At 69.2% G+C, this 42,680-nt stretch carries 35 protein-coding genes; 18 read left to right on the forward strand and 17 right to left on the reverse strand.

Annotation, left to right across the window (positions count from 1 at the left end; all coding sequences use genetic code 11):
- Positions 1 to 137: 137 nt before the first annotated feature.
- Complete coding sequence (locus ACH65_RS14530; protein ID WP_049623334.1) at positions 138 to 1,169, reverse strand: AI-2E family transporter; 1,032 nt, start codon at positions 1,167 to 1,169, stop codon at positions 138 to 140.
- A 129-nt stretch (positions 1,170 to 1,298) separates the two neighbouring features.
- Here ACH65_RS14530 and ACH65_RS14535 point away from each other — a divergent pair, with 129 nt between their 5' ends.
- The 7 genes from ACH65_RS14535 (at position 1,299) to ACH65_RS14565 (ending at position 9,642) form a co-directional block, all read left to right on the forward strand.
- Complete coding sequence (locus ACH65_RS14535; RefSeq protein ID WP_049623335.1) at positions 1,299 to 2,204, forward strand: 5'-nucleotidase, lipoprotein e(P4) family; 906 nt, start codon at positions 1,299 to 1,301, stop codon at positions 2,202 to 2,204.
- A gap of 273 nt (positions 2,205 to 2,477) precedes the next feature.
- Positions 2,478 to 3,443, forward strand: a complete 966-nt coding sequence (locus ACH65_RS14540; RefSeq protein WP_049623336.1) for a hypothetical protein — start codon at positions 2,478 to 2,480, stop codon at positions 3,441 to 3,443.
- Positions 3,444 to 3,489: 46 nt separating this feature from the next.
- Positions 3,490 to 6,306, forward strand: a complete 2,817-nt coding sequence (plsB, locus tag ACH65_RS14545; RefSeq protein WP_237561534.1) for a glycerol-3-phosphate 1-O-acyltransferase PlsB — start codon at positions 3,490 to 3,492, stop codon at positions 6,304 to 6,306.
- A gap of 40 nt (positions 6,307 to 6,346) precedes the next feature.
- Entirely contained in the window at positions 6,347 to 7,102 is a 756-nt protein-coding gene (ubiE, locus tag ACH65_RS14550) for a bifunctional demethylmenaquinone methyltransferase/2-methoxy-6-polyprenyl-1,4-benzoquinol methylase UbiE (protein ID WP_049623337.1), read from the forward strand.
- 5 nt (positions 7,103 to 7,107) lie between these two features.
- Positions 7,108 to 8,403: a DoxX-like family protein gene (locus tag ACH65_RS14555; RefSeq protein WP_049623338.1), complete on the forward strand. Its 1,296-nt coding sequence runs from the start codon at positions 7,108 to 7,110 to the stop codon at positions 8,401 to 8,403.
- The gene (locus ACH65_RS14560; protein WP_049623339.1) at positions 8,400 to 8,876 is read left to right on the forward strand and encodes a DUF2269 family protein; all 477 of its coding nucleotides are present in this window, start codon (positions 8,400 to 8,402) and stop codon (positions 8,874 to 8,876) included. The genes ACH65_RS14555 and ACH65_RS14560 overlap by 4 nt, the downstream gene beginning before the upstream one ends.
- Positions 8,877 to 8,970: 94 nt before the next feature.
- Positions 8,971 to 9,642, forward strand: a complete 672-nt coding sequence (locus ACH65_RS14565) for a Pr6Pr family membrane protein (RefSeq protein WP_049623340.1) — start codon at positions 8,971 to 8,973, stop codon at positions 9,640 to 9,642.
- An 11-nt stretch (positions 9,643 to 9,653) separates the two neighbouring features.
- Here ACH65_RS14565 and ACH65_RS14570 read toward each other — a convergent pair whose 3' ends face one another.
- A complete protein-coding gene (locus tag ACH65_RS14570) occupies positions 9,654 to 10,331 on the reverse strand; it encodes a glutathione S-transferase (protein WP_049623341.1) in 678 nt (225 codons plus the stop codon).
- Between the two features lie 13 nt (positions 10,332 to 10,344).
- The gene (locus ACH65_RS14575; RefSeq protein WP_049623342.1) at positions 10,345 to 11,271 is read right to left on the reverse strand and encodes a DMT family transporter; all 927 of its coding nucleotides are present in this window, start codon (positions 11,269 to 11,271) and stop codon (positions 10,345 to 10,347) included.
- Between the two features lie 188 nt (positions 11,272 to 11,459).
- On the opposite strand from ACH65_RS14575, the gene ACH65_RS14580 reads away from it, so the two are divergent.
- Positions 11,460 to 11,960 (forward strand): Lrp/AsnC family transcriptional regulator, encoded by a 501-nt coding sequence (locus ACH65_RS14580; protein ID WP_049623343.1) that lies wholly within the window; start codon positions 11,460 to 11,462, stop codon positions 11,958 to 11,960.
- Positions 11,961 to 12,344: 384 nt separating this feature from the next.
- On the forward strand, positions 12,345 to 14,042 hold the full coding sequence (acpA, locus tag ACH65_RS14585; RefSeq protein WP_049623344.1) for an acid phosphatase: 1,698 nt from the start codon (positions 12,345 to 12,347) through the stop codon (positions 14,040 to 14,042).
- Between the two features lie 103 nt (positions 14,043 to 14,145).
- Here acpA and ACH65_RS14590 read toward each other — a convergent pair whose 3' ends face one another.
- The gene (locus tag ACH65_RS14590; protein ID WP_202594224.1) at positions 14,146 to 14,676 is read right to left on the reverse strand and encodes a lipocalin-like domain-containing protein; all 531 of its coding nucleotides are present in this window, start codon (positions 14,674 to 14,676) and stop codon (positions 14,146 to 14,148) included.
- Positions 14,677 to 14,782: 106 nt separating this feature from the next.
- Between ACH65_RS14590 and ACH65_RS14595 the strand changes: the two genes are divergently transcribed.
- Both ACH65_RS14595 and pip read left to right on the forward strand, forming a co-directional pair.
- Positions 14,783 to 15,637, forward strand: a complete 855-nt coding sequence (locus tag ACH65_RS14595; protein WP_049623345.1) for a LysR family transcriptional regulator — start codon at positions 14,783 to 14,785, stop codon at positions 15,635 to 15,637.
- Between the two features lie 159 nt (positions 15,638 to 15,796).
- Positions 15,797 to 16,747 (forward strand): prolyl aminopeptidase, encoded by a 951-nt coding sequence (pip, locus tag ACH65_RS14600; RefSeq protein ID WP_049623346.1) that lies wholly within the window; start codon positions 15,797 to 15,799, stop codon positions 16,745 to 16,747.
- A gap of 132 nt (positions 16,748 to 16,879) precedes the next feature.
- Here the strand turns inward: pip and ACH65_RS14605 are convergent, their stop codons facing one another.
- The gene (locus tag ACH65_RS14605) at positions 16,880 to 17,320 is read right to left on the reverse strand and encodes a c-type cytochrome (protein ID WP_049623347.1); all 441 of its coding nucleotides are present in this window, start codon (positions 17,318 to 17,320) and stop codon (positions 16,880 to 16,882) included.
- Positions 17,317 to 18,927 carry a flavin monoamine oxidase family protein gene (locus ACH65_RS14610; protein ID WP_049623348.1) on the reverse strand — a complete coding sequence of 537 codons (1,611 nt, stop codon included), beginning with the start codon at positions 18,925 to 18,927 and terminating at the stop codon, positions 17,317 to 17,319. The genes ACH65_RS14605 and ACH65_RS14610 overlap by 4 nt, the downstream gene beginning before the upstream one ends.
- A 129-nt stretch (positions 18,928 to 19,056) precedes the next feature.
- Here ACH65_RS14610 and ACH65_RS14615 point away from each other — a divergent pair, with 129 nt between their 5' ends.
- A complete protein-coding gene (locus tag ACH65_RS14615; protein ID WP_049623349.1) occupies positions 19,057 to 20,922 on the forward strand; it encodes a M1 family metallopeptidase in 1,866 nt (621 codons plus the stop codon).
- 123 nt (positions 20,923 to 21,045) lie between these two features.
- A complete protein-coding gene (locus ACH65_RS14620) occupies positions 21,046 to 22,038 on the forward strand; it encodes an alpha/beta fold hydrolase (RefSeq protein WP_153242619.1) in 993 nt (330 codons plus the stop codon).
- 154 nt (positions 22,039 to 22,192) lie between these two features.
- Here the strand turns inward: ACH65_RS14620 and ACH65_RS14625 are convergent, their stop codons facing one another.
- Together ACH65_RS14625 and ACH65_RS14630 are read right to left on the reverse strand one after the other, a co-directional pair.
- Positions 22,193 to 22,960 (reverse strand): M48 family metallopeptidase, encoded by a 768-nt coding sequence (locus ACH65_RS14625; RefSeq protein WP_049623350.1) that lies wholly within the window; start codon positions 22,958 to 22,960, stop codon positions 22,193 to 22,195.
- Between the two features lie 146 nt (positions 22,961 to 23,106).
- A complete protein-coding gene (locus ACH65_RS14630) occupies positions 23,107 to 24,024 on the reverse strand; it encodes a recombination-associated protein RdgC (protein ID WP_049623351.1) in 918 nt (305 codons plus the stop codon).
- 481 nt (positions 24,025 to 24,505) lie between these two features.
- Between ACH65_RS14630 and ACH65_RS14635 the strand changes: the two genes are divergently transcribed.
- The gene (locus ACH65_RS14635; RefSeq protein ID WP_049623352.1) at positions 24,506 to 27,505 is read left to right on the forward strand and encodes an outer membrane beta-barrel protein; all 3,000 of its coding nucleotides are present in this window, start codon (positions 24,506 to 24,508) and stop codon (positions 27,503 to 27,505) included.
- Between the two features lie 460 nt (positions 27,506 to 27,965).
- Complete coding sequence (locus tag ACH65_RS14640) at positions 27,966 to 31,046, forward strand: TonB-dependent receptor (RefSeq protein ID WP_049623353.1); 3,081 nt, start codon at positions 27,966 to 27,968, stop codon at positions 31,044 to 31,046.
- 76 nt (positions 31,047 to 31,122) lie between these two features.
- Here the strand turns inward: ACH65_RS14640 and ACH65_RS14645 are convergent, their stop codons facing one another.
- Both ACH65_RS14645 and ttcA read right to left on the reverse strand, forming a co-directional pair.
- Positions 31,123 to 32,328, reverse strand: coding sequence for an amino acid aminotransferase (locus ACH65_RS14645; RefSeq protein WP_082190345.1), 1,206 nt, complete (start codon positions 32,326 to 32,328; stop codon positions 31,123 to 31,125).
- A gap of 40 nt (positions 32,329 to 32,368) precedes the next feature.
- Positions 32,369 to 33,235, reverse strand: a complete 867-nt coding sequence (gene ttcA, locus ACH65_RS14650) for a tRNA 2-thiocytidine(32) synthetase TtcA (RefSeq protein ID WP_049623355.1) — start codon at positions 33,233 to 33,235, stop codon at positions 32,369 to 32,371.
- A 101-nt stretch (positions 33,236 to 33,336) separates the two neighbouring features.
- Here ttcA and ACH65_RS14655 point away from each other — a divergent pair, with 101 nt between their 5' ends.
- On the forward strand, positions 33,337 to 33,543 hold the full coding sequence (locus ACH65_RS14655) for a YdcH family protein (protein ID WP_049623365.1): 207 nt from the start codon (positions 33,337 to 33,339) through the stop codon (positions 33,541 to 33,543).
- Positions 33,544 to 33,553: 10 nt separating this feature from the next.
- Positions 33,554 to 34,153, forward strand: coding sequence for a GNAT family N-acetyltransferase (locus ACH65_RS14660; RefSeq protein WP_049623356.1), 600 nt, complete (start codon positions 33,554 to 33,556; stop codon positions 34,151 to 34,153).
- 139 nt (positions 34,154 to 34,292) lie between these two features.
- On the opposite strand, the gene pssA is transcribed toward ACH65_RS14660, so the two are convergent.
- From pssA to ACH65_RS14685, 5 genes are all read right to left on the reverse strand, one after another.
- Entirely contained in the window at positions 34,293 to 35,681 is a 1,389-nt protein-coding gene (gene pssA, locus ACH65_RS14665; RefSeq protein ID WP_049623357.1) for a CDP-diacylglycerol--serine O-phosphatidyltransferase, read from the reverse strand.
- Positions 35,682 to 36,062: 381 nt separating this feature from the next.
- Positions 36,063 to 37,067 (reverse strand): HlyD family secretion protein, encoded by a 1,005-nt coding sequence (locus tag ACH65_RS14670; protein WP_049623358.1) that lies wholly within the window; start codon positions 37,065 to 37,067, stop codon positions 36,063 to 36,065.
- 15 nt (positions 37,068 to 37,082) lie between these two features.
- The gene (locus tag ACH65_RS14675; RefSeq protein ID WP_049623359.1) at positions 37,083 to 37,283 is read right to left on the reverse strand and encodes a DUF1656 domain-containing protein; all 201 of its coding nucleotides are present in this window, start codon (positions 37,281 to 37,283) and stop codon (positions 37,083 to 37,085) included.
- Positions 37,283 to 39,379 carry an FUSC family protein gene (locus ACH65_RS14680; protein WP_049623360.1) on the reverse strand — a complete coding sequence of 699 codons (2,097 nt, stop codon included), beginning with the start codon at positions 39,377 to 39,379 and terminating at the stop codon, positions 37,283 to 37,285. The genes ACH65_RS14675 and ACH65_RS14680 overlap by 1 nt, the downstream gene beginning before the upstream one ends.
- A gap of 3 nt (positions 39,380 to 39,382) precedes the next feature.
- A complete protein-coding gene (locus ACH65_RS14685; protein WP_049623361.1) occupies positions 39,383 to 39,880 on the reverse strand; it encodes a MarR family transcriptional regulator in 498 nt (165 codons plus the stop codon).
- A gap of 115 nt (positions 39,881 to 39,995) precedes the next feature.
- Between ACH65_RS14685 and ACH65_RS21210 the strand changes: the two genes are divergently transcribed.
- Positions 39,996 to 40,310, forward strand: coding sequence for an integrase core domain-containing protein (locus tag ACH65_RS21210; RefSeq protein ID WP_082190346.1), 315 nt, complete (start codon positions 39,996 to 39,998; stop codon positions 40,308 to 40,310).
- Between the two features lie 239 nt (positions 40,311 to 40,549).
- Here the strand turns inward: ACH65_RS21210 and ACH65_RS19185 are convergent, their stop codons facing one another.
- Together ACH65_RS19185 and ACH65_RS19975 are read right to left on the reverse strand one after the other, a co-directional pair.
- Positions 40,550 to 41,053 carry an Imm42 family immunity protein gene (locus ACH65_RS19185; RefSeq protein ID WP_237561535.1) on the reverse strand — a complete coding sequence of 168 codons (504 nt, stop codon included), beginning with the start codon at positions 41,051 to 41,053 and terminating at the stop codon, positions 40,550 to 40,552.
- Between the two features lie 2 nt (positions 41,054 to 41,055).
- Positions 41,056 to 42,525 carry a hypothetical protein gene (locus tag ACH65_RS19975; RefSeq protein WP_153242620.1) on the reverse strand — a complete coding sequence of 490 codons (1,470 nt, stop codon included), beginning with the start codon at positions 42,523 to 42,525 and terminating at the stop codon, positions 41,056 to 41,058.
- Positions 42,526 to 42,680: the final 155 nt, after the last annotated feature.

A 42,680-nucleotide genomic window follows, 5' to 3' on the forward strand; every position in this document is an offset into this window, starting at 1 on the left:
ATAGATCAGAGCATCCTTAACACAAGAGTAATATTTTGCGGCGCAATGATTGCGCCGAGGCAACTCGTAAACCCCGGCATATAACGCAATACGAAAAATATCAACGCCGAAGCCGGGCTGCATTCGCAATTACTTGCCTAAATGAGCCGCGCGCTTTCCAGCTCGCTCTTGAGATAGGCGTAGTAGATCGGCGCCGCGATCAGCCCCGCCAGGCCGAAGGCGGCCTCCATCGCCAGCATGGCGATCAGCAACTCCCAGGCGCGGGCGCGGATCTGGGTGCCGACGATGCGGGCGTTGAGGAAGTATTCGAGCTTGTGGATCAGCACCAGGAAGCCCAGCGCCGCCACGCCCACCCACAGCGACACCGACAGGCCGGCGATGGTGATGGCGGTGTTGGAGATCAGGTTGCCGATCACCGGCAGCAGGCCGACCACGAAGGTGAACGCCACCAGGGTCTTGGCCAGCGGCACGTGGATGCCGAGCAGCGGCAGCACGCCGAGCAGGAACACGGCGGTGACCGTGGTGTTGATCAGCGAGATCTTGATCTGCGCGAACACGATGTTGTGGAACGCCTCGGCCAGCCGCTGGCAGCGCGTGCTCATGGCGGCGGCCAGCGGCCCCACCTGGTGCACCGGGCGGGTGCGGCTGAGCGCCACCAGCGCGCCCAGCACCAGGCCGATCAGGATGTGCACGAAGGCGCGCGCGGTTTCCCGCCCGGCCAGCTGCAGGCTGCCCGCGTGCTTGCGGGCCAGCTCGCCGGCCATCACGCGCAGGTCCTCCACGCTGTCGGGCAGCCAGCCAACCAGCGCCGCCGGCAGCTGCTGGCGCGCGCGCTCGACCAGCGGCATCAGCTGGTTCTGCCACAGGTCGGCCGGGTTGCCGATCTCGCTGCGGAAAAAGCTGATCGCGCCCAGGATGAGCAAGGTCAGGAGGCCCACCACCAGCGCCCCGAGCAGGGCCACCGCCAGCACGCGCGAGCGGTCGCCCGGCATGCGCCGGCCCAGGCGCGGGCTGATCGTCTGCACCAACTCGTACACCAGCAGCCCCGCCAGCAGCACCAGCAGCAGGCGCAGGCGCAGCACCGCGAACAGGGCGATGCCCGCCAGCACGTAGCTGGCGACGCCGATGACGCTGGGAGGTACGCGCGACGAAATCGGGGACGATGCCATGACGGTCACATGCGATCGGGGGCGGTCAGTCTGTCAGCACCGCTACCGGCCTGCCAGCCCCGACGGGCTGACATATTCGCTGACGTACACTCACCGGCGGACCCGCTACCGCTTCCGACAAGGACTTTCATGCCTCTGCGTCTCCCGGCCGCCGCCGCCCTCCTCCTCCTGCTTGCCGGCTGCTCGGCCGCGCCGTCGAAATCCCCCGTCCCCGCCCCGGCCGCCGCGCCTCCGGCGCCCGCCGAGGCGGCGCCCGCCGGCACGCCGGCCGACGACAACCTCAACGCCGTCGCCTGGACGCAGGCCGCAGTGGAGCACGACCTGATCTACCTGCAGACCTTCCGTGACGCCCAGGCCCGCCTGCTGGCCGCGCTCAAAAATCCGGGCTGGGACGCGCTGCCGAAGGACGACCGCCTCGCCCCCGCCAAGGGCCTCAAACCCGCGGTGGTGCTCGACATCGACGAGACGGTGCTGGACAACTCGCCCTACCAGGCGCGCCTGGTGAAGAGCGGCGGCGAGTACGACGAGGCGGCATGGGCCGCCTGGTGCAAGGAGGAGCGCGCCCGCGCGCTGCCGGGCGCCGTCGCCTTCACCCGCTTCGCCGCCGCGCACGGCGTCGCGGTGATCTACATCTCCAACCGCACCAAGGACCTGGACCAGGCCACGCTGGCCAACCTGCGCAAGGCCGGCCTGCCGGTGGCCGGGCCAGCCTCCTTCCTGGGCCTGGGCACCTTCGTGCCGGACTGCGAGCAGAACGGCACCGAGAAGGGCTGCCGCCGCCAGCTGATCGGCCGCCAGTACCGCGTGCTGATGCAGTTCGGCGACCAGCTCGGCGACTTCCTCAGCGTGACGGCGAACACGCCCGAGGCCCGCGCCAGGCAGGTGGCGCCCTACCTCGACTGGATCGGCACCCGCTGGTTCGTGCTGCCCAACCCCACCTACGGTTCGTGGGAGCCGGCGCTGTTCAACAACGACTGGTCCGCGCCGCGCCAGGAGCGACGCCGGCTCAAGATCGACGCTCTTCGCAATGAATAAAATCAGTAAGTTATCGAATAATTCATAAGGTATTGCCTTAACTTTGACGGGCCGTTAAGATGCCTCCCGCCGAAACCTGCTGACCTCCAACTGCGGGCAAGGCCATTTCCCTTCCGGCCCGGCCGGATTACCCCGCGAGGCCCGGCGCCCGCGGGGTTTTCTTTGTTGGCCGCGACCGCGCGTCCGTCCCGCGACCCTTGCCCGCCCACCGCCGCCGCCCGTACCCTGCCGGGTCCGAACCGCGACGCTCTGCGTCTTCGCCGCGAGATTCCCATGCGCCTCCAAGCCTTCCGTACCGCCCTGCTGTCGCTGCTCGTGCTGGCCACGGCCGCCTGCCACGACAAGGAGCAGCCCGCCGTCACCGCCACGCCCGGCGGCGACACGCCCGAAGCCGCGGTGATGCAATCGGTGGCGCTGATCAAGGCCGGCGACTTCAACGGCTTCTGGAAACACGCCCTGCCGCCCGCCGACTACGCCACCCTGCGCGCGGACTGGACGCTGCCCCGCCCCGGCCAGCCGCCGATCAGCAACGAAGACCGCGCCCGCTTCGCCACCACCATGCAGCAGCTCACCGCGCCCGACGCCGAGACCCGGCTCTACGGCCAGCTGCAGCCGCAGCTGGCCCAGGCCGAGCAGAAGTACAAGGACCAGCTGCCGATGCTGATCGGCCTCGGCCAGAGCGTGCTCAAGAGCGGCGTGGCCCAGAACCAGACCCTGTCCGCCGAGCAGAAGCAGCAGGCCAACGCGGTGATCGACGTGCTGGCGCCGTGGGCGCAGCAGGTGCCGTGGTTCGACCCGGCCAAGGCGAAGCAGGCGGTGGGCGTGGTCGCGGCCACCGCGCGCAAGCTCGACCTCAAGAGCCCCGACCAGCTGCGCACGATGGATTTCGACAACGCCATGCAGCGCTACGCCACCGCCTTCGCCGGCGCCAAGGATCTGCTCGCGATCTACGGCCTGTCGGTGGACCAGGCACTGGATTCGGTGAAGGCGACGCCGATCGACAATGCCAAGGGCCGCGCCCGCGTGCGCCTGGACTACACCCTGCTGGGCAAGCCGCTGTCGACCGAGACCGTGCTGGTGCAGCAGGACGGCCGCTGGTACGGCGAGGACCTGCTGAACAACGCCCGCGAGTCGCATGCACGGCTGACCGCGCCGGCCGCCGGCGCCAGCACCGCGGCCCCGGCGAGCAGCGCGGCCGCACCGGCGACGGCGGCCAGCGCCACGGCCGCGGCGCACTGAGCGCGCCGCCACGCGAGCGCCACGGCGCAACCGGTACAATCCTGCGATGCAGAACATGACCGCGGAACTTTCCGCCCGCACCCGCGCGCCCTGGTGGTTCGGCCTGGCCGGCCAGCTGCTCGAGCCCTGGATCCGCCTGCGCCGCGATCCGGCCGAGCCGGCCAGCCTGCTCAAGCCGGGCGTGCCGGTGTGCTACGTGATCGAGCGCGAGGGCGTCTCCGACGCGCTGATCCTCGAGCGCGCCTGCCGCGAGGCCGGCCTGCCCAGCCCGATGCTGCTGCTGCCTGGCACGCGACGGCGGCGCTCGCTGTTCGCCCTGGTGCGGCGCGACGGCTGGGTCTTCGGCCGCAACCGCCACCGCGCGCCGGAGGAATCGCTCGGCCAGCTCACCCGCGCGCTGGAGAGCGACGGCTCGCAGGACATCCAGATCGTGCCGGTATCCATCTACGTGGGCCGCGCGCCCAGCCGCGACGCCGGCTGGTTCCGCGTGCTGTTCGCCGAGAACTGGGTGATGGTGGGCCGCTTCCGCCGCCTGCTGGCGCTGCTGCTCAACGGCCGCGACACGGTGGTGCACTTCTCCGCGCCCGTGTCGCTGCGCGAGGTCACCGCCGAATCCGGCGCGATGCCGCCGGACCGCCTGGCGCGCAAGATCGCCCGCGTGCTGCGCACCCACTTCCGGCGCATCCGCGCCGCGGTGATCGGGCCCGACCTCTCGCACCGGCGCACCGTGGTGGACGCCGTGCTCAACGCCGAGCCGGTGCGCACCGCCATCGCCGCGCAGGCGGCCAAGGAAAAGGCGCCCTACGCCAAGGCCTGGCGCAACGCGCAGAAGATGATGATGGAGATCGCCGCCGACTACTCGCACCCGGTGGTGCGCTCGGCCTCGTTCCTGCTCTCCAACTTCTGGAACAAGCTCTACGACGGCATCGCCATGCACCACTTCGACAAGGCCCGCGCCGCCGCGCCCGGCCACGAAGTGGTGTACGTGCCCAGCCACCGCAGCCACGCCGACTACCTGCTGCTCTCCTACCAGCTGCACATGTCCGGCGTGGTGGTGCCGCACATCGCCGCCGGCGTGAACCTCAACCTGCCGGTGATCGGCCCGATCCTGCGCCGCGGCGGCGCCTTCTTCCTGCGCCGCAGCTTCAAGGGCAACGCGCTGTACTCGGTGGTGTTCAACGAATACCTCGCGCAGCTGATCGACCGCGGCGTGCCGATCGAGTACTTCATCGAGGGCGGGCGCTCGCGCACCGGCCGCCTGCTGGCGCCGCGCGCGGGCATGCTGGCGATGACGGTGCGCGCCTTCCTGCGCGCGCCGCGTCGGCCGGTGCTGTTCCAGCCGGTGTACATCGGCTACGAGAAGCTGATGGAGGGCAAGAGCTACATCGGCGAGCTGTCGGGCAAGCCGAAGGAGAAGGAATCCCTGCTCGCCCTGCTGCGCGGCCTGCGCCACCTGCTCAAGCAGCGCTTCGGCCACGTCACCATCAACTTCGGCGAGCCGATCGAGCTTACGCCCATGCTCGACGCCGTCAGCCCCGACTGGCGCGCCGCCACCGAGAACCCGGACACCAAGCCCGAATGGGCCGGCGCGCTGGTCGACCGCCTGGCCAGCCAGATCCAGGTGAACATCAACCGCGCCGCGGACGTCAACCCGATCAACCTGCTGGCGCTGGCCCTGCTCGCCACGCCCAAGCACGCCATGGCCGAGGGCGACCTCTTGGCCCAGCTGGAGCTGATGAAGGCGCTGCTGGAAGAGCTGCCCTACTCCGACCGCGTCACCCTGACCCCGCTGGCGCCGCCGGCCATCGTGGCCTACGGCGAGCAGATGGGCTGGATCCGCCGCGTGCGCCACCCGCTCGGCGACGTGCTGATGGCCGACGACGAGCCGGCGGTGCTGCTCTCCTATTTCCGCAACAACGTGCTGCACCTCACCGCCACCGCGGCGTGGGTAGCCTGCTGTTTCCTCAACAACCGGCGCATGTCGCGCGCCTCGGTGATCCGCCTCGGCCGCATCGTCTACCCCTTCATCCAGGGCGAGCTGTTCCTGCCGTGGGACGAGGAAGGCTTCGCCGCGCAGTTGCAGGCCACCATCGACCTGTTCGTGCGCCGCGGCCTGCTGGAAGCCACCGGCGAAGGCCGCCTGCTCGAGCGCGGCCCGGGCCAGGACGACGGCGCCTACCAGCTGCGCGTGATCGCGCGCTCGCTGATCCAGGCCTTCGAGCGCTACTACATCACCATCGCCGCGCTGGCCAAGAACGGCCCGCACACGCTCACCGCCGCCGAGCTGGAAACCGCCTGCGCGCTCACCGCGCAGCGCCTGTCCCTGCTCAACGAGGCCACCGCGCCGGAGTTCTTCGACAAGGCGCTGTTCCGCGGCTTCATCCAGAAACTGCGCGAGCACCGCATCGTGTGGACCGACGAGGCCGGCAAGCTCGACTACGCCGAGGCGCTGGAGGACATGGTGCGCGACGCGCGCGTGATCCTCTCGCGCGAGGTGCGCCACTCGATCCTCAAGATCACCAGCGGCGAGAAGGACGCCTCCACGCGCGCGGGCCGCGAGGAAAGCGCCGCGCCGCCGGCACCGCCCCCCTCGCCGGCGCCCGCGCCGGTCGACACCGGCGAGGAACTGCACGCCCGCCACGTAGCGGCCGAGCACCACACGCACGCGCCGGAAGCCGGCAGGCCGGCCGCGCCGCCGCCGTCCACGCAAACGCCGGCGTCCCGCCGCGAGACGCCCGCCGCGCCCGTCGACGCCGGCGAGGAACTGCACGCCCGCCACGTGACGACCGAGCGGCACACGCATACGCCGGACGTCGAGAAGCCGGCGCCGGCCCCGGCCGACGAAGACGCCGGCGGCCGCTGAACGCGGCCGCCCGACTCCCCCGATCCTGTAGCATGAGCGCATGAACGAGCAGCAGCCCCGGACCACCCACTTCGGCTTCCGCGACGTGCCGACGGCCGAGAAGCAGAAGCTGGTCGGCGAGGTCTTCACCTCCGTCGCACGCAGCTACGACCTGATGAACGACCTGATGTCGTTCGGCGTCCACCGGCTGTGGAAGCGCCACTTCGTGGCCGTGAGCGGCATCCGCCGCGGCGACCGCGTGCTCGACCTCGCCGGCGGCACCGGCGACATCGCCGCGCTGATCAGGCCGGTGGTGGGCGAGTCCGGCGAGGTGATCGTGGGCGACATCAACGCCGCCATGCTGCAGGTGGGCCGCGACCGCCTCACCGACCGCGGCGTCGTCAACGGCCTGCGCTGGGCCCAGCTCAACGCCGAATGCCTGCCGTTCCCGGACAACGCCTTCGACGCCGTGACCATGGCCTTCGGCCTGCGCAACGTCACCGACAAGGACGCGGCGCTGGCCGACATCTGCCGCGTGCTCAAGCCCGGCGGCCGTGCGCTGGTGCTGGAATTCTCCAGGGTGCAGAGCGAGCTGTTCGGCAAGCTCTACGACTTCCACTCCTTCAAGGTGCTGCCCAAGCTCGGCCGCCTGTTCGCCGGCGACGCCGACAGCTACCAGTACCTGGCCGAGTCGATCCGCAAGCACCCCGACCAGTCGACGCTCAAGGGCATGATGGAGCGCGCCGGCTTCGGCCGCGTGGACGTGCGCAACCTCACCAACGGCATCGTCGCCATCCACCGCGGCTACAAGTTCTAGCGCCCATGCGGGTGCTGGTGACCGGAGCCTACGGCTTCATCGGCTCCCACATCGTCGCGGCGCTGACCGCTGCCGGGCATGAGGTCGTCTGCGCGGTACGCGGCGGTCGACTCGACGAACGTTTCCCCGGGCTGCGTGCCATCACCTGCGACATGGCACGCGACGTCGATGTCAGAACCTGGCTTCCTCGTCTCGATGGCATCGAGGCAGTGGTGAACTGCGCCGGTATTCTGCGCGAACGCGATGCCAACCGTTTCGAAGCCGTGCACGTACAGGCACCACTGGCCTTGTATCGGGCGTGCGTGGAGCGCGGGGTACAGCGGGTCGTCCAGATTTCCGCGCTCGGCAGGCCGGACGATGGCGATTTCATCGCCTCCAAGCATCGCGGCGACGAGGCCTTGTCGAACCTGCCGCTCGATGCTCTGATCCTGCGCCCTTCTTTGACCTACAGCGCACAGGGCTCCTACGGCGGCACCTCTCTGCTGCGCGCCATGGCCGCCTTGCCCTGGCTCATACCGGTACCGCGGGCCGCACTGCGCCCCTGCGTGCAGCCCGTGGCAGCCGAGGACGTCGGACTGGCCGTGGCCGCTGTGCTGGCGCGACCGCAGCAGGGCGCCGAAGTGCTCGAACTGGTCGGCCCGCGAGCGATGGGCCTGGGCGAGTACCTGCAAAGCTGGCGGCGCTGGCTCGGGTTACCGGCAGCGCGGCTGTGGCCGGTGCCCATGCCAGGCGTGAGCCTGGCCTGCCGCCTGGGCGAGCGGCTGGGTCGCGGGCCGCTGGGCGAGACCATGCAACGCATGCTGGCGCACGGCAATCTCGGACGCTCCGATGCGCTCGCAAGGCTCCACGAACGGCTCGGCTTGGTGCCACGCACGCTCGAACGCGCGCTGGCCGAATCGCCCAGCCATGTGCAGGATCGCTGGCACGCCCGCCTGTACCTCTGGCTGCCGTTGCTGCGCACGAGCCTGGGCCTGCTGTGGCTGGCCTCGGGCGTAGTCGGCTGGCTGCTGCCGCCCCACGCCATAGCAGCCACGACGGCAGGCGATACGCTCTCGCCCGTACCGGCCCTGTGGCTGGCGCGGATCACCGCCTCCCTGGACCTTCTGCTCGGCGCCTTGTGCCTGCTGCGCTGGCGTCCACGCTGGGTATTGGCCGGCATGCTTGCGATGCTATTCGGTTACACCTTCGGCATCGGCACCCTGTGGCCTGCGCATTGGCTCGATCCGTTCGGCGGCCTGCTGAAGAACCTGCCGCTGCTGGCCTGTCTGGGCCTGCTGCTGGCGACGGAGGAACGCCGATGAGCCTCTACACACTGTTGAAGGTCGTGCACATCCTGTCGTCCACGCTGCTGTTCGGTACGGGGCTCGGCACGGCGTTCTTCATGTGGTTCACCTGGCGCAGCGGCAACCTCGCCACGATCGCTGCAGTATCGCGGTTGACGGTGAGAGCCGACTGGCTGTTCACGACGCCCGCCGTACTGGTACAGCCGATCACCGGCATCGCGTTGATCAAGCTGATGGGCTTTCCGTGGACCACGGCATGGCTACAGGCGGCCATTGCCCTTTACCTCCTGGCCGGCGCTTGCTGGCTGCCGGTGGTGTATCTGCAATGGCGCGTGCGCGATCTCGCCACCACCGCGCTCGCCACAGACTCGCTGCTTTCCCCGGCTTCCCGCCGCTACATGCGCTGGTGGTTTGTGCTGGGTTGGCCGGCTTTCATCGCCGTACTGGCGATATTCTGGTTGATGGTGGCGAAGCCTGCGCTGTGGAGTTGAGCGCACCATCCTGCGTTCCCGATGCGATCACTCGCGGCATGAGTCAGGAACGCCGTAATCGGCAGGTCGATACGACAACGTAGAGGGAACCACGATGCCCACACCCCATCACCGCGCGCTCGCCGGCGCCCTCGCGCTGCTCGGCTGGGCGGCACTGACCTTGCAATTGGGGCTTTCGATCCGGCTGACGGAGGCGGGCGGGCGGAGTGCGTGGCATGCCGTGTGGGTCTACGCCGGCTACTTCACCATCCTCACCAATGCACTGGTGGCATGGGCGCTGTCGGCGGCCGCGCTGGAGCCTCGCGACACGCTCGGCCGCTTCCTGCGGCGGCCGGACGTGCAGACCGGCCTGGCGATGAGCATCGTCATCGTGGGGGCGGTCTACAACCTGCTGCTGCGGCAGCTGTGGCATCCGCAGGGCTGGCAGCGGGCGGCCGATGCGACGCTGCACGATGCGATGCCGCCGCTGTACCTGCTGTATTGGTGGCTGGCGGTGCCAAAGGCGTCGCTGCGCTGGCGGCAGGTGTTCGCCTGGCAGCTCTATCCGGTCGCCTATTTCGCCTACGCGCTGGCGCGCGGCGCCGTGGACGGCTGGTATCCCTATCCGTTCCTCGACGTGGGTGCGCTGGGCTATGCGCGGGTGCTGCTCAACGCCTGCGCGGTGCTGCTGGCCTTCGTGGCCGTGGCGCTGCTGCTGGTGGCGTCGGGGCGCTGGCAGGCGCGGCGCCGGGTGGAGGCCCTTGTCGCGGAGCCGGGCCGGCCGTAGCGGTGAGCGGCTCAGGCCGCCGGCGCGCGGCGGTCTTCGAGCAGTACGCCGGCCTGCCGGGTTTCGTCCTCGTGCGCCGGATCGCGCCAGGTCTCGGCCAGCGCGGCGGCCTGCCAGCGCTGCATCGACGGCAGCGCCAGCAGCCGCGAGGCATACGCCGCCGCGGCCTCGCCCAGCGGCAGGCCGTAGGTCTGGATGCGGAAGGCCACCGGTGCGAAGAACGCATCGGCCGCGGTGAACGCCGGCCCAGCCAGGAAGGGGCCGCCGAAGCGCGCCAGCCCTTCGCGCCACAGCGCATCGAGGCGCGTGAGGTCGGCCTCGAGCGCCGGCGCGAAGGCATGCGGCCGCACGCGCAGCCCGCAGCTCATGGGGCAGGCGTTGCGCAGGGCGAAGAAGCCGGCGTGCATTTCCGCCGCCGCCGAGCGTGCCCAGGCCCGCGCCGCCGCGTCGGCCGGCCACACGCCCGCGTGGCGCTCGGCCAGGTATTCGGCGATCGCCAGCGACTCCCACACCACCACCTCGCCGTCGACCAGGCACGGCACCTTGCCGGTGGGTGAGAAGCTTTGGAACGGGGCGCCGCCGAACGGCGTCAGCCGCTCCTCGAACGGGATCGCCAGTTCGCTCAGCAGCACCCACGGGCGCAGCGACCAGGAGGAGTAGTTCTTGTTGGCGATGTGCAGGATGAGCATGCGCGTCTTGCCGTCAGCTGCGTTCGCAGGCCTGCTCGTCCAGCGCCGGCTCGACGCGCGGGGCCGGACGACGGCGCGCATTCGCCAGCACCACGCCGCCCACGGTGATCAAGCCGCCGACCAGGGTCAGCGCGCCCGGCTGCTCGCCCAGCCACGCCCAGCCGATCAGCACCGCGATCGGCGGCGAGAAGTAGATGAAGCTGGACACCTGCGAGGCCGAACTGCGATGGATCGCCACGTTCCACGCGATGTAGCCGATGAAGGTGGGCGCGATGCCCAGCCACAGCAGCGCGGCGATCTGCGGCCAGTGCGCCGCCGCCAGCGCCTGCGGCAGGTGCAGGCCGAACGGCAGCGTGCCCAGCGTGCCGGCGAAGAAGGTGGCGGCGGTAACGCCGAAGGCGCCGTAGCGCGCGAACAGCGGCTTCTGGCCCACGAAGTAGATCGCCGAGGCCGCCACGCTGCCCAGCACCAGCGCCGCCATCGGCTCGAAGCGCACCTGCTTGCCGCTGGCCAGCACCACCAGCACCACGCCGAGCAGGGCCACCAGCAGGCCCGCCAGGGTCCGCGCGGCCAGGCGCTCGCGCAGCCAGATCGCCGACACCGCCGCGGTGGCGGCCGGCACCAGCGAGATCAGGATCGAGGCGGTGCCGCTGGCGATGCGCGTCTCCGCGTAGTTGAGGCACAGGTGGTAGACGGTGAGGCCGATCACGCCCAGCAGCGCCAGCTGCGGCCAGTCGCGCCGCGCCGGCAGCGGCACCCGCTTGACCGCCAGCAGCACCGCGAAGCACAGCGAGGCGATGCCCAGGCGCGCCAACGCCACCTCGCCCGGGGTGAACGCCGGCAGCGCGTAGGCGATGGCGGCGTAGGCGGAGGACCAGGTGAACAGCGCGACGCCGATGAGGGCGAGGGTGCGGCCGTCGAGACGTTGGGGAGCGGACATGGGTGGGCTCGGGAGTCGGGAGTCGGGAGTCGGGAGTCGGGAGTCGGGAGTCGGGAATGGAGAATCGAACAGCGGCACTCCGCAAATCCACCCCATTCACTATTCTCCATTCCCGATTCCCGCCCCTGAATGACGGATCGTCGTAGAGTGACGGCATTTCCCCCACCAATGAAAGGCAACCGACACCCATGGCCTTGGCATCGAAAGCGGACTGGGACGCCAAGGACTGGCAGATTCTCGAGGCGCTGCAGCGGGACGCGCGCCTGGGCTACGCCGAACTCGGCCGCAAGGTGCGCCTGTCCGCGCCCGCGGTGGCCGAGCGCGTGAAGCGGCTGGAGGAAGCGGGCGTGATCGCCGGCTACCGCGCGGTGATCGAGCCCAAGCGCCTGGGCTACGCCATCGAGGCGATGGTGCGGCTGCGCTGCGACGGCGGCATCTGCGCGCGCATCGGCCAGGTGGTGGCGGACATCCCCGAGGTGCTCGACTGCCGCCGCCTCGCCGGCGAGGACTCGGCCCTGCTGCGCGTGGTGGCGATGTCGGTGGGCCACCTGGAGACCGTGCTCGACCGCCTGCTGAAGATCCACGCCAGCATCAGCACCACCACGCTGGTGGTGCTGCAGACGCCGCATGCGAACCGCGCCGTCAATCGCACCATGTGGCTCGCCGGGCAAGCGCTCTCGCGCGAGTGAGCGCCGTCGCGCGGCGAGGTCCGGCCAGCGCCGAAGTTCAGCCGATCTCTCGCCCGCCCGTCATCCCGGCGCAGGCCGGGATCCGGTGTACTGGGATGACCAGGCAGGCGCTGGCTTCGGGCCCTGCGCGGCATGGCGGTGAGGCAAGCCGCGGGATTCCACGCCGAGGCGTCGCCATCACCGCACGCCACCCGCCGCGACGGCCGAGGCATGGCTCGCGGGTTGCGCGGCAGTGATGGCGACGCCTCCGCCGTCCCGGCGGATGGCGGCGTGACGCCCCATGCGTATCACCCGTCCGCCGCGCCATGTTTTACTCCTGGGTTCCGGCGGCCCGGCCGGCTCGCCCCGAAGCCTTCACTCCTTATCACGACGTCTCCGCCGCACATGACCAGCAAGCACCCCGATACGCCCCACGACGACGCCCCCGACAACCCCGAACGCCGCCGCCTGCTCGGCGAGATGGCCGTGGCCGGCGCCGCGCTCACGCTCGGCGCGCCGGCCATCGCGGCGGGCCATCCGAAACCGGCCGCCGCCGCATCGGCACTGCCCCCGGCCGAACTCGACCGCCTGCTGCGCGAGCGCATTCGGCACGTGGTGGTGATCTACGCGGAGAACCGCAGCTTCAACAACCTGTTCGCCGACTTCCCCGGCGTGGAGAAGCCGCTCGCCGCACTCAAGCCCGAGGACTACCGGCAGCGCGACCGCGACGGCTCCCTGCTCGAGACCCTACCGCCGGTGTGGCACGGCCTCGCCCCGCAAAAGCAGGTGGTCAACCATCGCAGCTACCAGGTGCTGGAGGAACACCTCACCGGCCTGCCCAACGCGCCCTGGGCGCTGCGCACCGGCGAGGGCGAGCCGCTGCCGCACGGCGTGGTCACGCGCGACCTGGTGCACCGCTTCTACGAGAACCAGCAGCAGATCAACGGCGGCAGGAACGACGGCTTCGTGGCCTGGGGCGACACCGGCGCGATGGTGATGGGCCACTACGGCGACAGCGCCTCGCACCTGCGCCTGTGGCAGCTCGCGCGCCAGTACACGCTGTGCGACAACTTCTTCATGGGCGCCTTCGGCGGCTCCTTCCTCAATCACCAGTACCTGGTGGCCGCGCAGCCACCCTACTACCCCGATGCCGACAAGGGCCCGGCGCGCTTCAACATCGCCGAGACGGCGAGCGGCTCGCCCACCGACCACCGCCTCAAGCTCGCCGACGACTCGCCGGCCAGCGCGATGCACGGCAAGCCCAAGTTCGCCTCGCGCAGCGCGCTCACACCGGACTTCTGGGCGGTGAACACGATGGCGCCGGCCTACGCGCCGAGCTACACCGAAGCGCCCGGCCACCCCGATCTGGCCGATCCGGACAGCCCCAACACCTTGCCGCCGCAGACCCACAAGACCATCGGCGACGTGCTCTCCGCCGCCGGCGTGGACTGGGCCTGGTACGCGGGCGGCTGGCAGCTCGCGCTGGAAGGCAAGGGCGAAGGCGACCAGCGCGAGTTCCCGCAGCACCCGAACTTCCAGGTGCACCACCAGCCGCTCAACTACTTCAAGAGCCTCGCGCCGGGCAGCGCCGCGCGCGCGCGGCACCTGCGCGACGCCGGCATCGGCGAGACGGTGCAGGGCAACCGCTTCCTCGCCGACATCGCGGCCGGCACGCTGCCGGCGGTGAGCTTCTACAAGCCGCAGGGCGACCTCAACATGCACGCCGGCTATTCCGACGTGGACGCGGGCGACCGCCACCTCATGCGCGTGGTCGATGCGCTGCAGAAATCGCCGCTGTGGCCGCACACGCTGGTAATCGTCACGGTGGACGAGAACGGCGGCTGGTGGGACCACGTGGCCCCGCCCAAGGGCGACCGCTGGGGGCCGGGCTCGCGCATCCCGGCGATCATCGTCTCGCCGCACGCGAAGAAGGGCCACGTGGACCACACCGTCTACGACACCGGCTCCATCGCCCGCTTCCTCACCCGCCGCTTCGGGCTGGAGAAACTGCCCGGCCTGGCCATGCGCGAAGAAGCGATGGTCGCCGCCGGCGGCCCGCCGCCGGGCGACCTCACCGCAGCGCTGCAGTTCGACCCGGCCTGAGGGCCGGTTCACATCCCGCCGCCGAAGCCATGTAGGAGCGCGCCTTGCGCGCGACAAACCTGCGTAGCGGTGACGCGGTGCCCCCCGGTCGCGGGCAAGGCGCTCAACGCTGGCGCCGCCAGGCCACCTCGCCGGTGGCCTGGCCGCCGCTGGTCGGCGTGGGCACGGTGTAGACCAGCTCGTCGCCCTTGAGCGTGTAGGGGCGCACCTGCTCGCTGCCGTCCCAGTTGGGGAACGAGGCGTGCTCGATGCGGAAGCGCAGCGCCGAGGCGGAGACATCCAGACGTCCGTAATGCGCGTTGCCGTCCAGCGCGGCGGCGCGGTATTCCCCGGGTGTGCCCTTGGCCTTGTCGCCGAGGGCGAAACGCGCCCGCTGCGCGCGCACCATCTGCAAGGCATAGCGCCCTTGCGCATCGATCAGCAGCTGGCCCTGCGGCTGCGGGCCGTACAGCTGGACGTGCCGTCCATCGGGCAGCACGTTGTCGACCCGCTCGAGGGTCCAGGCGCCGGCCAGTGCCGCCAGCGGCGAAGCGGGCACGGCCGCTGGCCCGTCGCCCCTCGCCAGCGCCGCGCCCGCGATCGCCGCGCAGACGGCGGCACCCAGCGCCACGATCCCCATCCACTTGCTTCGCATGGCCGTTCCTCGTCGCATCGCATGCCGGCCAGGGTAGTGCGCTACCCTGCACGGCGAACACGCATCGCCGGATATTTCAGTCATTGCGCATCGACATGGCTCGCTCATGAAGGCACTCGATCTCGATGCGGTACGGGCCTTCGTGCTCACCGCCGAACTGCAAAGCTTCACGCGCGCCGCGGAGGCGCTGGACAGCACGCAATCGGCGGTCAGCCTGAAGCTGCGCCGGCTGGAAAACCAGCTCGGCCGGCGCCTGCTGGAACGCACGCCGCGCCAGGTGCGGTTGTCCGCCGAAGGCACGGCCTTCCTGGACGCCGCGCGCCAGCTGCTCGGCGCCCACGAGCGGGCCCTCGCCGCCTTCGACAGCGAACCGCGCCGGCTGGCCATCGGCATCAGCCAGCTGATCGCCGGCAGCCGTTTGCCGGAGCTGCTGCGGCGGCTCAACGAGCACGATCCGCAGTTGCTGATCGAGCTGCACGTGGCCGGCTCCCGCGACCTGTTGCAGGCGCAGGAGGAAGGCCGGCTGGACGCCGTGCTGGTGGTGCAACCCGCGGAGCGGCGCCACCGCGGCGAGGTGCTGTTCGCCGAAAGCTTCGGCTGGATCGCCGCGGCCGACTGGCAGCCGCGCGCGGGCCAGCCCCTGCCGCTGTCGACCCAGGGCGCCGCGTGCTCCATCCGCGCCGCGGCCGTGCGCGCGCTCGATGAAGCCGGCGTGCCGTGGACCGAGGTCTTCATCGGCAAGGGCGCCGCCGCCGTGGGCGCGGCCGCGGCGGCCGGCTTCGCCGTGGCGGTGCTGGCCCGGCGTGCGGCGCCGCCCGGCACCCGCGACGTCGGCGCCGCATTGTCCCTGCCCGCCCTGCCGACGCAGGACGTCGTGCTCCACAGCGCGCTCACCGATCGCCGTTCGCGGGCGGCGCTGAACAAGCTGGCCGCCGCGTTCAAGAACATGCCGGTGGCCTAGCGCGGCCAAGCTATCGCGTGCCGCCCGAGCAGGGCAACGGCACCACGCCGGTCTCGGCGTGGTGCCGGGTCGCGACGCCGGGCTGAAGCGCAGGATGCGCGGGCCGCCGCGACCTCGCCCGGTAAGTAAAATAGCCGGGCCCCCACCGCGGAACCCGCCATGCGCGAGCTGTACCCCGAGATCGAGCCCTACCGCACGCAGCGCCTCGCGATGGATGCGCTGCACACGCTGTACGTGGAGGAATGCGGCAACCCGGGCGGCCTGCCGGTGGTGTTCCTGCACGGCGGGCCGGGCGCGGGGCTGTCGGCCTATCACCGGCGCTTCTTCGATCCGGCGCGCTACCGCATCGTGCTGTTCGACCAGCGCGGCGCCGGACGCTCCACGCCGCATGCGGAACTGACCGACAACACCACCTGGCACCTGGTGGCCGACATCGAGGCGATCCGCGAGGCGCTCGGCATCGAGCGCTGGGTGGTGTTCGGCGGCTCCTGGGGCTCGACGCTGGCGCTGGCTTACGCCCAGACGCATCCGGCGCGCGTGCTGGGGCTGGTGCTGCGCGGCATCTTCCTCGGCCGGCCGGAGGAGCTGACCTGGTTCAACGAGATGGACGGCGGCGCGCGCCGGATCTTCCCCGAGCGCTGGAGCCGCTTCGTGGCGCACATCCCCGAGGCCGAGCGCGACGCGATGCTGGAAGCCTATTGGCGCCGCCTCGACAGCGACGAGGAGGCCACCCGCCTCGCCGCCGCCGAAGCCTGGAGCGCATGGGAGGGCGGCAGCACCACGCTGCTGCACGATCCGGACGCACGCGGCTACGAGGACCTCGCCGGCGCACTGAGCCTGGCCCGCGCCGAGGCGCACTACTTCCGCCACCGGCTGTTCCTCGAGCCCGACCAGCTGCTGCGCGACATCGGCCGCATCCGCCACCTGCCGGGCACCATCGTGCACGGCCGCTACGACATCATCTGCCCCGCCGCGAGCGCCTACGACCTCGCGCAGGCCTGGCCGGAAGCCGAGCTGCGCATGGTGCTGGCCGGCCACGCCGCGGCCGACCCGGCCATCGCCGACGCGCTGGTCGAGGCCACCGACCGGCTGGCCGACCGCTACGTGTGAGGCCGCCTTGCCATCGCATGTCGGGAGCGCGCCTGCGCGCGACGGTCACGCCGTGAGGTCGCGGTCGCGCGCAGGCGCGCTCCTTACAAGTGGTCGGGCGGGCATGCGGAGGCGGCGGCGCAAAGGCCCTGGCTAATGCCGCAGCGCCGCCACCTCCGCCGGGGTGATCCGGTCCGGGAAAGCGTTGCCGAAATGGCTGCGGACGTAGTTGACCACGCCGGCCACCTGCTCGTCGCTGAGCGAGATGCTGCGCATGGTGTTCGCGTCCGCCGCGCTCAACCCGAACGCGGGCATGTTGCGGCGGCCGTAGAGCACGGTGAGCGCCACGTACTGCGCCGACACCAGCGCGCGGTCGCCGGCGAAGGAGGGGTAGTAGCCCACCTGCTTCGCTCCGCGGCCGTCGTCCATGTGGCAGGCCTGGCAGATGTGGGTGTAGACCGCCTGGCCGTCCGCCTTGGCGAAGTCGGCGCCGGTATAGACGGCGTCGTCCGCGCGGGCCGCGCCGGCGCCCAGCAGGCCGGCCAGCAGAACGAGCGCCAGCCGCGCGGCGTGCAAGCGATGAGGCGTCTTCATGCCTTGGCTCCCTGCGCGACCGCGCGTTGATGGAGGCGGCCGATGGCGTCCAGCGCCGAGGTCACGGCGCCCTCCTGCCAGGCCGGGATATAGGAGGCGTGCTCGCCGGCCAGCGCGATGCGGCCGTCGATCGCGCAGAGGTTGTCGTAGTGCTCGGCGCGGCTCTCCTCGGTCCAGCGTCCGGCGCAGCCCTGGGTGAAGGGCACGCGGTGCCAGGCCACGGAGATGCCGCAGTCGAACTCCTTGCGGTACTGCGGGTGGATCTGGCTGCCGTAGGCCAGCGCCTGCTCGATGCGCTGCTCGGGCGTGAGCGAGGTCAGCTCCAGCGCGCTCAGGCCGCCGGCGTAGGTGCCCAGCAGCACGCCCTTGCCCTGGCTGAAGTAGTCGCTGTTGGGGTAGCCGATGTTGTTGATCGGCAGGTCCGTATAGCTGATGCCGCCGTAGATCTGCTCGTCCTGCTCCCAGAAGCGGCGCTTGAACTGCAAGCCCGTCTTCACCGAGGCGTTGTAGGGCACGGCGGCGATCGCCGCCGCCATCGCCGGGCCGACGTTGATCGGCAGCTGGCCGAGGATCGACAGCGGGATGGTGCACAGGCACCAGTCGGCGCGCGTGGTGAGCGCGGCGCCGGGCCTGGCGGTGTCTTCGTAGCGCACGCTGACGCCGTGCTCGTCCTGCTCGATGGCGGTGACGCGGGCGTTGTAGCGGATCAGCCCCTTCAGCTCGCGCCCGAAGGCCGCGCCGATCTGGCCCATGCCGCCCACCGGCTGGAACAGCGCCGTCTGCATCTCGTAGTTGTCGCCGGCGGCGAGGCCGAGCCAGGCCTTGGCGGTGAGCAGGTCGGCGAGGCCCATCGGCTCGGAGGGAACCGGCCGCGCGGTGAGGCCGCCGCCCGGGTCCTTGTGGAAGCCGCGCCGGTTGCTGCTGGCCTCGCCCTTGGCGTAGGCGTAGTGCTTGTCGAGCGCGCCCCAGGTGCGCAGGGAGGCGAGCAGCTTCTCCTGGTCCTCGCGCGTCACCGCGCCGTCGAGCTTGCTCTGCTGGATGCTCTTGCTGAGCAGCTCGGCCACGTGGCCCTGGTAGTCGGCCTTGACCGCGCGCAGGCGCTGCGGCTTGCCGCCGAAGGCCTGGCTGTCGTGCAGGTAGGCGTTGTAGTTGACCTGCACGAAGGGCTCGAGCTTCACGCCCAGGCGCTGGCAATAGCTCAGGATGCCCTGGTGGTGGTACGGGATGCGCCACGGGCCGGGGTTGAGGTACAGCCCCTGGTCGAAGCGGCAGTGCTGCGTATGGCCGCCCAATTCGGTGTAGGTGTCGCCGCCATAGAGGCTCCAGTTGCGCCCGCCCGGACGGTGGTTGTACTCGAGCACCTGCACCTTGTAGCCGGCGTTGCGCAGCTCGTAGGCCGCCACCATGCCGGCGATGCCCGCGCCCAGGATCAGCACCGAGGCGCCCTTGGGCGCGCCCTCCAGCCGCACCGGCCCCCGGTACGGCGACTCGGCCGCATACCCCAGGCTGCTCATGGCCTGATACATCGCCGCGCTGCCGGCGGTGACGCCGATCATGCGCAACAAATCACGGCGGCTCAGCGTGGCCGCACTCCCCTTCTCACCCATGATTTCCCCGCGAATCGTCGCGGCCGATCGCGGCCGCCAACTGTGTGTGGATACCGCAGGGTTTTGGTATCACATGCATCGCGCGGGCAACAAGCGGCATACTTGCGCTTTTCGTGCACGAGCCCGCCCATGCGACGAATCACCGCTCTCTCGCTCGCCGCGCTGTTGCCGGCGTCCGCCCTCGCCGCCGACCCGCACTCTTACGCGCAGCCCGACCAGGTCGTGGTCACCCACCTGGACTTGGACCTCGGCATCGACTTCCCGCACAAGCAGCTGGACGGCCGCGCCACGCTGAAGCTCGACTGGAAGAACCCCAAGTCGCCGGCGCTGGTGCTCGACACGCGCGACCTGCACATCGTGCGCATCGACGGCCTCGACGCCGTCGGCCACGCCACGCCGCTGGTATTCGCGCTGGCGCCGCGCGACAAGGAGCTGGGCAGCAAGCTCACCATCCAGGCGCCCATGCATCCGGCGCAGGTGCGCATCATCTACACCACCTCGCCCGCGGCCTCCGGCCTGCAATGGCTGACGCCTGCGCAGACGGCGGACAAGAAACTGCCCTTCATGTTCTCGCAGTCCGAATCCATCCACGCGCGCTCGTGGGTGCCGCTGCAGGATTCGCCGGCGATCCGCTTCACCTACACCGCCCACGTCACGGCGCCCAAGGACGTGCGCGTGGTGATGAGCGCGCTCAACGACGCCAGGCATCCGCTCGACGGCGACTTCCGCTTCGACCAGCCGCACCCGATTCCCTCCTACCTGCTCGCCATCGCCGCCGGCGACCTGGCGGTAAAGGAGACCGGCCCGCGTTCGGCCGTCTATGCGGAGCCCAGCGTGGTCGGCAAGGCCGCGCACGAGTTCGAGGACACCGAGAAGCTGATCGCCACTACCGAGTCGCTCTACGGCCCCTACGCCTGGGGCCGCTACGACCTGCTGGTGCTGCCGCCCTCGTTCCCGTTCGGCGGCATGGAAAACCCCAACATGACCTTCGCCACGCCGACCGTGCTGGTGGGCGACAAGAGCCTGGTCTCGCTGGTCTCCCACGAGCTGGCGCATTCGTGGTCGGGCAACCTGGTGACGTCCGCCGCGTGGCGCGACATCTGGCTCAACGAGGGCTTCACCACCTACGTGCAGGGCCGCATCACCGAGGCCGTGTACGGCGCCAAGCAGGCCGACGAGGAGGCGCTGCTCTCCGCCCGCGCGCTGGAGAAGGGCCTCGGCAAGATGCCCGCCAACGCGCAGAAGCTCGCGCCCGACCCGCGCGGCATCGGCGCCGACGACGCGCTGTCCGACGTGGCCTACGACAAGGGCTCCTGGTTCCTGCGCACGCTGGAGCAGCGCTACGGCCGCGCCGACTTCGACGCCTGGCTCAAGGGCTACTTCCAGCGCCACGCCTTCACCAGCATCACCACCGAACAGATGCTGGCGGACTTGAAACCCAACCTGATCGAGAAATACCCCGGCAAGATGAGCTGGGACGAAGTGCAGGCCTGGGTCTACCAGCCCGGCGTCCCGAAGGACGCGCCGCTGCCTAGCTCACCGCGCTTCGAGGCCATCGACAAGGAGCGCGGCGCCTTCCTCGCCGGCACGCTGCCCGCGGCCAGGCTCGATGCGAAGGGCTGGAACACGCAGGAGTGGATGTACTTCCTCGACCGCCTGCCCGACGCGCCGCCGCTCGCCAGGATGCAGCAGCTCGACGCCGCCTGGCACCTCACCGGCACGCCCAACGCCGAGATCGGCATGCGCTGGTACAGCCATGCTATCGCCGCCGGCGACAAGGCGGTGTGGGAGGCCGCGCGCGAGCACATGACGCGCATCGGCCGCATCTACCTCACCACCCCGGTGTACAAGGCCTTCGCCGCCACGCCCGCGGGCCTCGCCTACGCGGAGGCGGCCTACGCCAAGGCGAAGGACGGCTACCATCCGCTGACCCAGGGCGCCATCGAGGGCATCTTCGCCAAGGCCAAGGCGAGGGCCCAGGGCAGCGCGAAGTAGGCGCTGGCCCTGCCCGCGTCCGGCCGCCTGCCGGCGCGGGCCCTCGCCCCCTGCCGCGCTAGGCGCGCAGCGAAGGCGCCCGGTTGCCGGACGCCCTCCCCCTCAACGCAGAACCTATTGCCCATGACCGATTCCAAACCCGCCGCCCCCCAACGCCCCCTCTGGCAGCGCCTGCTGCTGCGCCGGCTGAAGTTCCTGGCCGTGGTCGCGGCGCTGCTGCTCGTGGTGCTGGGCGGCAGCTACCTGTTCGCGCCGCAGTGGCTGATGCGCGCCGACGCCCTGCGCCGCGCCGCCGCCGCGCAGCTGGAAACGCACTCGGTGCAGGCCGGCGACACGCACTGGGTCTACTACGAAGGCGGCCAGGGCCCCACGCTGGTGCTGCTGCACGGCTACGGCGCCGACCGCGGCGTGTGGCTGGAGCAGGCCAAGCTGCTCACGCCGCATTTCCACCTGATCATCCCCGACCTGCCCGGCTGGGGCGATTCCTCGCGGGTGGACGGCGCCAGCTACAACATCGACGTGCAGGCCGAGCGCCTGCAGACCTTCGCCACCACGCTGAACCTCGGCCGCTTCGTGCTGGTGGGCCACTCGATGGGCGGCGCCATCGCCGGCGTGTTCGCGGCCGAGCACCCCGAGCACGTGGGCGAGCTGGTGCTGATCGACGCCTTCGGCCTCAAGATGAAGGAGAACGGCTTCGCCCACGACGGCCTCGCCGGCAAGAACCCCTTCATCTACGACGACCGCGCCGGCTTCGCGCGCGTGCTGGCGCTCACCTTCGCCAAGCCGCCGCAGATCCCCGGCCGCTTCGTCGACGTGCTGGTCAAGCGCAACCAGCGCGACCGCGCCTTCCTCGACCGTACCTTCGAGGAGCTGCGCCAGCCCTCGCAGTACCTCGCCGTGCAGAACCGCCTGGGCAAGCTCGGCATGCCGGTGCTCGGCCTGTGGTGCCACGACGACAAGGTGATCGACGTCTCCGCCCTGGACAGCCTGCGCGACGGCCTCACCGCCTCCCCGGCGATCAGCTCCAGCGTGCTCAACGGCTGCAACCACATGCCGATCCTGGAGAAGCCGGAGGACACCGCGCGCATCCTCACCGGCTTCGCGCTGTCGCACTGAGCGCCGGCCATTTTGTAGGAGCGCGCCTGCGCGCGACCGCGGCGCCGTCGCGCCATGACCGTCGTGCGTTGGCCGCTGCGCGTTCCGTTGCGCAGGCTTGTCGCGCGCAAGCGCGCTCCTACACAGCGCACGGGCAAGGCATGCCCGCTCTGCCTCAATCGGCGACGTCGGCCACCAGGCGGTCCAGTTCCGCCTTCAGCATGGCGCCGTTCTGGCGCAGCCAGTCGCGCTGCGCGCGCCACTCCGGCAGCAGGCTGCCGACCAGGGCCCAGAAGCGCGGCGCGTGGTTGCGCACCTTGAGGTGACACAGCTCGTGCACCAGCACGTAGCGCAGCGCGGCGGGCGGCGCCAGGGCCAGGGCGAGGTCGAGGTTGATGCGGTCGCGCGTATCCAGGCTGCCCCACAGGCTCTTCATCGGGCGGATCCGGAGCGCGGTGGGCGCGAGGCCGAGCTGCGGGACGTAGAGGGCCAGCCAGCGCGAGACGTCTCGTCGCATCTGCGCCTCGAAGTGCGAGGCGAGCAGCCCGCGCGCCACCGGCAGCGCCCGCGTGTGGGGGCGGGGGATGACCAGGGTCAGGCCGCCGTCCTGCGCCTCCACGCGCGGGTACGGCCCCTCGGCCCAGTCCAGCTCCACCGTCTCCCCGCGCAGCGGCAGCGTGGTGGGGTGGCCCACGCGCAGGGCCGGCAGCGGCCGGGTGATGAGGTTGAGTTCGTCGAGCTTGCGCTCGAGCCAGTCCACGTGGCTGCGCAGGAAGGCGCTGACCTGGGCCGGGTGGGTGCCGCGCGGATAGCTCACCCGCGCGCCCTTGGGCGTGACGGTGAGGCGCAGCCGGCGCGCCCGCGGGTGCGCCGATTTCGCCACGCGGATGATGTGGCCATCCGCCGTCGACAGTTCCAGCCAATCCTCTTCCAGATACGCCATGTGTCTAGCCCGATCGATCCGCGCCCCGCGTCCCGATTCTGGCAGGGAATCGAGGTCAGGAATATGTGCCTCGCCGCCCCGGGCGCAGGCCCGCGCCATGCGCGGGCGTAGGGATGGCGGCCGGCCGCCGCCATCCCCGTCCGGGCTCAGCCGTCGGCCGGCCGCGGCAGGCCGAACCACTCCTCCAGCTTGCCCAGCAGGCGCTCCAGCTCCAAGGTGAGCAGGGCGAAGCGGGCGTCGGCCTCGGCGGCGGCGTCCTGGTAGCTGTCGCCCAGCTCGTCGGTGACCACGTCGAGGAACTTGAACTTGCGCACCACCAGGTCCTCGCCCAGCACGAAGCTGATGCGGTCGTCGAACACCAGGCCGAGCTGGAACACCTGCTTGCCGTTGCGCAGGTGCTCCTTCACCTCTTCGGCGTCCAGATCCTGGCGGCGGCACTTGGCGATGGCGCCGGCGTTGCTGGCCGGGTCGCGCAGCTCGCACTCGTCGCCCAGGGCGAGGCCGGCGGGCAGGTTGTTGTTGGCGAGCCAGTCGGTCATCAGCACGCGCGGGCCTTCCTCCGGCGCCAGCGGCACCGCCGGGAAGCTGCCCAGCGCCTCGCGCAGCTGGGTCAGCGCGTTCTCGGCCGACTTGCGGCTGGCGGTGTCCAGCACCAGCCAGCCGTGCTTCTTGTCCACGTAGGCGGACAGGCGCGAGTTGCGCACGAAGGCGCGCGGCAGCAGTTCGGTGAGCAGGTCCTCCTTGAGCCGCTTGCGTTCGCGGCCGCCGACCTTGCGGCCTTCCTCCTCGGCGATCTTCTGCACCTTGCGCTGCAGTTCGTCGTTGACCACCGCCGCCGGCAGCAGCTTGTCCTCGCCGCCCACAGTGACCCAGGTGCAGGCGTTCACCGAATGCGTCAGCGCCGCCTCCTCGCCCCGCCCTACCGGCGGCACGAAGCCGCGCGTGGACAGCTCCAGCGGGCCCACGGGACGCAGGCGGTGCTCGGCCAGCGCCTCGTCCAGGCGCTTGAGGTCCTCGGCCACGGCGGGGGAAAAGCGGAACAGCGTCACATTGCGAAAAAACATGATGGATTCGATCCCGGCGAAGAGAGGCCACGCCCGCCCGCGGGCCCGGCCAAAACGCCCATCATACCGGATGCCCATTCGCCGCCCGGCCAGTGCCGGGGCGCCATGGCGCGGCCCGTCCGCCATCAAGCGCGCATGCTGCCCCGCCAAATACGCAAGAAATAACTTTGTATCGCAAGAAATTATTTACTGAAAAAGCCGTCCGGACGGCTATACAGCCATTTCCGATTTTTATATAACCGAATGGCATGCCGCGCCGCAGCAGATGGCGCATGGGACGAGGGCATGCCGCGGGGCGCGCATTTTCATTCCGGCCCCACGCGGCCAACCGGGCGGATCCGGCCGACCACCACCACGCACGGACACCAGGGCTTTTACCGGCCTTAACGGCTCTTTTTGCGCCGCATCCATGGCCGGCATGGCTCGTTGGCGTCACTCGACGAGGGGAGCACACAACGCAATGGCAACCAATCGGCAGTTGATGAAACGCGGCCTGGCCTGGGCGATCGGCATGGGGCTCAGTTGCACGGCCCTGGCGCAATCCACCACCGGCAGCATTTTCGGCCAGGTGCCCGCCGGCGAAGGCGACAGCATCCTGATCAAGAGCAGCACCGGCGTCACCCGCACGACGACGCCCGACCCGCGCGGCCGCTATGCGGTGGGCCAGCTTCCGGTAGGCACCTATTCCGTGGTGCTGCAGCGCGACGGCAAGACGGTCGATACGCGCGACAGCATCGCCATCCGGGTGGGCACCGGCACCGAGGTATCGTTCGCGACGGCGACGGCGGCGGCCACCGCCACGGCCGCCAGGACGCTCGGCGGCGTCAGCGTCAGCGCCAACCAGTTGCCCTCGATCGACGTCACCAGCGTGGACTCGCGCACGGTGATCACCGCCGACCAGCTCGCCAAGCTGCCGATGGCCCGCTCGGCCGAGGCCATCGCCCAGCTCGCGCCCGGCGTGGTCAACAACAGCGGCGGCTACCGCAGCGCCACCGGCCAGTCGCTGGTGAGCTTCGGCGGCTCCTCCGCCAGCGAGAACGCCTATTACATCAACGGCTTCAACACCACCGACCCGCTCAAGGGCTTCGGCGGCATCACCCTGCCCTACGGCTCGATCGACCAGGAAGAGGTCTACACCGGCGGCTACAGCGCACAGTACGGCCGCTCCGACGGCGGCGTGATCAACATGGTGGGCAAGCGTGGCACCAACGAGTGGCACTTCGGCGGCCAGCTGCTGTGGCAGCCGGCCTTCGCCCGCGCCAACGAGGGCAACGTCTATCTCAACGACGGCAGCGGCGTGTACGACCCCAACCGCGCCAACCACAGCTGGGTCACCATCTACGACGCCTACGTCGGCGGCCCGCTGATCAAGGACAAGCTGTTCTTCTTCGCCTCGGCCGAGGCGCAGCGGCAGCAGGGCGCCAACGCCAACGCCAGCGACGCCACCACCAGCCCGCCCAGCTACCCGTACTACACCAAGTACAAGTACACCATGCCCAAGTGGTACGCGAAGCTGGACTGGAACATCACCGACAGCAACATCCTGGAAGTCACCGGCGCCTCCAACAAGTACCAGACCTCCGGCACGCTCTATAACTACGACTACGACGCGCTCAAGCGCGGCAGCCTCCGCGGCTACGCCGACGACACCAAGGCCGGCGGCGACCTCTACACGGCCAAGTTCACCAGCTACCTCACCGACGACCTGACCCTGACCGCCCTCTACGGCAAGATGAAGACGGTCAACTACGACCAGCCCGCCAACTACGACGACGGCCTCACCTACGTCTCGAACCTGCAGTACCAGAACCCGGCGGTCACGGGCGGCCAGCAGATCGGCAACAGCCAGACCGTGTCGACGATCTTCAACCCCAACCGCAGCAACAAGACCAGCAACCTGCGGCTGGACCTCACCTGGCAGGTCGGCGACCACACCCTCTCCGCCGGCCTCGACAACCAGAACGCCCAGGCCATCGACCAGGGCTCGGCGACCTCCGGCCCGGGCTACCGCTGGATCTACGGCCACCTGGACGACCCCACCACGCCCATCTCCGACGGCCTGGGCGTGGGCGCGCCGGCCGGCTACCCGAACGGCGCCACCGGCTACTACGTGGACCAGTACACGCTCAGCTCCGTCGCCAGCGTGCGCTCCAAGCAGCGCTCCCAGTACGTGGAGGACAAGTGGCAGGTCAACGACCGCCTGCTGCTCTCGCTCGGCCTGCGCAACGACCAGTACACCGACTACAACGCCGCCGGCCAGGCCTACATCAAGCAGACCTCGCCGCAGTGGGCGCCGCGCCTGGGCTTCAGCTGGGACGTCTACGGCGACTCCAGCTTCAAGGTGTACGGCAACGCCGGCCGCTACTACCTGGGCCTGCCGCTGCAGCCCTCGCTGGACGCCGCCGGCGGCAACGTGCGCACCGACCAGTACTTCACCTACGGCGGCATCAACGCCGACGGCACGCCGTCCGGCCTCACCGCCATCTCCGGCCCCGTCTCGGCCAACAACAACTTCGGCGTGCTGCCCGATCCCAAGACCGTCACCGCCAAGGGCATCAAGGCGGAGAACCAGGACGAGTTCATCCTCGGCTTCACCAAGACCGCCGGCCCGAGCTGGGTGTACGGCGCCAAGCTGAGCCACCGCATCCTGCGCAACGCGGTGGACGACTACTGCGACGTGGACAAGATCAACCAGGAAGCGTCCGCGCTCGGCTACAACGTGAACGCCACCAACAGCTGCTACCTGTTCAACCCCGGCCGGGCCAACACCTTCGTGGTGATCGACGCGGCCGGCAACTACCAGTACGTGCCGGTCAGCAACGCCCAGCTGGGTCTGCCCCGGCTCAAGCGCAAGTACTACGGCCTGGAAACCTTCCTCGAGCACCCGTTCGACGGCACCTGGTACGGCAAGCTGACCTACGTGTTCTCGCGCAGCTACGGCAACACCGAGGGCCAGCTGCGCTCGGACCTGCAGCAGACCGCCTCCTCCGAGAGCGAGGACTGGGACAACTCCTACATCATGGAGAACACCAACGGCCCGCAGAGCAACGATCACACGCACCAGATCAAGTTCTTCGGCTACTACCAGATCACCCCCGAGTGGCTGGTCTCCACCACCATCCAGCTGACCTCCGGTAGCCCCAAGAGCTGCCTGGGCTACTACGGCCCCGACGGCACCGGCGACCCGGCCGGCTACGAGAACGCCTACCACTGGTGCAACGGCAAGCCCTCGCCGCTGGGCTCCACCGGGCGGTACCCGTGGATGAAGCAGGTGGACGTGGGCGCCAGCTACCGCCCGGCCTTCGCCGGCCAGAAGCTGGCCTTCAGCCTCAACGTCTACAACGTGTTCAACAAGCAGGCCATCCTCAACGCCTACCCCTACTCCCAGTCGGCGCCGGGTACGGCGGACCCGAAGTTCGGCACCGCGCAGGTGCGCCAGCTGCCGCGCTACGTGCAGTTGGGGGTGACCTACGACTACTGAGGGGGCCGACGGCTCGTAGCACGAGGGGCGGCCCAGGCCGCCCTTCTCTTTTTGAGCGCCGGCGAGACAGCCTGCCTGCAGGACGACGCTTCTCGCTCGACAGGCGCCGGGGACGCGGGCCCGATGCGGCACGCCTTCGCAACTTGTAGCGATGGGCGCACCGTGCAAGACGCAAGGAAGGCCGCGAAATCTCACGAAATTGTGGCCAGCCATCTATACAGCCATTTCCGTTTTCATATATAACGCGAAACGCATGCCGCGACGCAGCAATGCGTTTGGCGGATGGGGCATGCGACCTCGCCGGGACTTCCCGGACGCAAGAACGCTCGATGGGCGCGGGTTTTCACCGCCCGTCGGGGATCCACGCAAAGGCAGAATGGACTCGCCGACCGCACAAATTTCCGCGCTGCAAGACAGCCGGCGGCCGCTTTTGCGCCACTCGTAGGGGAGATACATCACGATGGCAACCACCAAGCAGTTAATCCGGCGCGGCCTGGCGCTGGCGATCAGTATCGGCCTGAGCGGCACCGCTCTGGCGCAGTCCACCACCGGTACTGTGTTCGGCCAGGTGGCCGCAGGCCAGGGCGACAGCGTCCAGATCAAGAGCAACACCGGCCTTACCCGCACCGTCAGCCTCGACGAGCGCGGCCGCTACTCGGCGGCCCAGCTGCCCGTGGGCACCTATACCGTGGTCCTGCAGCGGAACGGCCAGGCGGTCGAGACGCGCGACGACGTGGTGGTCAAGCTCGGCGCCGGTACCGACGTCTCGTTCGCGCCGGCCGAGACCAAGACGCTCGGCGGCGTCAGCGTGAACGCCAGCGCGCTGCCTTCGGTCGACGTCTCCAGCGTGGACTCGCGCACCGTGGTCACCGCCGACCAGCTGGCCAGGCTGCCGCTGGGGCGCTCGGCCGAAGCCATTGCCCTGCTGGCCCCCGGCGTGATCAACAACGGCGGCAGCTACACCGGCGCCACCGGCAATTCGCTGGTCAGCTTCAGCGGCTCGGCCGCCAGCGAGAACGCCTACTACATCAACGGCTTCGCCACCACCGACCCGCTGCAGGGCCTGGGCGGCCTGTCGCTGCCGTACGGCGCGATCGACCAGCAGGAGGTCTACACCGGCGGCTACAGCGCCATGTACGGCCGCTCCGACGGCGGCGTGATCAACGTGGTGGGCAAGCGCGGCACCAACGAGTGGCACTTCGGCGCCCAGCTGCTGTGGGAGCCGGCCTTCGCCCGCGCCGCGCAGCGTGACCGCTATTTCCGCAATGGCCTCGCCGGCATCGCCTCGCCGGTGCCGGGCAACGAATACCTCTATTCGCCCGACAGCCAGGACCATGTGTGGACCACCACCGCCAGCGCCTACGCCGGCGGCCCGCTGATCAAGGACAAGCTGTTCTTCTTCGTGGCCGGCGAGTTCGAGCGGCAGGAAGGCAACACGGTCAACCCGACCATCAACTTCAATTCCAACAAGCCCTACGTGGGCTACCGCTACGGCGACCCGCGCTGGTACGCCAAGCTCGACTGGAACATCACCGACAACCACATCCTCGAGCTCACCGGCGCCTCGGACAAGCACGAGACCAACGGCTCGATCTACAACTACAACTATGCCACGCAGACGAGGCTCGGCTTCTCGCGCTACGACAACCGCACCAAGGCCGGCGGCGACCTGTACGCGCTGAAGTACACCGGCTACCTCACCGACAGCCTCACGGTGACGGCGCTGTACGGCAAGATGAAGACCAACAACTACAACCAACCGGTCGGTTACGACTCCAGCCTCACCTATGTCACCAATACCGGCTTCCAAAATCCTGCCCTGAATGGCGGATCGGAACGCCGTAACAGCCAGATCGCCAGCCTTACCTCGGCCAACCGCAGCAACAAGACCAACAATTACCGGCTTGACATCAGCTACGTGCTCGGTGATCACACGATTACGCTCGGCATCGACAACCAGAATGCCAAGGCCATCGACCAAGGCGCGTTCACGTCCGGCCCCGGCTACTCGTGGGAATACGGCTACACCAAGGATCCGTTCGTGGACATTTCCACCGGCCTGGGTGTAGGTGCGCCTGGCAACTACCCCAACGGCGCCAGCGGCTACTACGTGATCCAGAACGTGGCCTACAGCCTGGCGACGGTGCGCTCCAGCCAGCGCGCGCAGTACATCGAGGACAAGTGGCAGGTCAGCGACCGCCTGCTGCTCTCGCTCGGCCTGCGCAACGACCAGTTCACCAACTACAACAGCGACGGCGACGCCTTCATCCGCCAGCGCACGCCGCAGTGGGCGCCGCGCCTGGGCTTCTCGTGGGACGTGAACGGCGACGCCAGCTTCAAGGTGTACGGCAACGCCGGGCGCTACTATCTCGGCCTGCCGCTCAACCCCGCGCTGAATGCGGCCGGCGGCGCCTTGAATACCCAGCAATACTTCACCTACAGCGGCATCGCCGCCGACGGCTCGCCGACGGGCCTGACCGCCTTCTCCAACCCCGTGGCGGCCAACAACACCTTCGGCCAGCTGCCCGACCCCAAGACGGTCACCACCCAGGGGCTCAAGTCCGAATACCAGGACGAGTTCATCCTCGGCTTCACCAAGACCGCGGGTGCGAACTGGGTGTATGGCGCCAAGCTGACCCAGCGCATCCTGCGCAACGCCATCGACGACTACTGCTACCTATCCGAAGGCGACCGCGTGCAGGCCAAGGCGGCTTCGCTCGGCTACGACGTGACGTTCGAAAGCCCGGCCGAAGGCGTCCCCGCCAGCAACCCGGTCAGCTGCTGGCTGATCAACCCGGGCAAGGCCAACACCTTCACCCTGGTCGACACCTCAGGCAACTACCGCTCTGTCTCGCTCAACCGCGAGGAGTTCGGCTTCCCACGGCTCAAGCGCCGCTACTACGGCCTGGAAACCTTCCTCGAGCACCCGTTCGACGGCACCTGGTACGGCAAGCTCACCTACGTGTTCTCGCGCAGCTACGGCAACACGGAAGGTCAGCTTCGCTCGGACCTGTACGCCACCGGCCGCGCCAGTGGCCAGACGGCCACCTCGACCACGCAGGACTGGGACAACTCCTTCATCATGGAGCACACCAACGGCGTGCAGAACAACGATCGCAAGCACCAGATCAAGTTCTTCGGCTACTACCAGTTCACGCCCGAATGGTTGGCCTCCGCCAACCTCAGCGTGGCATCCGGCGCGCCCCGGCAGTGCCTCGGCGCCTACGGCCCCAATGCCACCGATCCGGCGGGCTACACCAACAGCTACCACTTCTGCGACGGCCAGCCCTCGCCGCCCGGCAGCCACGGCCGCCTGCCGTGGATCCGCCAGCTCGACCTGGGCGTGACCTATCGCCCGACCTTCGCCGCCGGCAAGCTCGGCCTCAGCGCCAATGTGTTCAACGTGCTCAACGAGCAGCGCATGACCGCGGCCTATCCCTACTCGGTAACCCGCGGCACCACGCCTAACCCGCTATACGGCACCGCCGCAGCCTACCAGGCCCCGCGCTACGTGCGCCTCAGCGTGAGCTACGACTACTGAGCCCACGCGCGATGCGGCACGAAAAAAAGGGGCGGCCAAACGGCCGCCCCTTTTCGTTCGATCGGACGCGGAAGGCTCAGCCCTTGCTCACCGCCGTCACCGCCTCGCTCACGTAGTCGATGTTGGCGCTGTTGAGCGCGGCCACGCAGATGCGGCCGGAGTCGAGCGCGTAGATGGCGTATTCCTCGCGCAGGCGCAGCACCTGCGCCTTGCTCAGGCCCGAGTAGGAGAACATGCCGGCCTGCCGGTTGATGAAGCCGAAGTCCGGCGCGCCGAGCGCGGCCAGGCGCGACACGAAACCCTCGCGCATGGCGTGGATACGCTCGCGCATCTCGCCCAGCTCCGCCTCCCACTGCGTGCGCAGCTCGGCGCTCTCCAGCACGGCAGCCACCAAATGGCCGCCGTGCGCGGCGGGGCTGGAGTAGATGGTGCGGATGATCTGCTTGATCTTCGAGCGCAGCCGCGCCGCCTCCTCGCGGTCGGCGCCCACGAAGGACAGCGCGCCCACGCGCTCGCCGTACAGCGAGAACGACTTGGAGTAGGAGCTGGCGACCACGAAGTTCTCCACCCCCGCCTCGGCGAACAGGCGGATGGCGGTGGCGTCCGCCTCGGTGCCGCGGTCGAAGCCCTGGTAGGCGAGGTCGATGAAGGCGAGCAGGTTGCGCTCCTTCACCAGCTCCACGATCTGCTGCCACTGCGCGGCGCTGGGGTCCACGCCGGTGGGGTTGTGGCAGCAGGCGTGCAGCAGCACCACGGTGCCCGGCTCCAGCTTGCCGAGGTCTTCCAGCATGCCGGCGAAGTCGAGGCCGTGGGTGGCCGCATCGTAGTAGCGGTACTCGACCAGTTCGAAACCCGCGGCACGGAACACGGCGTGGTGGTTGCCCCAGCTCGGGTTGCTGATGGCGAGCCTGGCGCCGGCGCCGGCCACCTGCTTGAGCAGCTCCGCGCCCACGCGCAGCGCGCCGCTGCCGCCGATGGTCTGCGCGGTGGCCACACGGCCGGCGGCCAGCAGCGGGGACTCGGCGCCGAACAGCAGCTTCTGGGTGGCCTGGTTGTAGGCGGGCAGGCCGTCGATCGGCAGGTAGCCGCGCGGGCGCGGCGACTGCGCCAGCTGCAGCTCGACCTGCTGCACGCTCCGCAGCACCGGAATGCGTCCCGCGTCGTCGACGTAGATGCCCACGCCAAGGTTCACCTTGTTGGGCCGGCTATCGGCCAGGAAGGCTTCGGTGAGACCCAGGATCGGGTCGCCGGGGGCCATTTCGACTTTCGCAAAGAGGGACACGGCGTTGCTCGTTGTGGTGGTGGATTGGAGGTATAGACGGCTAATTATGCCCGGTATCGTCGCCGGCGAGCCAGCCGTGGGCGTCGGCCCGGGCCGCGCCCTCGCGGGCGCCGAGGGCGGCGAAATCGAACAGCTTGCGGTCGGCCAGCTGCGAAGGCGCCACGTTGCCGAGCGCGCGGAAGATGTTCTCGCTGCGCCCCGGCCACTGCTTCTCCCATTCCTCCAGCATGCGCTTGACCGCCTTGCGCTGCAGGTTCTCCTGCGAGCCGCACAGGTTGCACGGGATGATGGGGAAGGCCTTCTGCGCCGCGTACTCGGCGATGTCGTCCTCGCGGCAGTAGGCCAGCGGGCGGATCACCACGTGGCGGCCGTCGTCCGAACGCAGCTTGGGCGGCATGGCCTTCAGGCTCGCCTGGTGGAACAGGTTGAGGAAGAAGGTGCCGAGGATGTCGTCGCGGTGGTGGCCGAGCGCGATCTTGGTGACGCCGTTGGCCGCCGCCCAGGTGTACAGCGCGCCGCGGCGCAGCCGCGAGCACAGGCTGCACATCGTCTTGCCCTCGGGGATCACGCGGGTGACGGTGCTGTAGGTGTCCTGCTCGATGATGTGGAACGGCACGCCGAGCGCGGTGAGGTACTCGGGCAGCACGTGCTCGGGAAAGCCCGGCTGCTTCTGGTCCAGGTTCACCGCGATCAGTTCGAAGCGCACCGGCGCCCTGGCCTGCAGCGAGAGCAGGATGTCCAGCAGGGTGTAGGAATCCTTGCCGCCGGAGAGGCACACCATCACCTTGTCGCCTTCCTCGATCATCTGGAAATCGGCGATGGCCTGGCCCACCTGGTGGCGCAGGCGCTTGGCCAGCTTGCCGGCCTCGTAGGCCTGCTTGCGGGAGGGTTCGGGCTGGACGGACATGGAGGCGGAACGGGCGGAAACCGGCGCCCATTGTAGCCTGCCCGCCACGCGGAAGCCGCCGGGCGCTAAACTTGCGCCTCTTCCACCCGCCGCCGGCCGTCATGCAGGTCCAGGATTCCAACGCGATCGCCCACCGCCTGATCGAGCTGCGCCAGGAGCACCGCGATCTCGACGCGGTGATCCAGCAGATGGCCGGCGTACGCGGCCGCGACGAGTTGCAGCTCACGCGCCTGAAGAAGCGCAAGCTGCTGCTGAAGGACACCATCGCGCGGCTGGAAAGCAAGCTGATCCCCGACCTCGACGCCTGATCCGGACGCCATGCCACCCCTCGCCCCGACCGTACTCGCGAACGCCCACGTCGCACTCGAACCCCTGACCCTCGACCACGTTCCGGCCCTGGAGGCGGCGGCCGCCGACGGCGAACTGTGGAAGCTGTGGTTCACCAGCGCGCCCGCGCCGGGCCAGGCCGGCGCCTACGTGGAGGCGGCGCTGGCCGGCCAGCGCGCCGGCGCCATGCTGCCGTTCGCGGTGCGCGAGAAGGCCAGCGGCGAGATCGTCGGCACCACCCGCTACTACGATTTCGTGCCGGAACTGCCGCGCGTGGCGATCGGCTACACCTGGTACGCGAAGCGCTGGCAGAAGAGCCACCTCAACACCGCCTGCAAGCGCCTGCTGCTCGGCCACGCCTTCGAGGCGCTGGACTGCGTGGCGGTGGAGTTCCACACCGACCACCGCAACCTCGACTCGCAGCGCGCCATCGAGCGCCTGGGCGCCCACCGCGACGGCGTGCTGCGCGCCCACAAGCGCCGCCCCGACGGCAGCCTGCGCGACACCGTGTGCTACTCCATCCTCGCCGGCGAATGGCCGGACGTGGAACGCTGGCTGGGGCTCAGGCTGCAGCGGCTGGCGGGGCGCTAGTGGGCTCCTCTCAGGCATGGCCGCCCGGCAAGAGTGCGCCGGTGCGCGACAAGCCTATGCAGCAGCAACGCCGTAACGCTGCGGTCGCGCGCAAGGCGCGCTCCTACAGGTGCGTTTCGGTGCGTGCCGGGAGCCGGCTTCAGAGCAGCTGGTTGAGCAGCCGGTCCAGGCGCACGCGGCGCAGCCGCCGCAGCAGCCGGCGCACTTCGGGCGGATAGCTGCGCGCGCAGGGCAGCACCCGGTAGCTTTCCAGCCGCACGGCATGCCGGCGCAGCCGCTCCCACTCGGCGCGATGGCGCGCCACCAGCAACCCCGCCGGGTCGCGCAGCAGCAGGCCGTTCTCCAGGTCCAGCATCCAGGCGCGCGGGTTGAGGTTGTGGCCAGTGAGCAGGGCCGTGTCCTCGTCCACCAGCAGGCCCTTCAAGTGGTAGCTGTTGTCGCCGTGCCGCCACAGCCACAGGTTGAGCTGGCCGCGCGCGATGTGCACCTGGTGCGCCCGCGCGAAGCGGCGCAGGTTCGCCTCGTAGAGATAGGGCAGCAGGCCGATGCGGCGGAACGGCTGCGCCGGTGGCACGTAGAAGTCGTTGGCGGTCTTGTCGCCCACCATGATGTCGATGCGGCAGCCGCGCCGCAGCAGCTGGCCGAGCGCCGCGCGCAGCGGCCGCGGCAGGTTGAAGTAGGGCGTGAACACCACCACCCGCCGGCGCGCGCCATGCAGCAGATCCAGCACGGCCTCGTTGAGCGCGTTGCCCTGGCGGCCGAAGCCGAGCAGCGGCGTCACCGCCACCGTGTCCGGGGCCGGCGCCTCGTCCGCCACCTCGTAGCGTGCCGCGAGCAGGCGCCGGCGCAGGCGGCGGATCGGCCCGAGCAGCTCGCGCGTGGCCGGCGGGCCGGGCCGGTCCAGCCGCTGCACGGCGCCGTCGGCGTGCAGCACGCGCTGCGCGAAGCCGGCCAGGCTGTCGGCCAGGCCGGCGTGCTCGATCAGGTGGTAGCGATCCAGCCGGTAGCGCCCGTGCCGGGCGAGGTAGACGTCGTTGAGGCTGGCGCCGGTATAGAGCACCGCCTCGTCGATCACGAAACCCTTCACGTGCAGCACGCCGAACAGCTCGCGGTGCTGCACCGGCACGCCCCACACCGCCACGCCCTCGCCGTGGCGCGCGGCATGGTCGCGGTACATCGCGGCATTGCCTTCGCTGCGGTCCTTGCCGATCAGGCCGCGCTGGGCGCGGTGCCAGTCCACGTAGACGTCGATGCGCAGCTGGGGCCGCGCGGCCTTCGCCGCGTACAGCGCCTCGAGCACTTCGCGCCCGCCGTCGTCGTCCTGCAGGTACAGCGCGACGAGCACGATGCGCCGCTGCGCCCGCGCGATGCGCTCCAGCAGCGTGCGGCGGAAGGCGGCCGGCCCGGCCAGCACGTCGATCGCGCCGGCCGGCACCGCGAAGGCGGGAAGCGCGGGCGACGGCGCGCGGCGGCGGCGGAACGGCAACAGCCGGCCGGCCAGCCGGCGGGGAGCGGTGGAGAGATTCATGGCGCGCCATGGTAGCGCGACGGCGACGCCGGCCCGGCTTCGCCCCGTCCGCAACCGGCTCATGCCCGAGCCATGGACGAGCGCCGGTGCGAAGGCCGGCGCACGCTCCCTCGCGGCGCGCCCCCGGAACCGGTTCAAAAGTCTCCTGCCTCCCTCCCCTGCGTGCAGGGGGAGGAGCCAACTGCGTCTACGGCAAGATTTTGAACAGGCGCTTGGAGCAGCCTGTTCGCGACCGCCTTGCAAGGCATTGCCGCAGCGGCAAGGGCACGCCTTGCGCGCGACAAGCCTGCGCGGCGGGAATGCCATGGCGCAACGGTCGCGCGCAAAGCGCGCTCCTTGACATGGCGACTGCGCGTCGGGGGCAAGGCCATGAAGCGGCGCTCAGGCGCCCGGCTTGCGCAACGCCAGCACCTTCACCGTCGCCGTCATCCCCGCCGCCAGCACCACGTCCGCCGGCAGGTGCTCGGTGTCGATGGCCACGCGCACCGGCACGCGCTGCGCGAGGCGCACCCAGTGGAAGGTGGGGTTGGCCTGGATCAGGAGGTCCGCGCCGGTGGGGTTCTCGCCGTCGGCGATGCCGCGCGCGATGCCGGTGATGCGGCCGCGCAGCTTCGCGCCGCTCATCAGGCGGATGTCCACCGGGTCGCCGATGCCGAGCTGGGGCAGCTTGGTTTCCTCGAAATAGCCGTAGATGTAGTAGCTGTGACTGTCGATCAGCGCCAGGCGCGCCGCGCCGGCGGGGGCGTAGTCGCCCACGCGCACGTCGAGATTGGTCACGTAGCCGTCCACCGAGGCGCGCACCTCGGTGCGCGCGAGGTCCAGCCGGGCACGGTCCACCGCCACCTTCGCCTGCGCCACCGCGGCCTCGGCCTGCTGGCGCGAGGCGCCGGCCTGGCGGCCGCTGGCCTGGGCCTGTTGCATGGTGGCGTGGGCGGCGTTGGCCGCGGCCTCGGCGTCCTCGCGCTCCTCCTGCGAGATCACGTCGCCGATGCGCTGGCGGCGCGTGGCTTGCCCGGCGGCCTTCTCGTAGTCCGCCTCGCGCGCCGCCGCGCTCGCCAGTGCGGCGTTGATGTTGGCGCCGGCGGCGCGCGCGCTGGCCTCGGCGGCGGCGAGGTTGGCCTCGGCCTGCGCCAGGTCGTTGGCGAAGCGCTCCTGGTCGATCACGAACAGCAGGTCGCCCTTGTGCACGACCTGGTTGTCCTCCACCGCCACGCGCGTGACCAGGCCGGACACGTCGGGCGCCACCTTCACCACCTCGGCGCGCACGCGGCCGTCGCGCGTCCACGGCGCATAGAGATAGTGCCGCCACATCGCGTGACCGATCAGCACGGCGATCACGACCACGGTGGCGGTGATGAGAAAACGCAACAGCGATTGGACGTTCATGGGTGGCAGGCGGGCTCAGTGGACGAGGAACAGCCCCGCCGTGCCGAACAGGCACACGAACAGGGCCAGGCGAAACAGCGAGGGGTGCCACACCTGCCGGTACAGGCCGGTGCGGGCGAACACGTGATCGAGCAGCAGCATCAGCACCAGGCTGCCGAGGAACATCGGCAGCAGGCCGGGAAACAGCACGCCCATCAGGGCGAACTCGCGGGGCATCAGGGGGTTTCCTTGTCCGGGTCGTCGGGAATGAGCGAGGCCAGCGGCGACTCCTCGTCGCGCAGGGCGCTGCGCAGTTGATAGAGATGGCTGCGCAGCGCCGGCGTGCGCGCGGCGATGGCGATGGCCGCGCCCACCGCGCGGTCGGCGCGGCGCCAGTGGCCGGCGTCGGGCTCGCGGTAGAGCTCGCCCACCGCCGTCACCGCCTCCTGCACGGCCACCTGCAGGGCCGGCGCATAGGTCGCCCCGGCCATTTCCTCGCGCAGCTCGATCAGCACGCGCCCGCTCTCCTGCACCGCCAGGCCCCAGGCCAGCAGCACGCGGGATTCGCGGCTTTCCGGGCGGGTATGCGTCACCTGCTGCAGGAACAGGTCGCGGCTCACGCTCTCGAACTGCGGGCCCACCTCCGCCAGCGGCTCGCTGGCCGCCTGCCACACCAGCTCGCGCAGCCGGCGCAGCTGCCGCGCGCGCTGCCAGCGGGTGCCGTCCACGCCCGGCAGCACCATGTAGGCCACGGCGCACACCAGCACGCCGATCAGCAGCGCGATGGCGTTGTTGAGGAAGTAGCCCACGTCGTAGGTCATCGGGTTCTTCAGCCCGAGGGTGAAGGAGAAGCCGATCGCGTAGCCCACGCCGATGCCGAACAGCGTGGGCCGGGTGGCGAGGTAGAAGCCGATCGCCAGCCACGGCAGCAGCAGCGTCGCCAGCAGCGGGAAACTGTCGCTGCCCGGCAGCAGCCAGAAGGCCGCCACGAAGGCCGCGCACGCGCCCAGCGCGAAGCCGACCAGGATACGCACCACCGCGCCCACCGGGTTGGGCATGGCCGCCACCAGGCCGCTGAATATGGCGGCCACGATCATCGCGCTGCCGCCCTCGGTCCAGTCGCTGGCGAGCCAGAACAGCGCCAGCGGCACCAGGGTGACGAAGCCGCGCAGCGCCACCAGCGCGGCGCCCAGCGCATCGGTGCTGCGGCGGAAGCGCACGCGCTCCACGTAGCGGCGGATCGGCCCGCCGCGCAGCGCCTCCTCGATGGCGATGAAGCCATGCAGCTCCTCCGCGAAACGCGCCGCCAGCGAGGCGCCGGTGTCGAACTCCAGCGGATCGCCGTCCAGCCCCTTGCGCAGCGCCATCGCGCGCCCGCGCAGCGAGGCGGCGAACGCCTCCACGCGCGGCGCCAGCACGCCCGGGTCGTGCTGCTGCCCGCGCGCCGGGCTGAGCGCGTCGCGCAGCGGCTCGCACAGCGCGATCAGGGCCTGCACGATCTCGGCGCGGCCGGCATGGTGCAGGCGCAGGATCAGGTGGTGCAGCGACTGGAAGCTGGTGGCCGCGGCCATGTAGCGCTCGTTGAACAGGCGCATCTGGCCGCTGCGGGCGTAGACCTCCGGGTCTTCGAAGATCACCGAGGCGCGCAGGTCTTCAAGCTGCACCGCGTTGCGCACGAAGGCCAGCTGGGCGCGCTCCATCTCCACCCGCGAAATGCTGCCGCCGGCGCTGTCGCGCACCAGGTCGATGAAGCCGGTGAACTGCCGGCGCACGTTCTGCCGCAGCGTCGTGTGCATGCGCTCGGGCAGGATCACGTCGCTAACCAGGCCGGACACCGCGATGCCCAGCAGCACCTCGCTCACGCGCATCACCGCCGAATCGAACACGTCCAGCGGGCTGTTCGCCACCGGCAGCGTCACGATGGCCGCCGTGTAGCCGGCCAGCACGAAGCCGTAGGCCATGAAGTTGCGGTAGAGCATGGCGCCGCCCGCGCACAGCGCCACCCACAGCGAGAGCGCCAGCAGGAACAGCTCGCGGTTCTGCGGCACCAGGCCCATCAGCACCAGCGCGAACACGCTGCCCGTTACCGTGCCGATCGCGCGATAGAAACTCTTGGCCAGCACCATGCCGCTGTGCGGGTGCATCACGATGGCCACCGTCATCATGCAGGTGGAAGGCTGTTCCAGCCGCAGCCACATCGCCAGCCAGGTCGCCAGCAGCATCGCCAGCAGGCCCTTGGCCACGAACAGCCACGCGCGCGCCTCACCGGCGATGAACTCGCCCAGCCACGGCCAGCGCATGCGCTGCATGGAACGCGGAACGACGGCGAACATGGCTCAGCCCCGGTCGAGTTGGTCCAGAAACTTCTTCAGCAAGCGCCGCAGCTGCGTCATCTCCGCTTCCGTCAAGCCGGACGCCTGCTGGTCCAGCAGCCCGCGCATCGCGGGAAGGAAACTCTCGATGGTGGCCAGGCCCTGCTCGGTGAGGCTGAGCGCCACCTTGCGCCGGTCGCCCTCGTCCAGGCTGCGCTCGATCAGCCCCTTGCGGCACAACTCATTGGTCAGCCGCGTGATGTTGGCCGACTTCTCCCCCGCCGCCTCCGACAACTGCGAGGCATACAGCGCGTTGTCCTCGGTGCCGTAGAGCATCATCAGCAGGTTGTACTCGGGGTGGTTGATGCCCCAGGGCTTGAGCAGCAGGTTGGTGTCGTCGTGCACCCGCTTGTAGATGTGCTTGACCAGCCGCACCAGCACCGCCGAGTGATACGGAAAGGCCGGATGGCGCCGACGGGTGACGGCAAGACGCTGTTCGGTAGGCTGGAAGCTGCTGCTCATGAGGCCAGCCTTTGCTGACGCGAGTTAGTTCAGAAATGAAATATTAACGTCGCAGGCTGAATCGCGGTTGGCTGCAGGCGGCCTTCGGGCGCGCGTTTTGTCGCAACGGGGGCGTATGGAGGGGCGTGGGCGTTGTCCGGCATCCGACTGCAGACCACCGATTTGCATTGCCCCCTGGCCGAACGGGCGCATCGAGCGTTTCTTCGGCACGTTCAAGCGCCACCTGGACCGCATCGTCATCGTGGACAAAGACGAACTGCGGACCAAGCTGGTGGAGTTCCGCGCCTGGTACAACCATGCGCGGCCGCATCAGCACCTCCACGGCCATACACTGAGTGAGGTGTGGGGTGGCATCGCCAAATCCACCGGGAAGCCCTGCTTCGTCAGCGCGTGGGACGGACGGCTCACGGGGTGGTTCTTTCCACCATAACTTCCGACGAAAAAAACCATTTGACGGCAGCAAGCCAACGGACTGGACTGTCCACGGGCAGGCTGCGCGATGACGGCGCGAAACGGTGTCGAGGTGTGCCGAAAGCGCTGACTGCGGCACGTCACGACCGCTTCGCGGTGATTTTTGGCAACTCGATTTGTAAAGCGTTATACAAAAATCACCCGAAATGCCAGCGAGAAGGGCTGTGGACACTGTGGACGGGACAACAAAATCAAAGATCAACACTTGTCATAAATCATATTCAAATATGAATAAGCCTCCCCAAATATTGTATCGAATTCACCATAGCGCAAATCCAATGCATTAGCACCGGAAGAATAAATCATGCCATAAAGCAGCCTTGAGCCACCACACCCATCAATTAAGAAAATCCTCCACGAATCAAATATATCAACTGGTATACGCACATCAAGCCTAGCAGGCAAAAAATCATTCTTTACATAATTGTAAAAATCTCCGGAGCCCTCATTAATAGCATCAGAAATGACATGGAGCGCATGATCAGCTGATAGCTCTAGAAGAGCAGGACAGAATCGCCCCCCCCTATCCCCTGCTATATATTTCATCTGAAACAATACGTCCCTTAAAGACGTTCCGGAATCATAATCACCAACAACAGCCCCGGAAATCCAATAGCAAAAACGCCCAAATAACCACTGGCCACCAGAATCATTATCCAAATCAATACTTATCGCAAATCGCGACTTATCACCAAAAATCATATCTAATCACCCAACATCTTTCTGACATCGTTAGGCACCTGCGCCACTGGCACCACTCCACTAAAGTGCACCGTTCCCGCATTATCAGAGAAGTACCTATAGTAACCATCCTTGCCTTTAGCGTACCACGTGCCCATTCCACCACGAATAGCGCTGCCATAGGCTCCTTGTGCATCAATTGGCTCCGGGGTCTTTTTCGGATTAAACAAAGGGCTTCCTTTATCGTGCGCAGGATTTGCCTGATATGGCGGCTTAATGCGTGCATCAACATTCGACGGGCTATATGGGCTATCAATCAGAGCAGGGCTCGGAGCGGACGACGAATTGACTCTCGTATTCGCAATAGCCTCATCTGCCTGCTTGACCTCGTCACCAAACCCCTCCGAAGCCTGAACAATTCCCCTGGCCCCTTGTCCCGAGGTCACGGCACCAATAGCCGACAAGATGGCATCCACCCCCATCGAACTTGCCGCATGGCTCGCCGGGTAGACCGCCTGCTGCTGCGCGTCCGTCTGCGCCCCAAACCCATACATGCCAATGAAGTTGGCTGCGGGGTTGACGAGATAGTCTTCCTTAGCCGCCTGCACCGCCTGGCCAAGCGGCGAGACATTCCACAAGTAGCTTTGAGCCGCCTTGGCCGGGCCGCCCATGGCTGCCAGCGCCACATAGCCTAGTGCCGTCGCCGTATCCTGGCCGACCCAATTGACCGCTTTCTCGACACCCAAACCACTATTGGTGATCACGCCGCTGACGGCGGAACCAATCTTGTACCGAAGGCCGTCGGCCTCGGAACCTGCGGCGATCGGAGTTGCAGAGTCTCCTGCCGCCGGTGCCTGTGACGCATTCCCCGTAGAGGCAACATCTTGGCCTGGCAATGCTGACGGGCCCAAACCTTGGGTGGAACCCACCGTGACCGTGCCGATGCTTGCCAGCACAGTCTGCTTCTGTGCGTCACTCAAATCGTCAAACGATGTACCGCTGAACATCCGCCGTGAGGCCGACTCCACGAGAGCCATGCCAGCCAGTTTCTCTGCGACACCAGGCGCCGTCAGCGAAGCCGCCAAATCTCCGGGGTCGGCACCTGCTTTCATAGCCTTGTCCAGCAGATGTGCCTCCGCCTGCACAAGGTTTTGATCACCTCCGGCCAGTTGCTGGAGCGCCTGTGACTGCCACTGCAACGTCTGCCTACGGCCATCGCGGTAGTCGAAATAGCCGTTCTGCTGCGCCGTCATGCCCACCGCCGCACCGGAACCCGCTGAGCCGCCAATGGCACTACCTGCGGCCAGCCCCATGGCCGCGCTAGCCAGGTTCATCACTGCCGCATGCCCGCTGCTGTCAGCGTCCAGACCCTGGTTATTGAGCAACGTACCTACGCGGCTAAGGAAGGCCTCATCGGCCACGACACCGGCCGCGCCGGAAAGGGCATTGCCACCACCGGCCCCCGCCTGGAAGGCGCCGGCCAGCGTCTGCACGGGTACGCCACGAACTGATCCGGTTGCGCGCGTGGTCGCCCGACCTCGGTTGCCGCGTGCTGGCGGAGGTGTTCAACCGACGGCATGCAGAACGTGGCATGACAGTCGGCAAGTCCTACGTCGCGAACGTGCTACGACAGGCCACGACGGAGATC

Source organism: Frateuria defendens, from assembly GCF_001182895.1.
GTDB lineage: Bacteria > Pseudomonadota > Gammaproteobacteria > Xanthomonadales > Rhodanobacteraceae > Frateuria_B > Frateuria_B defendens.

Excerpts from the sequence above, each read along its gene's own strand:
- ACH65_RS14610 (WP_049623348.1), bottom strand. The coding sequence starts at position 18,927 with ATGGGTGAGAAGGGGAGTGCGGCCACGCTGAGCCGCCGTGATTTGTTG.
- ACH65_RS14670 (WP_049623358.1), bottom strand. The coding sequence starts at position 37,067 with ATGAACGTCCAATCGCTGTTGCGTTTTCTCATCACCGCCACCGTGGTC.
- ACH65_RS14615 (WP_049623349.1), top strand. The coding sequence starts at position 19,057 with ATGCGACGAATCACCGCTCTCTCGCTCGCCGCGCTGTTGCCGGCGTCC.
- ACH65_RS14680 (WP_049623360.1), bottom strand. The coding sequence starts at position 39,379 with ATGTTCGCCGTCGTTCCGCGTTCCATGCAGCGCATGCGCTGGCCGTGG.
- ACH65_RS14530 (WP_049623334.1), bottom strand. The coding sequence starts at position 1,169 with ATGGCATCGTCCCCGATTTCGTCGCGCGTACCTCCCAGCGTCATCGGC.
- ACH65_RS14635 (WP_049623352.1), top strand. The coding sequence starts at position 24,506 with ATGAAACGCGGCCTGGCCTGGGCGATCGGCATGGGGCTCAGTTGCACG.
- ACH65_RS14560 (WP_049623339.1), top strand. The coding sequence starts at position 8,400 with ATGAGCCTCTACACACTGTTGAAGGTCGTGCACATCCTGTCGTCCACG.
- ACH65_RS14555 (WP_049623338.1), top strand. The coding sequence starts at position 7,108 with ATGCGGGTGCTGGTGACCGGAGCCTACGGCTTCATCGGCTCCCACATC.
- ACH65_RS14630 (WP_049623351.1), bottom strand. The coding sequence starts at position 24,024 with ATGTTTTTTCGCAATGTGACGCTGTTCCGCTTTTCCCCCGCCGTGGCC.
- ACH65_RS14655 (WP_049623365.1), top strand. The coding sequence starts at position 33,337 with ATGCAGGTCCAGGATTCCAACGCGATCGCCCACCGCCTGATCGAGCTG.
- ACH65_RS14590 (WP_202594224.1), bottom strand. The coding sequence starts at position 14,676 with ATGCGAAGCAAGTGGATGGGGATCGTGGCGCTGGGTGCCGCCGTCTGC.
- ACH65_RS14540 (WP_049623336.1), top strand. The coding sequence starts at position 2,478 with ATGCGCCTCCAAGCCTTCCGTACCGCCCTGCTGTCGCTGCTCGTGCTG.
- ACH65_RS14595 (WP_049623345.1), top strand. The coding sequence starts at position 14,783 with ATGAAGGCACTCGATCTCGATGCGGTACGGGCCTTCGTGCTCACCGCC.
- ACH65_RS14625 (WP_049623350.1), bottom strand. The coding sequence starts at position 22,960 with ATGGCGTATCTGGAAGAGGATTGGCTGGAACTGTCGACGGCGGATGGC.
- ttcA (WP_049623355.1), bottom strand. The coding sequence starts at position 33,235 with ATGTCCGTCCAGCCCGAACCCTCCCGCAAGCAGGCCTACGAGGCCGGC.
- ACH65_RS14580 (WP_049623343.1), top strand. The coding sequence starts at position 11,460 with ATGGCCTTGGCATCGAAAGCGGACTGGGACGCCAAGGACTGGCAGATT.
- ACH65_RS14685 (WP_049623361.1), bottom strand. The coding sequence starts at position 39,880 with ATGAGCAGCAGCTTCCAGCCTACCGAACAGCGTCTTGCCGTCACCCGT.
- ACH65_RS21210 (WP_082190346.1), top strand. The coding sequence starts at position 39,996 with ATGGAGGGGCGTGGGCGTTGTCCGGCATCCGACTGCAGACCACCGATT.
- ACH65_RS14675 (WP_049623359.1), bottom strand. The coding sequence starts at position 37,283 with ATGCCCCGCGAGTTCGCCCTGATGGGCGTGCTGTTTCCCGGCCTGCTG.
- pip (WP_049623346.1), top strand. The coding sequence starts at position 15,797 with ATGCGCGAGCTGTACCCCGAGATCGAGCCCTACCGCACGCAGCGCCTC.
- ubiE (WP_049623337.1), top strand. The coding sequence starts at position 6,347 with ATGAACGAGCAGCAGCCCCGGACCACCCACTTCGGCTTCCGCGACGTG.
- acpA (WP_049623344.1), top strand. The coding sequence starts at position 12,345 with ATGACCAGCAAGCACCCCGATACGCCCCACGACGACGCCCCCGACAAC.
- pssA (WP_049623357.1), bottom strand. The coding sequence starts at position 35,681 with ATGAATCTCTCCACCGCTCCCCGCCGGCTGGCCGGCCGGCTGTTGCCG.
- ACH65_RS14570 (WP_049623341.1), bottom strand. The coding sequence starts at position 10,331 with ATGCTCATCCTGCACATCGCCAACAAGAACTACTCCTCCTGGTCGCTG.
- ACH65_RS14575 (WP_049623342.1), bottom strand. The coding sequence starts at position 11,271 with ATGTCCGCTCCCCAACGTCTCGACGGCCGCACCCTCGCCCTCATCGGC.
- ACH65_RS14535 (WP_049623335.1), top strand. The coding sequence starts at position 1,299 with ATGCCTCTGCGTCTCCCGGCCGCCGCCGCCCTCCTCCTCCTGCTTGCC.
- ACH65_RS14640 (WP_049623353.1), top strand. The coding sequence starts at position 27,966 with ATGGCAACCACCAAGCAGTTAATCCGGCGCGGCCTGGCGCTGGCGATC.
- plsB (WP_237561534.1), top strand. The coding sequence starts at position 3,490 with ATGCAGAACATGACCGCGGAACTTTCCGCCCGCACCCGCGCGCCCTGG.
- ACH65_RS14620 (WP_153242619.1), top strand. The coding sequence starts at position 21,046 with ATGACCGATTCCAAACCCGCCGCCCCCCAACGCCCCCTCTGGCAGCGC.
- ACH65_RS14565 (WP_049623340.1), top strand. The coding sequence starts at position 8,971 with ATGCCCACACCCCATCACCGCGCGCTCGCCGGCGCCCTCGCGCTGCTC.
- ACH65_RS14660 (WP_049623356.1), top strand. The coding sequence starts at position 33,554 with ATGCCACCCCTCGCCCCGACCGTACTCGCGAACGCCCACGTCGCACTC.
- ACH65_RS19185 (WP_237561535.1), bottom strand. The coding sequence starts at position 41,053 with ATGATTTTTGGTGATAAGTCGCGATTTGCGATAAGTATTGATTTGGAT.
- ACH65_RS14605 (WP_049623347.1), bottom strand. The coding sequence starts at position 17,320 with ATGAAGACGCCTCATCGCTTGCACGCCGCGCGGCTGGCGCTCGTTCTG.